General features: G+C 45.8%; 52 protein-coding genes (1 of these 52 running past the window's edge). 37 read left to right on the top strand and 15 right to left on the bottom strand.

Going from position 1 to position 57671, the window contains the following annotated elements; genetic code table 11:
• From rnfD to Q8J68_RS08715, 8 genes are all read left to right on the top strand, one after another.
• A protein-coding gene (gene rnfD / locus Q8J68_RS08750; RefSeq protein WP_305311134.1) for an Rnf electron transport complex subunit RnfD crosses the window boundary here: on the top strand, nt 1-18 show its 3' end. 999 nt of this gene lie to the left of the window's left edge; the window shows 18 of its 1017 coding nt (coding positions 1000-1017); its start codon lies beyond the left edge, outside the window; it ends in the stop codon at nt 16-18.
• Entirely contained in the window at nt 11-577 is a 567-nt protein-coding gene (rnfG, locus tag Q8J68_RS08745) for an Rnf electron transport complex subunit RnfG (RefSeq protein ID WP_305311133.1), read from the top strand. Before rnfD ends, rnfG begins: the two co-directional genes overlap by 8 nt.
• A 10-nt stretch (nt 578-587) precedes the next feature.
• Nucleotides 588-1202 (top strand): Rnf electron transport complex subunit RnfE, encoded by a 615-nt coding sequence (gene rnfE, locus Q8J68_RS08740; protein ID WP_305311132.1) that lies wholly within the window; start codon nt 588-590, stop codon nt 1200-1202.
• A 1-nt stretch (nt 1203) separates the two neighbouring features.
• Nucleotides 1204-1788: an Rnf electron transport complex subunit RnfA gene (rnfA, locus tag Q8J68_RS08735; protein WP_305311131.1), complete on the top strand. Its 585-nt coding sequence runs from the start codon at nt 1204-1206 to the stop codon at nt 1786-1788.
• Nucleotides 1785-2585 (top strand): Rnf electron transport complex subunit RnfB, encoded by an 801-nt coding sequence (gene rnfB, locus Q8J68_RS08730; protein WP_305311130.1) that lies wholly within the window; start codon nt 1785-1787, stop codon nt 2583-2585. Before rnfA ends, rnfB begins: the two co-directional genes overlap by 4 nt.
• Nucleotides 2586-2589: 4 nt before the next feature.
• Nucleotides 2590-2922, top strand: a complete 333-nt coding sequence (locus tag Q8J68_RS08725; RefSeq protein WP_305311129.1) for a DUF4870 domain-containing protein — start codon at nt 2590-2592, stop codon at nt 2920-2922.
• A 137-nt stretch (nt 2923-3059) separates the two neighbouring features.
• Nucleotides 3060-4016, top strand: a complete 957-nt coding sequence (locus Q8J68_RS08720) for a replication factor C small subunit (RefSeq protein ID WP_305311151.1) — start codon at nt 3060-3062, stop codon at nt 4014-4016.
• 2 nt (nt 4017-4018) lie between these two features.
• Nucleotides 4019-4531, top strand: coding sequence for a small multi-drug export protein (locus Q8J68_RS08715; protein WP_305311128.1), 513 nt, complete (start codon nt 4019-4021; stop codon nt 4529-4531).
• A 76-nt stretch (nt 4532-4607) separates the two neighbouring features.
• On the opposite strand, the gene Q8J68_RS08710 is transcribed toward Q8J68_RS08715, so the two are convergent.
• Both Q8J68_RS08710 and Q8J68_RS08705 read right to left on the bottom strand, forming a co-directional pair.
• Entirely contained in the window at nt 4608-4820 is a 213-nt protein-coding gene (locus tag Q8J68_RS08710; RefSeq protein WP_305311127.1) for a histone family protein, read from the bottom strand.
• Between the two features lie 222 nt (nt 4821-5042).
• The gene (locus Q8J68_RS08705) at nt 5043-5477 is read right to left on the bottom strand and encodes a flavodoxin domain-containing protein (protein WP_305311126.1); all 435 of its coding nucleotides are present in this window, start codon (nt 5475-5477) and stop codon (nt 5043-5045) included.
• Nucleotides 5478-5679: 202 nt separating this feature from the next.
• Between Q8J68_RS08705 and Q8J68_RS08700 the strand changes: the two genes are divergently transcribed.
• From Q8J68_RS08700 to Q8J68_RS08690, 3 genes are all read left to right on the top strand, one after another.
• Nucleotides 5680-6993, top strand: coding sequence for a Single-stranded DNA binding protein (locus Q8J68_RS08700; protein WP_305311125.1), 1314 nt, complete (start codon nt 5680-5682; stop codon nt 6991-6993).
• The gene (locus Q8J68_RS08695; RefSeq protein WP_305311124.1) at nt 6986-7867 is read left to right on the top strand and encodes an RPA family protein; all 882 of its coding nucleotides are present in this window, start codon (nt 6986-6988) and stop codon (nt 7865-7867) included. Before Q8J68_RS08700 ends, Q8J68_RS08695 begins: the two co-directional genes overlap by 8 nt.
• 149 nt (nt 7868-8016) lie before the next feature.
• Nucleotides 8017-8607, top strand: coding sequence for a hypothetical protein (locus Q8J68_RS08690; RefSeq protein WP_305311123.1), 591 nt, complete (start codon nt 8017-8019; stop codon nt 8605-8607).
• 239 nt (nt 8608-8846) lie between these two features.
• Here Q8J68_RS08690 and Q8J68_RS08685 read toward each other — a convergent pair whose 3' ends face one another.
• Nucleotides 8847-9770: an aldolase gene (locus Q8J68_RS08685; protein WP_305311122.1), complete on the bottom strand. Its 924-nt coding sequence runs from the start codon at nt 9768-9770 to the stop codon at nt 8847-8849.
• Between the two features lie 270 nt (nt 9771-10040).
• Between Q8J68_RS08685 and Q8J68_RS08680 the strand changes: the two genes are divergently transcribed.
• The 4 genes from Q8J68_RS08680 (at nt 10041) to Q8J68_RS08665 (ending at nt 14303) form a co-directional block, all read left to right on the top strand.
• Nucleotides 10041-12269: an amino acid permease gene (locus Q8J68_RS08680; protein WP_305311121.1), complete on the top strand. Its 2229-nt coding sequence runs from the start codon at nt 10041-10043 to the stop codon at nt 12267-12269.
• A gap of 144 nt (nt 12270-12413) precedes the next feature.
• Nucleotides 12414-13343 (top strand): replication factor A, encoded by a 930-nt coding sequence (locus Q8J68_RS08675; protein WP_305311120.1) that lies wholly within the window; start codon nt 12414-12416, stop codon nt 13341-13343.
• Nucleotides 13344-13916 carry an RPA family protein gene (locus tag Q8J68_RS08670; protein WP_305311119.1) on the top strand — a complete coding sequence of 191 codons (573 nt, stop codon included), beginning with the start codon at nt 13344-13346 and terminating at the stop codon, nt 13914-13916.
• A 150-nt stretch (nt 13917-14066) separates the two neighbouring features.
• A complete protein-coding gene (locus tag Q8J68_RS08665; protein ID WP_305311118.1) occupies nt 14067-14303 on the top strand; it encodes a hypothetical protein in 237 nt (78 codons plus the stop codon).
• Nucleotides 14304-14325: 22 nt separating this feature from the next.
• Here the strand turns inward: Q8J68_RS08665 and Q8J68_RS08660 are convergent, their stop codons facing one another.
• From Q8J68_RS08660 to Q8J68_RS08645, 4 genes are all read right to left on the bottom strand, one after another.
• Nucleotides 14326-14862, bottom strand: coding sequence for a metallophosphoesterase (locus Q8J68_RS08660; RefSeq protein ID WP_305311117.1), 537 nt, complete (start codon nt 14860-14862; stop codon nt 14326-14328).
• Complete coding sequence (locus Q8J68_RS08655; RefSeq protein WP_305311116.1) at nt 14859-15647, bottom strand: winged helix-turn-helix transcriptional regulator; 789 nt, start codon at nt 15645-15647, stop codon at nt 14859-14861. Before Q8J68_RS08655 ends, Q8J68_RS08660 begins: the two co-directional genes overlap by 4 nt.
• Nucleotides 15644-16156 (bottom strand): ArsR family transcriptional regulator, encoded by a 513-nt coding sequence (locus Q8J68_RS08650; RefSeq protein WP_015053121.1) that lies wholly within the window; start codon nt 16154-16156, stop codon nt 15644-15646. Before Q8J68_RS08650 ends, Q8J68_RS08655 begins: the two co-directional genes overlap by 4 nt.
• A 133-nt stretch (nt 16157-16289) precedes the next feature.
• On the bottom strand, nt 16290-17324 hold the full coding sequence (locus Q8J68_RS08645; RefSeq protein ID WP_305311115.1) for a deoxyhypusine synthase: 1035 nt from the start codon (nt 17322-17324) through the stop codon (nt 16290-16292).
• A 269-nt stretch (nt 17325-17593) separates the two neighbouring features.
• On the opposite strand from Q8J68_RS08645, the gene Q8J68_RS08640 reads away from it, so the two are divergent.
• Together Q8J68_RS08640 and Q8J68_RS08635 are read left to right on the top strand one after the other, a co-directional pair.
• Nucleotides 17594-18211: a hypothetical protein gene (locus Q8J68_RS08640; RefSeq protein ID WP_305311114.1), complete on the top strand. Its 618-nt coding sequence runs from the start codon at nt 17594-17596 to the stop codon at nt 18209-18211.
• 33 nt (nt 18212-18244) lie between these two features.
• Complete coding sequence (locus Q8J68_RS08635; RefSeq protein ID WP_305311113.1) at nt 18245-19051, top strand: nitrilase-related carbon-nitrogen hydrolase; 807 nt, start codon at nt 18245-18247, stop codon at nt 19049-19051.
• A 16-nt stretch (nt 19052-19067) separates the two neighbouring features.
• On the opposite strand, the gene Q8J68_RS08630 is transcribed toward Q8J68_RS08635, so the two are convergent.
• Together Q8J68_RS08630 and leuS are read right to left on the bottom strand one after the other, a co-directional pair.
• Nucleotides 19068-20174, bottom strand: a complete 1107-nt coding sequence (locus Q8J68_RS08630) for a sensor histidine kinase KdpD (protein ID WP_305311112.1) — start codon at nt 20172-20174, stop codon at nt 19068-19070.
• 112 nt (nt 20175-20286) lie between these two features.
• Entirely contained in the window at nt 20287-23178 is a 2892-nt protein-coding gene (gene leuS / locus Q8J68_RS08625; protein ID WP_305311111.1) for a leucine--tRNA ligase, read from the bottom strand.
• A 266-nt stretch (nt 23179-23444) separates the two neighbouring features.
• Here leuS and cgi121 point away from each other — a divergent pair, with 266 nt between their 5' ends.
• The 3 genes from cgi121 to Q8J68_RS08610 all read left to right on the top strand — a co-directional run bounded on the left by cgi121 (nt 23445) and on the right by Q8J68_RS08610 (nt 26503).
• Entirely contained in the window at nt 23445-23954 is a 510-nt protein-coding gene (gene cgi121, locus Q8J68_RS08620; protein ID WP_305311110.1) for a KEOPS complex subunit Cgi121, read from the top strand.
• Between the two features lie 126 nt (nt 23955-24080).
• Entirely contained in the window at nt 24081-25172 is a 1092-nt protein-coding gene (gene glpX, locus Q8J68_RS08615; protein ID WP_305311150.1) for a class II fructose-bisphosphatase, read from the top strand.
• 8 nt (nt 25173-25180) lie between these two features.
• Nucleotides 25181-26503 carry a tRNA (N(6)-L-threonylcarbamoyladenosine(37)-C(2))-methylthiotransferase gene (locus tag Q8J68_RS08610; RefSeq protein ID WP_305311109.1) on the top strand — a complete coding sequence of 441 codons (1323 nt, stop codon included), beginning with the start codon at nt 25181-25183 and terminating at the stop codon, nt 26501-26503.
• Nucleotides 26504-26509: 6 nt separating this feature from the next.
• Here the strand turns inward: Q8J68_RS08610 and Q8J68_RS08605 are convergent, their stop codons facing one another.
• Nucleotides 26510-26719: a CBS domain-containing protein gene (locus Q8J68_RS08605; protein ID WP_305311149.1), complete on the bottom strand. Its 210-nt coding sequence runs from the start codon at nt 26717-26719 to the stop codon at nt 26510-26512.
• Between the two features lie 447 nt (nt 26720-27166).
• Here Q8J68_RS08605 and Q8J68_RS08600 point away from each other — a divergent pair, with 447 nt between their 5' ends.
• From Q8J68_RS08600 to Q8J68_RS08575, 6 genes are all read left to right on the top strand, one after another.
• Entirely contained in the window at nt 27167-29959 is a 2793-nt protein-coding gene (locus Q8J68_RS08600; RefSeq protein WP_305311108.1) for a PGF-pre-PGF domain-containing protein, read from the top strand.
• A gap of 209 nt (nt 29960-30168) precedes the next feature.
• Nucleotides 30169-31947 carry a PGF-pre-PGF domain-containing protein gene (locus Q8J68_RS08595; RefSeq protein ID WP_305311107.1) on the top strand — a complete coding sequence of 593 codons (1779 nt, stop codon included), beginning with the start codon at nt 30169-30171 and terminating at the stop codon, nt 31945-31947.
• A 158-nt stretch (nt 31948-32105) separates the two neighbouring features.
• The gene (locus tag Q8J68_RS08590; protein ID WP_305311106.1) at nt 32106-34931 is read left to right on the top strand and encodes a putative Ig domain-containing protein; all 2826 of its coding nucleotides are present in this window, start codon (nt 32106-32108) and stop codon (nt 34929-34931) included.
• A gap of 256 nt (nt 34932-35187) precedes the next feature.
• Complete coding sequence (locus Q8J68_RS08585; protein ID WP_305311105.1) at nt 35188-36843, top strand: PGF-pre-PGF domain-containing protein; 1656 nt, start codon at nt 35188-35190, stop codon at nt 36841-36843.
• Nucleotides 36844-36956: 113 nt separating this feature from the next.
• Nucleotides 36957-39065 (top strand): acetate--CoA ligase alpha subunit, encoded by a 2109-nt coding sequence (gene acs, locus Q8J68_RS08580; RefSeq protein WP_305311104.1) that lies wholly within the window; start codon nt 36957-36959, stop codon nt 39063-39065.
• Between the two features lie 59 nt (nt 39066-39124).
• Entirely contained in the window at nt 39125-40198 is a 1074-nt protein-coding gene (locus Q8J68_RS08575; RefSeq protein ID WP_305311103.1) for a phosphotransacetylase family protein, read from the top strand.
• A gap of 50 nt (nt 40199-40248) precedes the next feature.
• Here the strand turns inward: Q8J68_RS08575 and Q8J68_RS08570 are convergent, their stop codons facing one another.
• Entirely contained in the window at nt 40249-40812 is a 564-nt protein-coding gene (locus tag Q8J68_RS08570; protein ID WP_305311102.1) for a flavodoxin family protein, read from the bottom strand.
• Between the two features lie 222 nt (nt 40813-41034).
• On the opposite strand from Q8J68_RS08570, the gene pgk reads away from it, so the two are divergent.
• Nucleotides 41035-42267, top strand: coding sequence for a phosphoglycerate kinase (gene pgk, locus Q8J68_RS08565; protein ID WP_305311101.1), 1233 nt, complete (start codon nt 41035-41037; stop codon nt 42265-42267).
• A 102-nt stretch (nt 42268-42369) separates the two neighbouring features.
• Complete coding sequence (locus tag Q8J68_RS08560) at nt 42370-42987, top strand: TIGR00296 family protein (protein ID WP_305311148.1); 618 nt, start codon at nt 42370-42372, stop codon at nt 42985-42987.
• A gap of 27 nt (nt 42988-43014) precedes the next feature.
• On the opposite strand, the gene Q8J68_RS08555 is transcribed toward Q8J68_RS08560, so the two are convergent.
• The gene (locus Q8J68_RS08555; RefSeq protein ID WP_305311100.1) at nt 43015-43923 is read right to left on the bottom strand and encodes a bile acid:sodium symporter family protein; all 909 of its coding nucleotides are present in this window, start codon (nt 43921-43923) and stop codon (nt 43015-43017) included.
• Nucleotides 43924-44072: 149 nt separating this feature from the next.
• Entirely contained in the window at nt 44073-44501 is a 429-nt protein-coding gene (locus tag Q8J68_RS08550; RefSeq protein ID WP_305311099.1) for a nucleoside 2-deoxyribosyltransferase, read from the bottom strand.
• 147 nt (nt 44502-44648) lie between these two features.
• On the opposite strand from Q8J68_RS08550, the gene Q8J68_RS08545 reads away from it, so the two are divergent.
• The 9 genes from Q8J68_RS08545 (at nt 44649) to argC (ending at nt 55507) form a co-directional block, all read left to right on the top strand.
• Nucleotides 44649-47717 carry a PAS domain S-box protein gene (locus Q8J68_RS08545; RefSeq protein ID WP_370867624.1) on the top strand — a complete coding sequence of 1023 codons (3069 nt, stop codon included), beginning with the start codon at nt 44649-44651 and terminating at the stop codon, nt 47715-47717.
• Nucleotides 47718-47793: 76 nt separating this feature from the next.
• Nucleotides 47794-48831: a GTP-binding protein gene (locus Q8J68_RS08540; RefSeq protein ID WP_305311098.1), complete on the top strand. Its 1038-nt coding sequence runs from the start codon at nt 47794-47796 to the stop codon at nt 48829-48831.
• Between the two features lie 77 nt (nt 48832-48908).
• Nucleotides 48909-49457, top strand: coding sequence for a ferredoxin domain-containing protein (locus Q8J68_RS08535; RefSeq protein ID WP_305311097.1), 549 nt, complete (start codon nt 48909-48911; stop codon nt 49455-49457).
• A 385-nt stretch (nt 49458-49842) separates the two neighbouring features.
• A complete protein-coding gene (locus Q8J68_RS08530; RefSeq protein ID WP_305311096.1) occupies nt 49843-50304 on the top strand; it encodes a hypothetical protein in 462 nt (153 codons plus the stop codon).
• Nucleotides 50305-50689: 385 nt separating this feature from the next.
• Complete coding sequence (locus tag Q8J68_RS08525; protein ID WP_305311095.1) at nt 50690-51355, top strand: hypothetical protein; 666 nt, start codon at nt 50690-50692, stop codon at nt 51353-51355.
• 305 nt (nt 51356-51660) lie between these two features.
• Nucleotides 51661-52395 carry an SIMPL domain-containing protein gene (locus Q8J68_RS08520; RefSeq protein WP_305311094.1) on the top strand — a complete coding sequence of 245 codons (735 nt, stop codon included), beginning with the start codon at nt 51661-51663 and terminating at the stop codon, nt 52393-52395.
• Between the two features lie 494 nt (nt 52396-52889).
• Complete coding sequence (locus Q8J68_RS08515) at nt 52890-53354, top strand: CBS domain-containing protein (protein ID WP_305311093.1); 465 nt, start codon at nt 52890-52892, stop codon at nt 53352-53354.
• Between the two features lie 10 nt (nt 53355-53364).
• On the top strand, nt 53365-54549 hold the full coding sequence (gene argJ / locus Q8J68_RS08510) for a bifunctional ornithine acetyltransferase/N-acetylglutamate synthase (RefSeq protein ID WP_305311092.1): 1185 nt from the start codon (nt 53365-53367) through the stop codon (nt 54547-54549).
• Nucleotides 54550-54565: 16 nt separating this feature from the next.
• Nucleotides 54566-55507: an N-acetyl-gamma-glutamyl-phosphate reductase gene (gene argC, locus Q8J68_RS08505; protein ID WP_305311091.1), complete on the top strand. Its 942-nt coding sequence runs from the start codon at nt 54566-54568 to the stop codon at nt 55505-55507.
• Nucleotides 55508-55891: 384 nt separating this feature from the next.
• On the opposite strand, the gene Q8J68_RS08500 is transcribed toward argC, so the two are convergent.
• Entirely contained in the window at nt 55892-56536 is a 645-nt protein-coding gene (locus Q8J68_RS08500) for a hypothetical protein (RefSeq protein WP_305311090.1), read from the bottom strand.
• A gap of 96 nt (nt 56537-56632) precedes the next feature.
• A partial coding sequence (locus tag Q8J68_RS08495; RefSeq protein ID WP_370867622.1) for a hypothetical protein occupies nt 56633-57671 on the bottom strand: 1039 nt, incomplete at its 5' end.

Below are 57671 nucleotides of genomic sequence, written 5' to 3'. Positions count from 1 at the left end.
GTGATATCAGATGAGTGAATCTAATAAGGACACTGTAGTTGTCATTGGGAAACTCGTCCTTATATCTGTGATTGCAGCTTTGTTGCTCGCAATTACCTATATACCTACACAGGCACAGTTAGAAAGGAATATAATGGCTGCTCAGGAAGCCATACTTGGAGAGCTTGTTCCCGGGGCAGAGAACTTCGATCCTGTCGAAGGGCCGGCAAATGTTGATGGAGAGAGAGAGATCCTTTATTACCGCGCTCTGGACGGGTCAGGCAACATTATAGGTTATGCTTTCTTCCAGCAGCAGACAGGTTACGGTGGGCCTATCATGGTAGCAGGGGCCGTTGATGCATCATTCTCCACTGTATTGGGAATGGATGTTCTAAGACACGAGGAAACCCCTGGTCTTGGTGCAAGGATAACAACACCTGCTTTCCAGAATCAGTTCGATGGTGCTCCTGTGCAACAACTTGCACTCAGGAGCGGCGGCGGCTCAATTGATTCTATTACCGGAGCTACCGTTTCTGCACAGGCCGTGGTGACTGCATTGAACACGAAGATCAACCAGATAAAGACTGCAGAGGCTTAGGTGATAAATAATGGACGCATTTAGTGAATTTATTAGAGGGATTACAAGGGACAACCCAATACTTGGACTTGTGCTGGGTCTCTGTCCTGCACTGGCAGTCACGACATCTGTGGAAAACGCAATAGGTATGTCGGTAGCCACGGCTTTTGTGCTGGTATGCTCCAACGTATTCATTTCAACGCTGAGAAAACAGATACCTTCAGCTGTCAGGCTTCCCATATTCATCATAATCATAGCAACTTTCGTGTCTATCATAAGGATGGTAATGGAAGCCTATGTGCCATCCATGCATGCAGCTCTTGGGATATTCATTCCCCTTATAGTAGTCAACTGCATTATAATCGGGCGTGCAGAGGCTTATGCAAGCAAGAATAATGTGTTCTTTTCCTTCGTGGATGCGTTGGGTATTGCTGCAGGTTTCCTTCTTGTGCTGGTGCTCATAGGCGGGATACGTGAGATTCTTGGAACCGGGCAGATAGTTGCATTTGGTTACACACTCTTGTCGCTTCCGATAAACCCTGCAGTGACCACTATGATAATGCCTCCGGGTGCATTCCTCACAATAGGGATTATCATGGCAGTCGTCAACTATCAGAGAGCTAAGAAGAGAGCAAAAGGTGGTTAAAATGGAAAAAGCTTTATTGGCGATATTTCTGGAAGGTGTGTTCATCAAGAACTTCCTTATCATACAGTTCCTTGGCCTGTGCTCCTTCGTGGGAGTTACCAAAGATGTAAAGAGTGCAGCAGGAATGGCAGGTGCTGTCGTCTTTGTCATGGCATTGGCAGCCACGGCATCATATATGATATATACTTACATTCTGGTACCTACAACAATGACATTCCTTGACCTGATAAGTTTCATCGTGGTCATTGCGGCACTTGTGCAGCTTGTGGAATTCGTGGTCAGGAAGAACATCCCTGCCCTGTATCGCTCACTGGGCATATACCTTCCCCTTATCACAACCAATTGTGCGGTGCTTGGTGTAGTGATGCTGAACGTCCAGTCAGAGTACAATTTCATACAGAGCGTTGTATTCGGTATTTCTGCAGGTATAGGATTTACAATAGTCATGCTGATGATGTCTGCAATAAGGGAACGTTCATCATTTGTGAGGACTCCTTCTTCCATCAAAGGGCTTCCTCTGGCCTTCCTGATAGCTACAATGCTATCGCTTGCATTTGTTAATTACTTCTGGGTGATACCAATATGAGTACTACCACCACCTTCCTCATCGAGTCGATGGCCATCCTTGGAGGCCTTGGTCTTGCAGTAGGCCTGATGCTGATCTTTGCATCAAAGAAGTTCAAGGTTGAAACCAATCCGCTGGTTGAGGAGATAATAAGTGTCCTTCCAGGTGTCAACTGTGGTGCATGCGGTTACGCAGGATGCAGCGACTTTGCTGAACGCGTGGTCAATGAGAATGCTCCTATCACCGGCTGTCCTGTAGGTGGCTTTGATGTTGCAAAAGAAATAGGCGGAATCATGGGACAGGAAGTCGCTGAAGGTGAGAAACAATATCCATTCATCAAGTGCCATGGAGGTCTCAACTGCGTTGACCGTTTTGAGTATGTAGGATTCGAGGACTGCAAAGCGGTCATGATGCTATCTGATGGCGAAAAAGGTTGCAGCTATGGATGCATGGGTCGCGGTACATGTGTGCGTGCGTGTCCTTTTGATGCACTTTACATCGGAGATGACAGGCTACCCCAGGTGAACAAGTACCTGTGTACAAGCTGCGGGCTTTGTATAACATCATGCCCCAACGATGTCCTGGCTTTTGCGAAGGAGTCTGAAAAGATCCACGTTCGCTGTGTGTCGCATGATAAGGGTAAGGCAGTGAAGGAAGTTTGCACTGTAGGCTGCATAGGCTGCAAGATATGCGAGAAGAACTGTCCCGAGCAGGCTATCACTGTAACTGATTTCCTTGCTGTGATAGATCAGGACAAGTGTACAGCTTGTGGAATATGTGTGGAGAAATGTCCGCAGAACACCATTGAGGCGAGGTGATATAGTGACATACGATACAAAACTGGGTATTGAAGAGAATAAGGTCGCAGCATTGAGCTATGTAGGGCTGTGGGTGTCAGGTATAATTCTCCTGCTCATCGAAAAGGAGAACAGGTTCGTCAGGTTCCATGCCATGCAGTCGGTCCTCGTGTTCCTGCCGCTTTCCCTGCTGGTATTCTTCATAGCATGGGTGCCATACGTAGGCTGGGTGCTGGCCGATTTCATAGGCTTCCCCGCGATGTTCCTTGTAGTCCTGTTCGCATTCATGGCTTACAGGGGAATGAAGTTCAAGATACCTTTCATTGGCAGGTACGCTTACAGGTTTATCTACGGTTAAGCCTATTTTAACGGGTAATGCTGGTTGCAGCATCACCCCTGCTCTATTTTTCAGATATTTAAGCGCTTACGAAAGGTTAAAAAACAACGTTCACCTATACATGTCAAACACTATCTTTTTCTGCCGGAGGGTTAGAAATCAAAGAAGAGATATGGATTGAGAAATACAGGCCCTTTAAGCTTGATGATGTGGTCGGCCAGACTGAAACGGTTGAAAGGTTAAAATCTTATATAAAGACCCGCAACCTGCCTCATCTACTGTTCTCCGGACCTCCTGGTGTTGGCAAGACCGCGACTTCAGTGTCCATAGCGCGTGAACTTTTTGGTGATTCATGGCGTGAGAACTTTACAGAACTGAATGCCTCTGATGAGCGCGGGATAGATGTCGTCAGGACAAAGATAAAGAACTTTGCAAAAACAACCCCTATCGGGGGCGCGGACTTTAAGATAATCTTCCTTGATGAAGCCGATGCATTGACATCCGATGCCCAGTCAGCTCTCAGGCGCACCATGGAGCGCTATACTAACAACTGCCGTTTTATCCTTTCATGCAATTACTCCTCTAAGATAATTGAGCCCATACAGTCAAGATGTGCCGTATACAGGTTCCGCCCTCTCTCCGGTGAGGCGGTTGCAGGACGCGTGCGTTTTGTAGCCCGGAACGAAGGACTCGATATAGCCGAGGACGGCGTGGATGCTATCAAGTATGTTGCCCAGGGTGATATGAGAAAAGCCATCAACTCACTTCAGGCGGCTGCGCTCATTGCTGATACCATCCATAGGGATGCAATTTACAAGATAACTGCCACTGCCCGGCCGGAGCAGGTCCGTGAGCTTATCGAAACGGCTCTCTCAGGTAACTTTACAGCGGCCAGAAAGCATCTGGATGTTTTCCTGCTTGAGCAGGGACTTTCAGGTGAGGATGTTATTGGTCAGGTATACCGGGCTATCTTTGAAATAAACATTCCTGAGAAAAAGATGGTCGAGCTCATAGATGTTATTGGAGAAATCGATTTCAGACTTACTGAAGGTGCAAACGAGCGCATCCAGCTGGAATCGCTGCTGGCTCATTTCGCACTATCCGGAAAGGAATGATCATGTCGCTGGAAGTGCAGTTACTTGAGCTGCTGAGCAGTGTGCCTCCATGGCTTTCCACCATCATAATAAGCTGCCTTCCAATATTCGAGCTTAGGGGCGCCATTCCTATAGCCTTGGGGGTCTATGGCCTGCCTCCATCCAGTGCTTATGTGCTGGCGGTCTTTGGGAACATGCTTCCGGTCATCCCTTTACTCTTATTCCTTGAACCCGTTTCCACTCAACTGCGTCGTTATTCTATATTTGACAGATTCTTCACATGGCTTTTTGGCCGGACCCATAAAAACCACTCCGAGAGGTTTGAGAAGTATGGCATTCTGGCACTCACCCTTTTTGTAGCTGTGCCCCTTCCGGTCACCGGTGCATGGACAGGGTGTGCTGCAGCATTTGTATTTGGGATACAATTCAGGCATGCTTTCCCTGCAATACTGGCAGGTGTCATGATAGCAGGTATAATTGTCAGCATAGTTACGCTGACAGGTATAAGCCTCTTTGATCTTTTCCTTATACGTTAGCCAAGTACGTGAAAAAGTCTGTAGTACGCATATAGGGCCTGAATCTCTAAAAAGTACTTAAAATCAAAAACAGGGATTATTTGCCCAGCATTTCCCGGGCCAGCTTTATATCTTCAGCCTTGACTGTCTTCCTTCCTGCGTGCTCTGCCAGTTTTATAGCTTCCCTGGCAACCTCTAACCCGTAAGACTCAAGCATTTCAGTAAGGGCCATTGCTGCTGATTCACTGACTCTCTGTGCGCCAGCGTTCCTTATTACTCTTTCAATGGGTGCAAATGGTATTATTGTCATAAATACGCCTCAATAAAACTTACATCTTCTAATAAAGCATTCTATATATGTTAATTGGTAAATAAGGTATATAAAGATGCTTAATCCTCAAATGAGCCCGGCAGCCGCATTATAGCTGTTTTTAGTACAGAGTAAACTCAATAGGGTGTCAGGCAGGTGTATTTTAACCGGGGAGAATGCACAATAAAAATTATCCGGAAATTCCGGAAGGAGAGCAAGATATTACCTGTTCTTCATTCTCTCTGCAAGGTCTTTCCCCAGGCGGTTGCATTCAAAAAGATCCTTTTCGGTGGGTGTGTACTGTATCCTGAGCACAGGGTCAATAACCTCTACTCCGGCATTGCGCAGTTTTTCTGCTATCTTTACCGGCGCCTCTCCACTCCAGCCGTAAGAGCCAAAAGCAGCCCCTATCTTCCCATCAACACCAACCTCGACTATCCGGTCAATGAACTTTGCTATAGGGTCAAGCATGGTATAATAAAATGTAGATGATCCGACAGCTATGGCATCATAATCTGCTATCTCGGCAGGGTCCCACTCATGGAAATTGTTGACCTTTACTTCAACATGGCGTTCCCTGGCTCCTTCTGCGATGGCTTCAGCCATCATCTGTGTATTTCCCTGGGTACTAAGGTATACGATTGCAAGTTTTGGCATGTAAGTTCCTCCTGCGTGGAGATATGTCGGGCCGACAAACAATGATTCACTCCACACGGAAAATGAGGTATGATAGTTGATATACCTTTCTTTTACCATTTTTAGAATTGAGAGTTTTGTCAGCGGGTTATATTTATTGCTGATGGCCCTATTTTGATAATGACTTTCTAATATGACCTTCACTTATATACGGAGGCTATCTATGGATGAGAGAATTGCGCCCCATGTAGAGGAAATAAGCAGGGCGCTTGGAAACAGATATGCAGAAGAAATAAGAATTGAACTGGAAAAGCTCTTGCAGTTCAAGGTTCCGCTCGACGAGGCAAAAAGAACCATCCTGAACAGGTTTATGTCAAGGTCCCCGACATCTGTCCAGGTAAAGGATTTAGTGAGCGGAATGAACAGTTTTGATATCACAGGCCGCATCATCAGCATTGAGAAAAGGACTGTCACTGTACAGGGAGAGCAGAGAAGTGTTTTTACCGGCTCTTTTGGGGATGGTACCGGTATCTGCTCTTTTACGTGCTGGGATGACATGTCGCTTAAGGCCGGAGATGCTGTCCGGATAAAGAATGCATACACAAGACTGTGGAATAACCGACCCGAGCTTTACTTTGGCAAGCGTTCGCAGATCGAGAAGCTCCCGGATGGCATGGTGCAGGGAATAGAAGAGATGTCCCACCAGAATCTTAAGAAGCTTCAGGATATAGCTCCTGCTGATGTGGTGGCAAATTCTATTGTGGTCATAGTTGAGATGTACCACCGGGATGTCCCGATGAAGGGCAAACTATTGACAATCACCGAGGGTGTCATTGCAGACGAGACTGCAAAGCTTCCCTTTACTTCGTGGACACCGCTCAAAGGTGCGGATATCGGGAGCTTTATTCGGTTTGAAGGTGCAACCGTCAGGATATTCAGGGGATTGCCTTCCATTAATTTCAGCGAGAGTACTGCTGTAAGCGTGATATCACAGCCTGAGGATCTGCCATTCACGCTGGAGTCTGTAAGCAAGGCATCAGATCCTGTTCCTATTGGCAAGGTACTTGAAAAGAGCGGTATATTCGATGTAACCGTAGCTGGGAATATTATTTCAGTCAGGCCTGGTTCCGGGATGATCGACCGGTGCCCTGTGTGTAACAGAGTGACCCAGAAAGCAAACTGCAGGGCTCACGGTTCAGTTGATTGTGTGTCTGACATGCGCATAAAGTTTATCCTTGATGATGGGACCGGCTCCCTACATGTGATGCTTAACTGCGAGTTGTCAGAGGTGGTTTACGGAAAGAGCATGTATGAAGCAGAAAAGATGGCCCTGGAATCCATTTCCAAAGAGGTTGTCTACGATGACATGAAACGCGTGCTTACAGGAAAGTATATTGTTATCAGGGGTAACTCCTCACGGAATGAGTTTGGTGTCACTCTGGTTGCAAAGTCTGCCTGGTACCCGAATACAGACCTTAAGGAACGCATAAGCTCTCTGCTTGAAAGAATTGAAGGAAAGGTGATTGACGATGGCTGAAAGAGAGATGGCCCACAGGGTATTTGCCAGGGAGTTCAATGACTCCAGATTCCAGATCAGCTCCAGCTCGGACGTTACCAGCCAGGCAGACCTGCATGCCCCGAATTTCCTTGTGACAACGGCAGGTGCAAAGGTGAATCGTCTTTTTATAGCCGGAGTCATAACGGAGGTAGAAGATATCGGGAGTCATAAAGGGGGAGAAAAGGAGCTGTGGAGAGCAAGAGTGTCGGACCCGACAGGTACATTTACCGTGTATTCGGGAAATTTCCAGCCGGAAACATCGGTGTTCCTTTCGACAGTTGAAGTCCCTTCTTTTGTGACCATTATCGGAAAGGTCCGTTCGTATGAACCGGGAGATGGCTCGGTTTTTGTCTCATTGCGTCCTGAGGAGATCAACCACGCTGATGAGAACACTCGTAATCGATGGATGGTTGATACCGCGGAACTGACACTTGATCGTCTGGATGTCTTTGAAGAGGCCCTATCATCAGGCATTAGCGGAATGGAGCTGTTCGACCACCTTTCACTGAAGAACGTACCGTCGCATATTGCAGAAGGGGTATGCATGGCTCTGGACTTTTATCGAACTGACAGGTCTTACATCCAGGGTATGAGGAAACATATCAGGGATGCCCTGTTCTCCATAGAGAGCAGTCTGTCTGCAGTTTCAGGCGACCTTTTCGATACTGAGGAATTTATCATGGATCTTCTGCAGGAGATGAACGGGGGAAAAGGTATGGAATACACTGAGCTTCTCCGGCAAGCAGGTTCAAAGAACATTCCGGCAGTATCAGTTGAAAAGACTGTACGTTCGCTCCTTTCAGAAGGGCACATATACGAGCCTAAAGTAGGTTTCTTCAGAGCAATTGTCTGAAAGGCCTATTTATTTTACCGGTTCGATGGTCGGTATTGATATAGTGCAAGGTGTTATAATATGCGTTATACTTAAATATAGATAAATATTAATTGTGACAGCACAAGACTACAATTTAACTATTTATATGTATAAATGTGAGGTAGATCATGCAGCGTGATGAGATTATAGAACAGGTCATCTGTTGTATTAAGAATATGAGCGGTGTGGGAGATATTCTTGTTCTCACCGATCAGGACCGTGAGATTATCAGGGAACTGGAAAAGAAGGCCGATCAGATGACCCTGATGGGTCTTGGGATAGGCGATAACAAAGGTGTCAAGCAGGTCCTTGAGAATGATGTAATATTTGCATTCACGACCGATATGAATTTCAAATGGCCCCCGGGACCAAATGTGATCCTTATGCATCATGGTTGTGTGGTGGGCGAGGATGTTGATGACGAGCAGAAACTGAAAGAACTTAAAAACTGCAAAACCAACCTTATTATTGGAAATATTGTACTCTTTGATACAGGTGTTCTTAAAAAGATGGATGGTAAAAAAGATCCGCTGATTATAGTGATGCCTCCGAAACCCTGCCCTGAAGTGGATGATGTCCCTGAAGTGTGCAATGCAACACTAGCTTCCCCATCTCCTCCGAGTGATGAATATATGAAAGAGAGAATGGGCCTTAAGAATATACACGGCACAGGCACTTTCATGCTGGGTTTTGATTTCGAGTGTGGATGCGATAAGTAATCTAAATATTTCCGGGATTTATTACTTCCGGAAGCTTTTTTTCTTTTGATGTGCTCGTTACCATACTGTAAGTATGGCATTCATTATGCTGGAGACACTTTTTCTATCCTGGGTATGCAGGGAAAACCTTAGCTCTTTCATAAGCACACAGCATTCGCTCAAGTTGCATGTGATACAGGAACCAAAAAATACATCAATAAAAATGATGAGATTAATAAAGAGGCTACAAGTAGCCTCTTTTACTTGCCTTTGTATATCTGCAGTGCCTCTTCCACCGACGCATCCTCTATCGTTATGGCGTAGACGGCATTGCACATCCTCACAGCTTCATCCAGCGGTCTCTGATGGATATTCCTGCCGGTTGCATTTCCCTGGGCGCCGCTTATGTGTATCTGTTTGTGCAGCTTTCTCAGGAATGGTTCACATTCATCACTGGAGCCACCTGCACAAACCACTTTTGTCCTTCCGGCAGCCAATACTGCCTCTTTGAATACTTCTTCGGACTTCTGTCCTTCCTTCTTGGGGTAGTTTACCTTCACAAAGTCAGCGTTAAGGGCTGCCCCGACTCCTGTAGCACCTGCTATAAGATGCGGGTCTTTCTCGTCCTCCACTGCTGCTCCCCGGGGGTATATCCAGAGGACTGTGATAAGGCCATACCTGTGTGATTCGTATATGAGCTGAGCTGCCTGGTTCAGCATATCGGCCTCAAACTCGCTTCCAAGGTAAATGGTGTACCCAACGCCAAGTATCCTGAGCCCGCTGTTGTCGCGGAACTCAGCTACCTGCCTGGCATCGTACCACTGGTTGCTGAAAGGGTCCATCTGCTCGGTTTCCACAAGGTTGGACTTGGAATTGACCTTCACCAGATAAGGTACGTCCGCATAGTCCATCCCATATCTCGCAATAAGGCCAAGCTGCGTAGCGAAAACACCAATCTTCCCTTTGGCTGCTATCCTGAAAAGGTGTTCAGGGTCGTTGTCATCCTCCGGGATGCCCTTGCCGAAGAAATCATCGTTCAGGTGCTCCACTTTCTGGTCGCCTGCAAAAAGCATCATCCTTCCTGTCCCTTTGGTTATTTCCATATAGTTCTTTAAGTAGGTTGCACGCGCAGCCAGCGGTACATCTAAAGGTATTTTTATATCTTCTTCCCTGATTGAGACCATTCTTATCACCCATACTCGATAATTCTGCTTATATACATTTTTTCTTGCGTAAGTAACCATTAATCATGTTTTTCTATTTTAAACATTGTGTGAGAACCTGAAGTCATTTATGTGGAAGGCAAATGAAAATAGTGACATTTTTATACTTATTTGACCACTTACTTGATTACTTAACTATCATTTGTTACTGGTCCTTTCGGCAGAAAAACCAAACCCACTCCTTTACTTTCTTAGTATTGGTGTAATAATTTGACCACATGAGGTATATCAATGGGTACGATCAGAACCACAGAAAGACTTGGACGCAGCCTGGGTTTTTTTCAGACCTTTGCCATCGGGACAGGTACAATGATAGGGGCGGGCATATTCATATTGCCCGGGATAGCAATATCCGCAGCAGGTCCGGCAGCTATACTCTCTTTCCTTTTTGGCGGCATCATATCAATGGCAACTGCCATAAGCATGGCTGAACTGGCTACCGGCATGCCCAAGGCAGGAGGCAGTTATTATTTCATCAGCAGGGCGATGGGTGCAGCCTTTGGCGCTGTCATCGGTTTGGGGGCATGGCTTGCACTGGTGTTCAAAGGTTCTTTTGCGCTGATCGGGCTGGCAGATTATCTTTTTGTATTAATTCCAATACCCATAATGGTCACAGCAGTATCAGCAGGTCTTGTATTTCTGGTCATTAACTACAGGGGAGCAAAAGGAAGCGCATCTTTCCAGAACCTTATTGTCATATTCTTGATTTTGATAATGGGTGCTTTCATATTAAGGGGATATTCCATAATAGATTCTTCTCGTTTCACTCCTTTTGTACCATTTGGATATTCTTCGATATTTGCTACCACTGGGCTCATATTCATTTCATATCTGGGAATAAGTGAGCTTGCGTCAGTATCTGAAGAGGTGAAAAACCCTTCAAGGAACCTTCCTTTGGCACTAATTTCTTCTGTCGCGGTAGTAACGCTCATCTATCTTGGTGTGATGATTGTGATAAGCGGAGCCCTTACCTTTGAGCAATCAATGAACACCTATACTCCTCTGGTAGATGTTGCTGAAATGATGGGTGGCAATCTTGGTAAAGTGATGATTGTCATCGCTGGTCTCCTTGCTACTATTTCTACTGCCAACGCTGCTATAATGTCATCCTCAAGGTTCCCTTTCGCCATGAGCAGGGATAATCTGATTCCGCGGTGGTTTATTTCGATACACGAAAAGTATGACACTCCTCACAATGCGATCCTGGCTACCGGAATCCTGATGATATTGCTTTTATTGCTGTTTAATGTGGAACAACTGGCAAGACTTGGAGGTACTTTTAATATCCTCATGTTCGTATTGATCAATTCCTCGGTAATAATCCTGAGGAACAGATCGCTCGAAGAGTATAAACCTGCCTTCAGCGACCCTTTTTATCCTTGCACTCAGATAATAGGCATTATTTTCAGTCTTGCATTGTTGCCTACTATGGGGTTATTGCCCCTGGTTTTCGCATTGTTTATCATCTTTGCAGGGCTAACGTGGTACAAGTACTATGGAAAAGGAAAAGCCTTTCCCAAATATGACATTTTTGATGTCCTGGAAAACAACATCCAGCCTGTACCACTGGAGGCCAGTTCTAAGATCAAGATACTTGTCCCAATAGCAAACCCAAAACATGAAATGGACCTGCTTTATCTTGCCGACAATCTTGGTGATCAGATAATAGGTCTTAGCGTTATCAAAGTCCCTCAGCAGACCAGTTTAACAGCAGCTCAGGAAGCATTTCATGAGAACAGGCTCATGATGGATGGCCTCCTGAGGGAAAGGTTTGAAAAATTTCCTATAATTGTAGGCCACGAAAGGGAATACATAATAGCTTTTGACCACAGCATCACGAATTCCATAATGGAGCAGGCTCAACTGGAGAAAGTCGATTTCATCATAATTGGATGGCATGAAGTGAACCGCTTCCATCCATCTCTTGGAACTGTTGCAAACCAGGTACTTTCTGTTGCAAACAACAATACAGTTGTATTGAAAGGTTATCTTCCTGCGAAGATAGGACGCATAGTCGTTGCCTATAACGGGAAGGAGAACTCTCGCTATGGGTTGCATCTTGCCAGGAGATTGTCAAAGAGCACTGGTGCTCCGCTGCATGTACTGAGAGTGGTAAAGCCCAATGTTGCAGAGGATGTGAAAGTTTCTGCTCACCGTGATCTTGAGGAGCTTGCCAGGGATACTTCTATGGCACCTATTGTTTATCATGTGAAGGAACACTTCTCGGCTGAGAATGCGGTACTTGAGTTCCTTATGGAAGACGATCTCCTGATAATAGGTGACTCAAGCAGCAGGTTCAAGTTCTCTTTAATAGGTAATCTGCCTTATGTGCTGGCCAAGGGATACAAGGGCCCCCTGCTGATCATCAAGAAGCATAAACCGCTCTCTTCAGAAGGCGTCAATAACATGCTGCTGAAGAAGCTGAACAAGCTTAAGTTTTACATACGAGGTCCTCAATGAACTACATTGATATCGTCCTGGCATAACGTTTATGGTGATTGCGAATACTTTCACCATGCTTGGTGCGAGATTATATACTACTAACACCTACACTACAATTGCCTCTCCAAAATGACGCACAAACAAGAGGCCTGAGGTTTGAAAATGAAAGAGATTTCGCAAGAGATTCACAGAAAGTTCCAGGAACTTGGAGTAGAGATTTCCCTTGAGGATATTGAAGACAGGCTTGACAAAATGGTCAGCAAGTTCAAGGTCCCCAAAGAGGAAGCAAGAAGAAGTGTTGTTAACTATTTCTTAAAAGAGCACAACATCCCCAAAAACCAGTTTTATGCCGGCCAGTCGGAATCGCCTCTTATGAAGATCTCCGAACTGAACGTTGACGGAAAGTGGGTGAATATAAAGGGCAAGGTTGTGCAGCTTTGGGAAAACACTCATGAGTCGATCTCCCAGGTTGGTCTCATTGGTGATGAAACCGGCACTATCAAATTCACAAAATGGGGAAGTGCTGAATTCCCGGAAGTCGTCGAAGGCCAGACTTACTATTTCAAGAACGTTGTTGTCAACGAGTGGAATGGAAAGTTCCAGCTCAACATGAACAAGAGCAGTTCGGTAGAGCAACTAGACGAGGACATCACGGTAGGCACATCAACAATCACATTCATCGGCGCTCTGGTAGATATCCAGTCCGGGTCCGGTCTGATAAAGCGTTGCCCTCAATGCAACAGAGCACTTACCAAGGGCGCATGCATGGAGCATGGGAAGGTGGACGGGGTCTACGATCTCAGGATCAAGGCTGTCCTGGATGATGGTGTCACTGCACAGGATGCGATCATAAAGAGGGATCTTGCAGAAGAGATGACGGGACTTACACTTGAGAGTGCAATATCCCTTGCAGCAGATGCCCTTGATCAGGGCGTAGTGCTTGAAGAGATGAAGAAGCTGCTTGTAGGCAAATATTATACAGCTACTGGCTCAAGGGTTGAGAGATACCTGCTGGTAGATTCCATGGCTCCCAGATCAACCATAGACACGCAGGAACTGGATGAGCTCATAGCTGCATCAGAGGTGGTATAAATGGCCGGCTATTCACGAGAAGTTGCAAGGAGGGTCTTTGCTCAGGAATTCAGGGAATCGACCCTGACATTCAAGGACGGGGATGATCAATATGCTCCGCAATACTTAATGACACCTACAGGTGCCAGGGTTAACAGGATATTCATTGTCGGTACTCTTGTAGAGAAGGAAGACATCGGGACAGATTCGGAATACTGGCGCGGCAGGGTTATAGACCCCACTGGCTCCTTCATGATATATGCAGGACAGTACCAGCCGGAAGCTGCCCAGGCCCTCGCAGAATGTGAAACCCCTGCTTTTGTCGCCATCGTCGGCAAGCCAAGCACCTATACGACAGGTGAAGGAGATGTACTGACCTCAGTGCGTCCGGAATCTATGCATATTGTGGATGGTCAGACAAGGGATATCTGGGTAATGGATACTGCCCGAAAGACCCTCACAAGGCTTAAAGAGCTTGAAGGAGGCTCTGAATCTCCGGATGTGGCACAAGCAAAAGAGTATTATGCCCCTGATGTAAGGCATTACTACTCAATGGTCTCACACGCTCTTCAGTCTTTGAAAGAGACCTATTAGGCTTGTATCGGGCATTGTCAGGAATCTTTACAGGTGCAGTTTTACCTGCACCATGCTTTTCTCTTTGTTATCTATTAATCAATGTGATTTGGAAATATGACCAAAAGGGTCATAAGCACATATCTCATTCATAATCTTGAAGGTAGTTTGATGAAAACATATCTTTTGCTCTGGTACAGTAGTGATGGTGGCATGCCCTCTGAAGTCAACAGGAGCCTGATGTCTCTTGGTTTCAAACCTGTCCAGGGTGCCTATGACTATGTGTATGAATGGAGCGATAATGTTGACCTGGATGATATCCTTCGCTTTGGGGATAAGATCCAGATGACTCTTAAAGGAACAGGGGTTATGTTCAAAACCGAAACGGTCAATGGGAAGAACCAGTAATTGACAATCTGTTTTAATGGAATCAGGAACTTTTTTCCCGTTCAAGTTTCCTCGAATAATCAACATAGCTGCATGATTGTCCATTTATCTCTATAATGTTCGCGTTCAACGAACCGTTATCTATTATAAGTTCAACTGCACAGGGATCTGACATCCTTGGTTTTGTGGGTGATCCCGGGCAGATCAAGAGCACATCCCTTTTTTCTATTATCGGCCTGTGCAGATGACCAAATATCAGCACATTTACACCCATTTCGAGTGCCAGGTACCTCATCGGGGTGGTATCTACTATGGACAGCGCTCCTTCGTGTACGACTCCTATCTTAACTCCCTCCACTTCAAAGATGAGCTTTTCAGGAAGAAGCTCCTGCAGCTCCTTCTCATCGGTATTCCCGTGGACTGCCCGGAGTTTACCTGTAGATTCAAGGGCCCTGTAAAAAGCCATGGAGCTGAAGTCCCCTGCATGCACAACGAGGTCATAGTCCCCGATAATGCCTGCGAGATACTGCGGAATAGTATCAGTTTCAAGATGTGTATCAGATATTACTAAAAGTTTCATTGGATACTCAGGTCCACAAGTTCATATTCCAGATTCTCTGTCTCAAGCCTGCTCAGGATAGCAGGCACTTCCTCGTCAATGGCAAGTACCAGCGATGAGAGGCCATGATATGCCGCCTCGACGACAGACTCCCTAGCACCAAACATCACGTCAGGCTTCAGGCCTATCCTCTTTAGCGCAACAAGGGACTCAACACCGACAGTTGCAATATAGGACTTGGACTTTGCCAGGGACCTGAGACGTTCAATATCAACATTCTTTGATCCTCCTCTTTCGACCCTAGGTATCCTGCAGACAGTGATGGCCGCATTTTCCAGGTCAATAAGCCCCAGCAGGTCAGTAACCCCCACATCTTCTCCTTCCTTTGCATCAGATATGGTTGTCCCGGAGGCATTTGTGACATCCTTTGTGCCAACATATAGAAGTCCCTTGCTCATCCTGAGGTAAACCTTTTCACCTTTGGTTAGTTCTTCCTCAGCTATGGCGGTCCAGGTGGACACATGGCTGATTATGTCGCTCATGACATAGCGTGCATAGCGCTTCATGTCGTTTGCGTTCTCAAGTACCCATTCAACACCCTGCTTGGTGATGCGGTAGCGTACTCTTCCTTCTGAGTATATCTGGCCCTCGGCAACCAGCTCTTTTATATACTCTGATACTGCCTGCGGTGTGACGCCTATCTTTTCAGCGATTTCCTTCTGCCTTACATTAGGCTGGTGAGCGGCTACTTCTATGAGAATCTGGAATTTGGTGATACCGCTCTTGCTATGAAGGAGTTCTATCATTCCTTTTCCTCATCTGTCATCTTCAGTCTTTGTCCCATGACAGTCAAATTATCGGAGCGTCTGGCTACTGCACGTATGTACAGCGGGCTCTTGTTCAGTGCTCGTGTAAGACTGCTCATTGAATTGTTCCCTTGCTCTACTAATTTTTCAAGTTCTTCTATTGAATCCTTCACTTCTTCATATGGCATAAAAGTCAGCATGATGATGTCGCTCATATCCTCAAAGGAACACTGGAAGTTTGTCTGGACCTTTGAATAAGATGTGCGATATTCTTTCTCGGGTGTTTTTCCCGGCTCCGGCATGTGCCATTGGCTTTCTATCAGTCCGCTTTTCTTGAGGACATTGATACTATGCGTGACATCGGTTCCCAGCATATCTTCCAGGCCATCCTTTGTCATCCATAGGTTAAGAAGTGCATCAAATACCTTTTTATGTCTCTTTGATCCAAAAACCTGAAGCAGAGGTACGAGTTCAGAAGGGTCGTTGATTATTCTTGTTCGTTTACTCATTTAGTTACCTCATATACAGACCTATTCTAGCCACTGAACCTCTCCATCGTTCATGTGGGATTATACCTTGCTCAATAATTGTTTGATTAAGTACCTGTTATATTGGCTTTTGAGGAATAAATGTGTTTTGTTTTCAATGAGTTTCAAAATGCAGTTCTGCACCATCGCCATTCCACTCAAAACAAGGGATTTTACGCTTGTAGCCCTTAGTTTTTTCGTTAAGTGCATGTGTCACGATAGGAAGTGCGATAGTTGCGTCAACGAATACCTGGACCTTTTTTGCTTCCTTGGAGATCTTTCCCCAGGATACGGCCTCATCGAAAGTACAACCCGATAGCCCGCCCCAGTGAGGTGCATCGGTCGTATACTGTATCGCGTACTCATGCCCGGCTACTTCATGCCCCATTATGGACGCAACTACCTCCGTCTGCTGGATGAAATTCTTGGGCACGCCGCCTCCGACGTATACGACACCTGTCTTTTCGGATGCCTCAACCATCTGCGTGATCTCGTCGACATCCTTGATCTGGTCGATATTGATATTATAGCCGTTCCTTCTTGCTATTGTAAGTCCGATACCGATCGAGCTGTCAGACAGCGCTGGAATGAAAATAGGGACGTTGTGCTTGTATGCGCTTACTATTATCGAGTTCTTGTTGCCCTTCTCGGATATCTCTTTACCCAGCAGATGTATGAACTCACGTGAGGAATATGTCTTACCAGCATGTTTTTTGGCAAAGTCAGCTACAAAGTGGTCGGTATTCCTGAACTCCTCCTCATAGGCGAACACATCATATATCCTGTCGATACCATGTCCCAGAAGTTCGCAGTCATCTGCTATATGTGAGCCCACATAATGTTTAAGCCCGAGGGCCTCGTGACAGTCATGAAAAATGTTAGCTCCCGTGCTTACGAGGCAGTCTATCAGCCGGTTCTCTATCAGGTAGGTAATGATGTTGCGCATTCCTGCAGGCACCATTGCCCCACTCAGCCCCATGAAGATAGTAACTCCGTCTTCCTTGAACATATTTTCCCAGGCTTTCACGGACTCTGCAAGCTTACGCCCCTGGAATCCTGTGTACTGCATAGCATCGGTAAGATCACTTAAAGATCGCTCAGTGACCTCAACAGGTATGGTTGGTGTTTTGGTAAAGGTGTGTAGATGCATTTGCCTCCTCCTAATAGATGATAAGTGCAGCGCCATCAGCTGCCGTAATAAATTCAAATGACTATTATTCTAAAATTAAGTGAACGCTTTATGTCAGGCTGCAATAATTTTATGGCTGAGTTTATCCTGTTAAAGCGTGTTTTTCCATATTACAATAAGGTTCACTTTTAATATAAGTAATTGTTTTTATAGCTGCCTCTTGCCAAAATCATTAAGAACTTAAAACGCTAAGTATATTCAGATTTGTTATCAATAATGGTGCGAAAAACATGCCCGAAAATCTCTACTCCCATCTAAATGAAATTCTGGAAGGTAAACAGCTTTCCATAAGTGCCATCACACGTGAGTTAAAGGAAATAGGGATCAATGAGCATCGGCTTGTGATGACCGGTTATCTGCGTGCTCTCCGCGACCTGAAGAAGTTGAACGAAGTGGATATTCCTCCTTCTAAAGTTTATATGAAAATAGAAACAAAAGGCGACAATGCGCTGCCCGATATCTATTCCCTTATTTCCAGAGAAATGAGGTCCTTTGAACCGGAATTCGCTTTACCGGTCGCAGTGTATGTTATTACGAACATACTTGACAGGCCTGTATTCAGGGAAGAACTTCAGAAGATTGGCTTTGGTTCCAAGAATATAAATGACTGTCTTTCCCGATCCGGCCGTGCTATAAAAGAGTCCCGGAACGAGAACCTGAAAGAATATGCTGCGAGCATAACAAAATTTACTATCCTGGGCTCAGACCCTGCCTATGAGTGTGACCAGTTGAGCAGTGAGCTTCTCAAACACTCCAATCATCTTCTTCTGAAGATGTTGAAATTATCTGTGGATATAAGCGGCCTGACTCCCCGTACAAAGAAAACGACTATCAATGATTTTGGCTAATACTATTTTACGAGCAATGCCCACGACTGCCAAATGACTCAAATAACTGTTGCCTGTATACAGATGGATGTAAGCCTTTGCAGTAAAGATGAAAACCTGCACAAGGCAATTTCGATGGCAGAGCAGGCTATATCAAAAGACGCCCAATTGCTGGTCCTGCCTGAATTATTCTCCACAGGCTTCTGCTATGATGATATGGAAGCCTCCGCTGAGGCAATCACCGGCCTGACAGTCAGTATGCTCCAGGATCTCTCCCGCAAGCATGATTGTGTGATAGTTACCTCCATTCTCGAAAAGGGGCTGCCCCAGGACAGGAGTGCACCTGCCGGAAGAAGTTATTACAATCTCGGTATTTGCATAGAATCCGGGGAAATTACGGGCACATATCGCAAAACCCATCCTTTCAAGAGAGAAAGGCAATATTTCCTGTCAGGTGATAACATATCCCCCTGCAGGCTCAGGAGCCATGACCTCATCATCGGGCTTGAGATATGTTATGAACTGAGATTCCCGGAAGTCGCAAGAAAGCTTTCCCTCTGCGGCTCAGATATCCTTATCACAGTCGCACAGTTCCCAAAGCCCCGACACCATGTATGGAGGACACTAGCAATGGCAAGGGCAATAGAGAATCAGATACCTCACATTGCCTGCAACCGCACAGGTGAAAGCGGGGATACTTCCTTCTTCGGAGGTTCTGTGATCGTGGATGCTTCAGGGCAGATCATGCATGAAGCAGGAGAGGATGAGTGCATACTGTTACATGTTATTGACACAGCTGAGACGTCAAAGATCAGAGAGGAGATAACTGTTTTCAAGGACCGCAGAGAGAATATCTACTGAATTCCTGTCAACATTTTTACCTGTGCAGGGTGACCCAGAAAACGGATCCTGTTCCGGAAGGATTGTCTTCCACTCCTATCTGTCCATCATGCAGTTCTATTATGCGCTTGGCAATTGCAAGTCCAAGTCCGGTCCCTTTTATGTTTGTTTTTTCCGCACGCTTGAAGCGGTCAAAAATATACTTTTTATCATCTTCCGAAATGCCGGAACCGTTATCTACGACTGATATCTTCCAGTACTTATCATTCAGGGCACACAAGTCTATCCCGATCATGCTTGCAGGAGGAGAGTACTTAATGCTGTTTGCTATCAGATTGGAAAAAACTTCCTCTACTATCCTGTTTACCTGTGCAGGATAATTTCCCTGAGGGTCGAACCTTATATGCATCTCCTTATCGTCCGCTTTTGGCTGAAGTCCCTGAACGACCTCTTCAAGGATCGCTCTGAGATCCATTTCCTCAAACTCCAGCTCTTCAACGTTCTCCAGTTTTGCAAGACTTGCAGCGTTCTCGATCATCTGGATGAGTTTTAGATTATTACGTTCTATGGCTTTTAGTGCAGTGATTTTTTTTGTATCATTCTCGTATTCGATCAGATATTCTACATAACCTTTGATCACAGTTGCAGGGTTGATAAGATCATGCCTGAGGATATCGGTAAACAGATCTTTCAGTTCATTGGAATTCTTGAGCTGCGCGGAATAGTTCTTCAGCTTATCTTCCGCAATCTTTCTCTCTCTTACCTCGATCTCAAGCTGCCTGTTCTTTGAATTGAGCTCCAGGGTCTTTTTCTCTATCTTATCTCTTAATACAAAGCTCAGTATTATCATTAACAGTAGAAGGCTTCCGCCTATTCCTACAGACAATTTAAGCCACATAGGGCTTTCCCATGTGTACAGTCCTGATGTAGAAGCATTTGTGGATATAGGTTGTCCTGATTCCTGATATGCCTCTTCAATTAGATTCGCCCAGCTGGAGCCTGTCGAAATTTGTGGCTCTGCAAAGACCGGCTCTGCTAGGAGTAAAAGGAGTGATATGATCAGGATAATATCAAAGGCGGTGCCTATTATCTGTTTCTTTTGAAATGCTGGCACTGCGTTTTTTCTTTCATAGATAATATGCATCAATTATTATAACTGCTTTTTAAATATATATCTATTTACCACCTGTTAGAGTGCCTTTTAACAGGCCTTTTAAAAAAGAAGAGGCACATAAGTCTCTAATGTGCCTTCGATGTTACTGCTCAAGGTATATTGCAGGCCTCAGAGGCGCTGCAAACTTTGACTTGTTCTCCGGATCAAACTCAGGTGAGTCCGCAGAATAAACCTCAATTGGACATCCCAGTTCATGGGCCAGACAATCGCAGTTTTCCTGTAGTATGTTTTTCTCGTCAAGGTTGAATTCATGCAGCATCTCAAACCTTTCAGTCTTCATACTGGTTATGTCAGGAACAAGTTTTTGCACGTACTTTGGTATCTCCTTCCCGTAGGCACGGTTCTCAGGTTCTGCCATAAGTGTCTTGATAAGCTTACCAGGGTTGAGTTCTTCTTCCCGGAGCATGTCGATAGCGAGCTTGAATGCTTTTGTCTTCCACTCAGGGGATGCATAGAGCACCACTTTCTTTGGAGTGATCTTAGTGACCTTAATGATCTCCTCTATATCCGACAGGGTGTTGCAGACCAGTTCCTCGGCAAGTTCAGCATCGTGATCGACGAATCTGGGACAGAATATCGGATATGGTGCAAGTGATATGAAATCCCCTTCCTGATGTCCCATTGCAGACCAGACCTCTTCGCAAATGTGGGGTGTGAAAGGTGCCATCAGCCGGACCCATGTATCAAGCACATCGTATAGCACCGCACTTCCGCCGCGCCTCTGGTACCACTTGACATCGTTGTACAGCAGGAAGAATGCGCTCTGAAGTGCGCCTCTTGTTCTGATCGATGTCATGTTGTTGTTGGTTTCCCTGACGAACTGCTGCAGTCTGCTGAGCATCCAGCGATCTATGAGCTTAAGTTCTCCTTCAGACCCTGATCTTGCACCGGATACGATAATCTCCGTCGCAAGTTTATAGAATCTCTCAACTTGTTTCTTGGCGCTCTCTACTCCTGCGTTCCTCCAGTCAGCATCCTGTGTCTGTTCCGCGCTGGAAAGGATATACATGCGTGTGATATCGGCACCATAGGTGGTGACAGCTTCCGTCATGGTAAGGATAGGGCCCTTGGACTTGCTCATCTTCTGCCCTTCAAGGGACACAAAACCGTTCACAGCAAGTGCTCGTGGCCATTTGTCCTCTTCAAAGATGGCTACATGGTGGAAGAGGAAGAAAAGCAGGTGATTTGGCACTAGGTCCTTTCCGGATGAGCGCAGGTCCACAGGGTACCAGTAATCCAGGTCTGATTTCATGCGGGCGATAAGTTGCTCATTAAGTCCGGTATCGATGGCTGTCTCCTGAAGAGTGCCTTTGCCAAGGAGTACGTAATCAAAAAGCTTTGGTGTGAGCTGCTTGGGGCTGATTCCCTGGGAAAAGAACTTGTTTGTGATATAGTAAGACATATAGATGGTCGAATCACCCAGTGACTCTATGAGCCATTCCTTGTCAAAAGGCAGTTTTGTTCCAAGCCCTTTCTTCCTGGCACATGCCTTATCCTTGAGCCAATCTACTTTATTATTGAATTCGACCCTGATCTCTTCAGGGATTATCTCCATCTTCTCAAGGCATCTGTATACCTTGTCCTTCCATTGGGGACTTGAATAGTTGAGGAACCACTGTCCCTTTACCATGTTGACAACACAGGGAGTGCCGCACCGGCAGACCACAGGCTCACTGAACTCATAAAAGACTTCGCCTATACCCTGTTCAAGAAGGTCCCTGGTGAGCACATCCTTGATCTTGGAGACCGCAATACCTGCATACCTGCCTGTATTTTCCTTCAGTACGCCTCCGTGGAACTCCCTGCGGTACACCAGCTTGGTCGCCTCTTCGGCTTTTGGGTCCTTCTGATCCGTGACTCCCAGCTGTGTGACTGCGTCAACTGCAGGATATTCTCCGAAATCCTTTACCTCGATGAGCGATATGAGTCCGATATCCCTTAGATTTTCTTTGATACCATATACTGTCAGGTCTTTGTCGTAGAGGTCCCTGAGAGCCAGGTAGTCATAAGGTGCATGGGCGGGCACACTCATTACGATACCGCTTCCATTGCCGCCCTTCACGAAGGATGCCGGCAGCGTGATGACATCTTTCCCTGTAAGGGGATTCCTCGCCTTGATACCTATAAGTGATTCAGAGGGCACATTGCCTATAAGTTCGACATCCCTGTCTGTGTAAGTAAGTTTGTTGTAAGCTTCCTTACTAACGACCCATAACTCTTCTTTCCCATCCTTACTTACCCTGAGCTTGACATGCTCTATATCCGGGTTGACCCAGAGGTTAGTGACACCGAATATTGTTTCAGGCCGCAGCGTCGCACATGGCAGTATCATTCCGTCGTGCTCGAACTTGACCAGGGTGAAATCCACAATGGTGGCTTCCTCGCCGTGAAGGATGTCGTGGTCTTCAACAGGGTTCTTGTCATGGGGGCACCATTTCACCGGATGCGCACCCTTGACGATAAGCCCTTTTTCATGGAGCAGGTTGAACTGCCATTCAATGAATTTCTTGTATGTAGGGTCAGTGGTTGTGAACTTCCTGCGCCAGTCGATGGAATACCCGATGGACCGCATCGCTATCTCGGCTTCTACCTTGAAGTAGTCCACGATCTTCTCGGGAGTGTCAAGTGTATGCAGGATATCTTCCGGGATTCCATGAAGTCTTGAATACACATCCATGGTCTGAGGGTCCCGGTTTGCGATAAGCTCCGCAAGGCCCACAATGGGAGTTCCCGTAACGTGGAAACCCATGGGGTATAGCACATTGTATCCCAGCATCCTTCTGTGCCTTGCAAGCACATCCCCTATTGTGAATGTCCTTGTGTGTCCAGCGTGTAAGTTGCCATTCAGGTAAGGGTAGGGGATTGTTATGAAGTACTTCTCCCTCTCATCCGGCTCCGGTTCGAAAATCCGGCTCTCATTCCAACGGCTCTGCCATTTTACTTCTATTCCCTGCGGATCATAATCCTGTTCCATTGTTCGCACCTTCTCACGCCGGACATAAATCCTTAATGAATCTTCCTTCCTAGTTATCAACTGCAGATATTAACCTTATGTATTTGATTTTGAAAGGACAACCTTTCTCTTATCTTTTTTGTCTATACATGCAGGTTTATATTTGTAATAAGTACCAACCTAAATAAAATACACGCAAATATTTATCGAGCAGGGTTTTGAAGGTTTCCTGTCCTTTCTTCAAATTCCACCGATACACTTATTCAAAAGGAATCCAATTTCAGCCTATGTCGTTCCAGATACTCGGAGGCAGCACTCATATCAGGAAAGTGCCTGAATTCTTAGGCCAGATATCTTCTATCGCATCAGCGAACAGCACGGTAATACAGGCAATGGATGCTGGAAAAATAGCAGGGGAAAAGCATGTCCGTTTTGCTGTGCGAAAGGCCTTGCGAGCAATTGAGGAGAACTACAACGCAGCTAAGGATCCCGGTATCGAGATAATGAGATATGCATCAGGGAAGAGACAGATAGAGGAGGCATTCTCAATGGGAGTGCATGAAGGGGACATGGATCTTGTTTTTGTGATAGTGGGTGATGCCGGAGGAGTGAACAGGTCAATGGAGTCTCTGAGGAGTGTGATTAGCGAAAAGGATATCATAGGCTATTCCTCCCGAAAGCGGGACAACATAATCTCACAGTTCGATATAACCGAAAAGGAGATAGAAGCAACTGGAGAGGAAATGATACCGGATCTGGTAATAGAGAGGGTTGCTCTTGTTGATGTACTAAAGTAGTTTAACTTTTAAACCGGGAACACTAATATAGTTATCAAGAACACTGTTGCTCAAATCACTTGTTAATCATAACAATTACCAAACAATGAAGATGATCCTATGAAAGACGATTGTATAGAAAATATTATAACTCATCCGAAAACCGCTGAAGAAATGATCAATGGCGCCGGTCCTATTGAAAGCAACCTGCTGCCCAGATTACTTCATGTGACAGAGGCCGCAGCGATTGCAGCTTCTTACCAGATAGGCCGCGGGGAGAAGGACTTCTGCGACCAGGTGTCAGTAGAAGCCATGAGAAGAATGCTGAACTGTCTTGACATGAAAGGTATCATCAAGATCGGTGAGGGAGAACGGGATGAGGCTCCCATGCTATTCATCGGAGAAAAGGTGGGTACATGGAAAGAAGGTGTTGAGGTTGACATCGCTGTGGACCCTCTTGAAGGTACCAACCTTGCAGCCAACGGTATCCCCGGCGCCATAGCTGTCATGGCTATGGCAGAAAGAGACGGACTTTTCCACGGTCCGGACATCTACATGGATAAAATAGTCGTGGGGCCGCAGGTTGTGAAATATGAGAAAGAGCACCCTGATGAACGGATCGATCTTGACGCACCTGTGCTGCATAACCTTCGTATTGTTGCTAAGGCGCTTGACAGGAGCATTGATGAACTGGTTGTTGTCATCCTTGAGAGGACAAGGCATGAGCAGAAGATAAAAGAGATACGTGAAGCCGGAGCTCGTGTGAATCTTGTAAGTGACGGCGACCTGATGCCCGGAGTGGCAACCGCGATACGAGGCTCCGGTGTGCATATGGTACTCGGGTCCGGTGGTTCCGGGGAAGCGGTCCTGACAGCAGCAGCATTAAAGTGCCTGGGTGGTAAGATACTGGCTCGCCTGGTGCTTCCATCCGTAGCTAACGGCAAATCCGATGAGGCAATAGCAAAGGAGAAAGCCGAGAAAATGCCACGGCTGGAGAAGATGGGCATCACTGAAAAGAACATCAATGATGTACTGGATACCGAGCGGCTTGTGCCTGGAAAAGATGTCATTTTTGCAGCAACAGGAGTGACCTCCGGCTCTGTCCTGAATGGAGTGAGCCTCTTTGGAGAAGGTGATTCCAGGGCTCACAGTCTGACAATGGGAAGTTCCGGTGTGGTCAAGTTCACAGACACGATATACATACACGATAAAGAAGCCAACGTGCTGCGTTTCCGGTAATAGTCTGAATGAAGGTCCACGTCGCTACATTCGGTTGCTCCGCCAGCCAGGCATCCGCAGAGATCATGAGGGCAATTGTCAGGGACAAAGGTCATGCTCTTGTACCTCTGAGCGATGCAGATGTGCTTGTTATCAATACCTGCACTGTAAAGTATGCTACCGAGCAGAAGATCCTTCATATTATCAGGGAAGCAGCTGACTCAGGTAAAGAGGTGATAGTGACCGGGTGTATGCCCGAGGTCCAGCTTGAAGATATACTGGAGCAAAATCCGCAAGCTCATATCCTCGGAATTAATTCGGTTTCAAGGGTAGGTGAGTTGCTTGACTCTCTCGGTAAGACCGGGAAAGGAAGCGCAAAAGGGCGGATGCAGATTTTCTTGCATCAACCTGAAGGCTTCCAGAGTGTACCAAGAATCCGATATAATCCTAACATCCACATCTGCCAGCTCTCCCTGGGCTGCAACTACTCCTGCTCTTACTGTATCGTTAGTGTGGCGCGGGGAAAGCTCAGGTCTTTTGGACCGGAGGAAATAATTGCAGACATAAGGCGAGCAGTTTCTGAAGGCTGCCGTGAGATATGGCTCACTTCCCAGGACAACGGTCAGTACGGTACTGACAGGTGTGACACTGGCAAGGATGTCCTTCTCCCGGAGTTGCTGCGCATGATATGCGCCATACCCGGACAGTTCAGGGTCAGGGTCGGGATGATGAACCCATTCTCAGTACTCCCCATACTCTATGATCTGCTTGATGCCTTTGATAATGAGAAAGTCTATAAGCTGCTGCATCTGCCCGTGCAATCCGCTTCTGACGGTGTGCTGCGGAACATGAATCGTTATCATAGTATCGAGGAGGCGAACCATGTCATCAGGCAGTTCAGGAGCAGGTTTGATGACCTGACGCTTTTCACTGATATAATAGTAGGTTTCCCAGGCGAGACAGAAGAGGATTTCAAGAAAAGTGTGAAGTGGGTGGAGGAATTCAGGCCTGATAAGGTAAACATATCCAGGTACACTCCACGCCCCCGTACAAAAGCCTGGGATTTCCACAATACTGACTCACGTATACTTACAAGGAGATCCAATGAACTTCACAGGATATGCAGGAGCACCAAGTTTGCCACAAAGAATAAGCTGATAGGTTGGGAAGGTAATGTCTTCCTGTCCAAGGAAGCAAAAAAACAGGGTACTATGGCACGTACAGACTCATACTTGCCTGTAGTGATCCCGCAGTGCAACCTTGAACCAGGGGTTACCTGCAGGGTACTTATCTATGACACCACTCCCGGATACTTTTTGGGCAGGCTCCTTGGCTATCCGGGAGAGGCCTGAGATCAACTACTCTTCTTCCGTTTTCTGGTGCATCTTATAAAGAACTTTTTTGTCATAGAGCTTGACTATATCGCTTCGGGTAATTATGCCAAGGAGCTTTCTCTTATCTTTCCTCGATACCACTGGAAGCCGGCCGATATCCTTTGCTGCCAGCCGCTTGAGCACTGCGTTGAGTGTTTCATCAGGATATGCAACCTCCAGTTCCTTTGTTGATATCTCACAGATGCTCCTGTCCAGATCATCCTGTTTGACCTTGTCCCTGAGGTCCTTGAGGGTTACTATGCCGGGAATTGGATATCACCGATTCATTTTGCAACCATTGGTGGATATTTCGTTTTGTTTCCTTTATTATTCTATCCAATAATGTTCATCTCTGCCCGGATTTTAATGACGAGTTATTCCTCATAGAATGCATAGTTTTGATATAGTTTTTGCAAGGCAACTTACTATATTTATTATACGTTATTAATTAATATTGATTTATAAATAGTTGTATATTGAATAATTTTATAATATAGAACTGTATATTGGTAGTTAGTGGAGAAATGCGGGGTCATCAGTGAGTTCACTGGATGTCCGCACGTAATGTTTAACAAAATAAGTGGAGTTTACTTCAGATGTTGTCAATCTGAAGTGCAAAAATTGTCATAAAGGGTGGTATGAATGCATCCCTTCGCAAAAAACGTTAGAATGAGTAGTATACAGGGTATTGTCAAAATTAGCTTCTGCATTGCACTTTTGGTGCTTGCGGTTACTTTGAGCGCTGCGGGAGGCTCTTCAAGTGGGAACTCAACAGAATCTACTAGTTATAATATAACAATAGCTGATGCTATAGATGGTACAGCAAATGTCACTGTTGATAAGTCAAATGCGGCGGTAAATGAAACAGTGATTGTAACGATCACTGATATTGAAGTTGGTAAGCAATTTTCATCTATCAATGTAGCCGGTGACGTTGTTTCAGTACTCTCAACAGAAGTGATTGCTGGGGCCAATTATACCTTCCAAATGCCTGCTGAGAATGTGACAGTGACTGTAACGCTTGAAGATATTCCAGTTCCTGTGTATAATGTTATAGTAGAGCCTGTTGTAGGCGGCACAGCAAGTGTAACTGTTGATAAGCCAAGTGCAGAGGAATATGAAATAGTTACAGTAACTATTGATAACATTGAAACTGGCAAACAGTTTGCTTTTGTTAACGTCACAGGCAACAGTGGTCCAGTAGCCACAATGGAAGAAGCTCCCGGAGTCAGCTACACTTTCACCATGCCAGCAGAAAATGTAACTGTAAATGTAACTCTTTTGGACATTCCCGTGAAATATGGTATACAAACAGAAGTTACAGGAGGCAATGCAATTGTAACGACTGATCCTGCACCTGAAGCAGAAAAAGGGACCAACGTAACAATAACTATCAGTGAAATTGGATCCGGCAAGCAGTTCAACTCAATTAAAGTTAAAGATGCAACTAATAATGTAATTGATACCAAAGTTCTGTATGAAGGACTATCCTATACATTCACAATGCCAGCACAGGAAGTTACAGTGATTGTTGATTTGAAGGACCCCACAATACATGTAGCTTCAATAGTTGTCACAGGAGAAGGATCTGCTAATACAGTAAAGAATGGTAAGAATCTTCAGATGAGTGCAGCAATATCCCCGGTTGATGCGACTGATGCAAGTGTGACCTGGTCGGTAGAAGCTGTAACCGGAAATGCAACCATCACCCAAAGTGGACTATTGACAGGTACAGAAGTAGGTACAGTGATTGTTAAAGCTAAGGCTAACGATGGTTTTGGTGCAGAAGGAGTCTTAGAAGTTACAGTAACTGTGAAACCAGTAATAGTAAATGGTATCGAAGTCTATACCGCTCCAAACAAAACAAGCTATAACGAAGGTGAAACCCTTGACCTAACAGGCTTGGTAGTAGAATTGACCAAGTCTGATTCAAGCATAGAGCATGTAGAGTTTGCGTATTTTGAAGTAAAAGGAATCAAAGTCAGCCCGGTACAGGGAAGTGAGCTGGGAACAGAAGTTACGCAAGTACTGATCACTCATAATGCAAGTGCAGAAACTGCAACCCAGGCAATCAATGTGAATGCCGTACCTGTAACAATAACCAATGTTTCTATCAAGACCGCGCCTTCAAAAGTGACATATACTGAAGGCGATGCTCTTGACCTGAACGGTTTGGTAATAACACTGACAAGATCAAATTCAAGTACCGAGGATGTTGCTTTTGCGAACTTCAATTCGAAAGGAATTGTTGTGGCTCCAGCAAATGGTATAATTCTTACAACAACTAACACTTCCGTTACTATCACTCACACTGAAAGCGGAGAAACTGCAACCCAGACAATTACTGTTAATGCCGTACCTGTAACAGTATCTTCAATAAACGTGACAGCAGCAGGTTATGTGACTACTGTAGAGAATGGCAAAACATTGCAAATGACTGCAGCAGTACTTCCAACAAATGCAATCGACAAAACTGTAACATGGTCAATTATAAATGGGACTGGAACCGCTACAATTACTCAAACAGGATTGCTGACAGGAACCGCTGTAGGAACAGTAACTGTTAAGGCTACATCCAACGACGGTTCAAATATAGCAGATATTTACAACATTACAGTCTCTGAAGCGCAGTCCGCAACAACTCCAACAACTGGAGGCGGTGGCGGGGGCGGTGGAGGACAATCTACCGGTGAGAAGTATGAGAACATCGAGCTTAAGGACTACTCTATTAAGTATGTTCTAAGGGATACTGAGACGATGTTTGAGTTCACTAAGGAAGGTAACAGCATTGTTGGAATTGGTTTTACGGCCCGCCTGAACGGGGGGCAGACCAAGACTGTGATAGAGATGCTTAAGAGCACTTCCACTATGGTCAATAAGGCAGCTCCAGGGACAGTTTACAAGAATGTCAACATCTGGGTTGGGGATGGGAAGACAACACCTGACCTTTTGTCTGATGCGAGAATCATGTTCAAGGTCGAAAAAGCCTGGATAGCAGGGAATGGTATAGATCCGGCATCCATCCGTATGCTCAGGTATAATAGCGGTTCCTGGGCTCAATTGCCAACCAGCAGGGTTAGCGAGGATGAAACCTATGTCTACTATATTACCCAGACGCCGGGCTTCTCGGCCTTTGCTATCTCAAGCATAGGCAAGGAGGAGCAACAAGTAATTTCAGGCAGTAATCAACAGGGATCACCATCCCCGAGTGGGGAAAGCGCACAGATGTCAACAGAAGACAGCCAGACTCCGCAAGCAGGCAATGCCGTTTCCCCTGAAGCGAAGTCTTCCGGTTCATTTACCTTCCTACTGATCCTTGCAGGCATCTCGGCCCTTGGAGTACTTGGCTACAGATATAAGGACCAGCTATCACAGGTCCGCACACAATTGGGTAATCCCGATGGGAAACGCTACAGACGCTTCAAAAGAAGCTAAAGTTTTACAGAACATATATACGAACCAGGCAGGGCTTTTTAAGCCTTGCTTGTTTTCAATTTCCTTCATTTTCTTCTCTTGATTCGTTTAATGTAATTCCCTTTTCAGCAATATGATATTTATCCTTCTGATTTTATTTTCTTAAGAAAATTAATACTAATCTTTATTACTCTGCAGCTCGAGATAGAGCGTCTATGGTGGGTTATTCCATGGATTTCACTATCCCAGGTCATCAAAAATCATTACTCCCCTGTTATCACAGGCTCAGAAAAAATGCTCCATGGCTACTTGCATTCTGCTTGCTCTTCCTTGGCTCAGCAGTTGCAGGTGCCAGCTCCCTAGAAATAAACACAGTCCCCGATCAGACGGTCCAGGCAGGCAGTCCTGTAGCGTTCACAGTTTCTGCTACAGGACCCGAACCCTCTCTTATAGAGTACGGTGTCATCAATTCTCCATCTGATGCCTCTTTTAATTCGGAAACCGGTGATTTTAGCTGGGTTCCGGAGGACAGTGGTGACTATGAATTGCAATTCTATGCCACAGATGGAAATTCAACAGCTACTGAGGATGTCACTATTATTGTTACTGCCTTGCCCAACAATGCACCCACAATACAGGCTCAGGCTCCCCATACCGTCGAGGTTGGTAAGTATTTAAGTTTCACATTAGCTGCATATGATCCGGATGGAGATACTCTCTCATATATTAATGGGGGCGAACTGCCTCAGGGAGCGAGCCTTGATCCAAATTCAGGCACCTTTGAGTGGACTCCGGCTGCTGGTCAGGAAGGCACCTATGAAATAGAGTTCACAGTTTCAGACGGCTCCCTGAGTGCAGCAGGAAGTGTGGCTATCACGGTCATTAATGAAAATTCAGGGGCCAATGCCACACTTGAGATGTTATCGATCAGTCCTAAAACGGTTGTAGTAAACAACACACTGCAGTTCACCGTGAGTGCTTCGGGAGGAAATGGTACCCTTATATTCTCAGCAACGCAACTGCCTTCAGGAGCAACATTTGACAATTCGACCCAGCTTTTCAAGTGGATTCCTTCAGCATCCAATTTAGGGACACATTCGGCTGTATTCACAGTGACAGATGGTATGAGCAGTGATGCTAAGACAGCTTCAATTACGGTTACGGCAGCCAGCAACTCTTCAACCAACACTACAGGTGGCTCTGGTAGCTCAGGTGGTAGTTCATCAGGAAGCGGCAGTAGTAGCAGTGGAGGTGGTGGTGGTGGCTTCCAGGCTAGCACTGAGAAGTATGAAAACATAGAGTTCAAGGACTTTTCTATCAAATATGTACTCCGAGATGTAGATAATGTATTCAATTTCAGCATGGAGAACAACAGCATCAGTTCCGTCATCGTGGTGACCCGCCGGAATGAGGGGGAGACCAAAACTATAATAGAGATGCTTAAGGGCACTTCCACAATGGTTAATAAGGCAGCTCATGGGGTTGTTTATAGGAACGTGAATATCTGGGTAGGTGACGATAAGTTTTCAAATAGTAACCTACAGGGAGCAAAGGTTAAGTTCACGGTTGAAAAGACCTGGCTTGCAGAAAATTCCATAGATCCTGCTTCCATAAAACTTCTCAGGTACTCGGACACATGGAGTTATCTGCCAACAAGTATAGCAGGAGAGGACGAAACTTTTGTTCATTACACCGCTTTCACTCCCGGATTTTCAGTATTTGCGATATCGGGTGTGGATGAAAGTGCCTTTGCTCCGGCAGGTGGAGAGCAGAATGTGTCACAGTCAAATGAGGATGAAAACACATCTCTTTCAGTTGATGATGAGCAAGGTGCCACCGGAACAGTCCCAGTGAGTCAGGAACGAAAATCTTCCAGTTTCATCCTGTTTGTTCTGGTGGGTATGGGAGGGATTGGTGTTGCAGGTTACAGATACAAGGAACAAGTAAACGAGATGCTCTTCAGGATAGGCAACTCAGACGGTAAACGTTACAGGCGCATCAAACGGTAGATATACTTTTGGCTTTAAATCGAATCAGTTAGGTGAAAATCTGGCAGAATACAACGGTTCTGCCAGGATATTTTCTAATGAATTATCTCCATTATTTTTATAATTAAAAGAATATCTGTAATAATATTTATCTTGCTGTAGTGTGAGATACAGCATACATGGTGGGTTATCCGGCTCTTGGCTCTCTACAAAATGTCTTGCTTGATGATAAAAAAAGATTGAAGAATCACATTCTTTTTTACCTGATCATTTCATTATTGTTATTATCTGCTAATATAGCAGGAGCAAGTCCTCCTGCATTCCAGCTTCAGGATAAAAGTATCTATGAAGGCCAGCTTCTCACATTTACGGTATCTGCTACCGACCCTGACGGTGACAGTATTGTTTACGGGATCATAGGACTGCCTGATGGAGCTTCTTTTACCGATGGGAGCGAGCAGAACGCCGGCAAAAAGATATTTTCGTGGATTCCCGGTTATGATGATGCAGGCACTTACCCTGTAAGTTTTTCAGCAACTGACGGAACTTCTGTTGTCTACTCAAACATTACAATTACTGTGATCAACGTTAACAGGGAACCCATCCTTGCAGTCATTGGTCCCAGATCTGTAAATGAGAACAGTTTACTCACCTTCACTCTCTCCGCATCTGATAAAGATAATAATACTCTTGCCTTCTCCTCACCAAATCTTCCAGGCAGCGCAACCATTAACGCCACATCCGGTGTTTTCCAGTGGATACCAGGCTACGACCAGGCGGGTATTTATCAGGTTGAATTCGTTGTTTCTGACGGGGCAAGCCAGGATTCTGAGTATGTCACTATCACAGTAAACAATGTGAATCGCCCACCCGAATTCACATCAATTGAAGACTTTAATGTGAGTGAGAATACCCTTCTTGAAATAACCCTTACGGCATCTGACCCGGATAATGATGTGCTGGTGTTTACTAAGAGCGTGCCATTCGGTACGATATCAGGCAACAAGTTCTCATGGAAACCTACCTATGATGATGCAGGTGAATACAACATCCAGTTCACTGTGAGCGATGGAGACAAAAAAGTAACTCAAAACGCAAAAGTGACCGTCACTAACACTAACAGGGCACCAATACTCTATTCTATCCCTGATGTATCTGTTAAGGTACATGAGGAGATTACCATACAACTCGCAGCTTATGACCCGGATGGTGATGCTCTTACTTATCATAACGTAAGCGCATTGCCTGCAGGGTCTGAATTCAATACTGCAACAGGGCTGTTCAGGTGGACTCCTACGGCGACTTATTACAATGCAAATTTTATATTCAATCTTTATGATGGGTCACTATATTCTGAATCCAAAGGACTCATAATTGCGGTAGGCGATTCATCCTCCACCCCGGCATCCCCTCCAGAAATGTTATCAATACCAGATCTAAAAGTAAATGAAGGCGAAACTCTATCTTTCACGATTATTGCCAGTAATAGTGGTAATAGTCCATTGATTTACTCTGGTGATTATCTATCTGGTGCAACACTTGACAGTGCAACAGGCCGATTTACGTGGACTCCTTCCTACGAGGATGCAGGTAGATATACATTCGAATTTGGAGTTTCTGATAGTAGTTCCCGTCTCAGAGACTATAAAACTACAATGATCGAAGTTGCTAATGTCAACAGACCTCCTAGTATACAACCGCCTCCTGTGAAATTTGCCAACGAGACACAGACCTTAAAAATCCCTCTCACTGCAACAGACCCCGATGGCGACTTCCTCACATTCAAGACGAACAAGTCATTTGGCACCATCAGGGGAAATACCTTTATCTGGACTCCTGGTTATTTCGATGCGGGTGACCATTACGTGGAATTCACTGCTTCAGACGGCTCACTCAGTTCAAGCACAACTGCCACAATTGTTGTATATGATACCAATATGCCACCTAAATTTGACACTATAGGCCCCAAGGATGTCAATGTTGGCAGCACGCTGGAGTTCACGGTTAGTGCTTCTGATGGGGATGGTGACCCGCTGATATTCTCTGCATCAGGGCTGCCACCAGGAGCAACTTTTAACACTTCTTCCAGGATATTCAAGTGGAAGCCCTCTGCTTCACAGACAGGCACTTATTCTGTCAGCTTCAAGGTGAGTGATGGAGAGCTCAACGATTACCAGACGATTGCTGTGACTGTCAGTGAGCCATCCATCCCAGGCCCCACTGGGGGTAGTAGTGGTGGCGGTGGTGGCAGTTCCATGAGCAGTGGTGAGAAGTACGAAAACGTAGAGTTCAAGGATTATTCCATAAAGTATGTCATGAAGGATACGGAGACTGTGTACAATTTCACCAAGGATAATAGTATCATCACAAAGGTCATTCTCACTACACGCCTGAACGGAGGACAGACCAAGACTGTAGTAGAGACACTTAAGGGCACCTCTACTCTGGTCAACAAGGCTGCTCCGGGAATAGTTTACAGGAATGTGAACATATGGGTGGGGGATGAGAAATTCTCGCCAGCCAGCATATCTGATGCAAGTATCACTTTCCAGGTGAAAAAGGACTGGATAGCAGGCAATAGTGTAGACCCGGCTTCGATAAAATTACTCCGATACGCCGGTGGGGCATGGAGCCAGTTGCCTACCACAAAAATCGGTGAAGACGGGACCTATATATATTATCTCGCCAAAACCCCGGCTTTTTCCATTTTTTCCGTCTCAAGTATGGATGAAAAAGCACTGCAGGAACTTTCTACTAATAGCGGACAGGGTGCTTTGCAATCAGAAGATGATGAAAATGGTACAATGTCTCCAGATGATGTTACTGACTCGACAGATCTCAATTCTGCCACACAGGATAGAAAGTCTTCCGGTATTGCATATTTTGCCATCATAGGGCTTACGGCTATGGGGGTCTTGAGCTACAAGTACAGGGATCCCCTCGGCAAAACTATCGCGCAACTTGGCAACCCAGATGGAAAGCGATACAGGCGCTTTAAACGGTAGACATATGTCAGTTCGGAAGATGGTGCTTTAAAACCGAGAGATATGTACAACCTCTTGGAGCACCATCTTTTTTATAACAAGTAGTTTCTTTCCTGAAGAAAGTTTCTCTTCTTTTTATTGCTGCAGAGGGGAACTAAGTTTGTATTGATGGTGGTGGGATTTATCTATGGTTTTAAGTGAACCGAATACTGGACGGTCTGGTTACTGGAAGTCAGGGAGAGTTCTTTTGTTTATTCTATGCATTTTAATCATTTTGATGTCTGCAGGATCAACGAATGCGGATTCTGACAATAACGACGATACTGATTTCTCAGACGATTACGATGATTCTGATAACGACCGGGATGATGATTCCTCAGCTGATGACGATGATTCTGATAACGACCAGGATGACGATTCCTCAGCTGATGATAGTTATGAAATGGAAACGTCTGAAAGTCCAGATTATATCTCTTATTCTGACCAAGAAGAGGAAACCGAAGACAAATCTAATACGAATGATAATACAGCTGAGGATCAGCGTGGGAATCAGGATGAAGACGAGATAATTCCTGATGTTCCTCCCGATAAAGAAGATGCTTACGATGCCAGCGAATCCTCATCTGAAGATGAGGATGCAGTATCTACTTACTCTTCTGATAAGAACAATAATGAGAAAGAGATTGAACAGAGTGTCAGGGATAATGACAAGAAAGATGATACTAATTCCGATGACACAAAAGGCACATCTTCTGTTTCAACTGATCAGAATGAAAACAAAGATACTCAAACTGGGGGTGATGACGAAAACCCTATGGACAACGTAAAAAACGACAAAGATAGTGAGGTTGACAGCGACGATAGGAAGGATTCCAGAGATAATATCAATACTGACAGTGATGACAGTGTTGAGGATAATCCTGCCAACACCGCCTCCAGTTCAACCAATAGTCCGACAAGGGATTCCAGTACTCAAACTACTACTAGTATCCCTGATACCATTACTACTATTACTACTGGGAATAGTGACAACACTGACACTGGCAGCATCAGCAACAGCGCTAATAAGGATGACAGCAGCAGCGGTTCCAGTTCAGTCAACAGTTCAACGGATAGTTCAAACACTAGCCAGACAATCAATCCAGCCATCACTCAAGATAATGAAGCAAATGTCTCTGTAAATGTTTCATCCGCAGTGACTGAAGATGCAAATTTCCTTAAGGATTTCCGTGATTCAACGGAAGCACACGATAACATAGAACTCAAGGATTACTCTTTTGCCTCTCTTGTTAAGGGACAGGAGGCGATTTTTGAATTTGGGATTGAGGGTAACAATATCGTATCCATAAGCTTCATACCGGAAGTAAGTGGGGGACAGGTCAAGACTGTGGTAGAGATCTTAAAGAACACATCGACACTCATCAGCGAGGCACCTCCAGGAGTTGTATATAAGAACTTTAACGTGTGGGTAGGGGATGCGCAGTTCTCACCGTATATGACAAATGATGCAAAGGTGAATTTCAAGGTTGAAAAGGATTGGCTCCTCTCAAATAACATCGATCATGAGTCTATTGTTCTGTACGGCCATGTAAACGGCTGGAATCCCCTGGTGACCGAAAAGACAGGGGAGGATGATACTTATGTGTATTACACAGCATATACCCCTGTTTTCTCAGTGTTTGCCATTGTAAGCGTGGACTATGAGCCGTATAAGCTTGATAAAGACCAGGCTGTAAGCACTATAGGGGACACTGCAGCTGCTTCAGGAGGCATGGATGCGATCCCGTACTACAATACTTACAGGAGTGTAGCGCTTTTATTGGTCAGCTTGCTCGTTGCCGGGATAGTAGGTCTGACTGGTCTTAAGTACATGGCCCGCCCCGGGAATGAAGGCAAGCAGGGAGAAAATGGTGGCACACATATTAAAAAGTGAGCACATCATGTATCTAAGTCGCAAGTGTTGATTTTGAGGTTTCTATCATCTCTTCCCATATTTTTATGTATCATTGAGGCTTAGTAGTGAGAAGGGAAAGTCCAGGGAACAATATGCTTGACAGAATGTTTAATCCGAATGCTGTAGCCGTTATAGGGGCTTCGAGGAATGAAGGTAAAGTGGGAAGGGCAGTTCTTGAGAACCTGATAGCTGCCAGTGATAATATCGATATCATACCTATTAACCCCAAGGATACGGAAATACTGGGGCTTCGCGCATATCCTTCCATTCTGGATGTCCCCAAAGAGAAAAATGTAGACCTTGCGGTCATAGTGATACCGGCTAAGCTAGTTCCTGAAGCCATCGAGCAATGTGCTCTTGCAGGTGTGAAGAATGTTGTCGTGATATCTGCAGGCTTCAAGGAAGCAGGTATAGAGGGTGCGCATCTGGAGCGTGAATGCGTTGCATTATGCGAGAAGTACGGGATAGACATGGTGGGGCCTAACTGCCTGGGTATAATTGATACCGCCTCAGGTCTTAATGCCTCCTTTGCTGCGAACATGGCCCTCAGAGGCAACATCGCAATGATGTCGCAATCCGGAGCTATATGCACCGTGACCCTTGACTGGGCTGAGAAGAACAGTGTCGGCTTTTCCAAATTCGTGAGTCTGGGAAACAAGGCTGATCTTGATGAGAACGATTTTCTTGATTTTTTCTATAAGGATGATGACACGGCTGTAATAGCCGCATATCTGGAAGGTGTGAAGGAAGGACCTGAGTTCATCAGGGTGGCAAGACAGGTGACCCGGGTCAAACCAGTGATAGTTGTCAAGTCAGGCAGGACCTCGGTAGGTTCAAGGGCGGTTTCATCCCATACAGGTACCCTTGCAGGCGCTGACGCCGCCTATGATGCAGCTTTCAGGCAGAGCGGGGTGCTGCGTGCCGACTCCCTGACCGAGATGCTTGATAAATCCCGGGCCTTTTCAGCTTATCCCCTGCCATCCGGCAGGAACATTGCTATCGTTACCAATGCAGGAGGTCTTGGCATATTGACAGCAGATGCATGCGCCAACGCAGGGCTGACAATCACTTCCTTTGAAGAAGCCACAATAGCAGAACTCCGGGAGATCCTGCCACCGGCTGCAGGCCTGTACGACCCTGTGGACGTACTCGGCGATGCCAGCGCCGATGTTTATGCGCATGCGCTTAAGATCGTGCTTGCAGACAAGAATGTCAATGGGGTGATCGTCCTTGTGTCTCCGCAGGCAATGACTGCTGTGGGAGAGATTGCGGAAAAGATAGTCGGCATCGTAAGAAACTCTGAAAAACCCGTGCTGTGTAATCTTGCGGGTGGAACCCGTGTTCAGGAAGGCGAGGACGTGTTGCACAAGAACGGCATCCCCAACTATCCTTCCTCGGAAAGAGCGGTTGCCAGTATGTATGCATTATGCGAATATCATTCCATAAGGAACAGGAAGTACTCTTCCCCCGGCGTGGTCAATGTGGATAAAAGCATCGCAAGTGCCGTAATAAAGGAAGCCTGTGTAACAAAAACAAGGACTCTTGGCCTTGAGTCCATGAATATACTTTCTGCCTACGGCATTCCGGTGGTTGATTCCAGGATCGCGAAAAACCTTCCGGAAGCCGTGAGGATATCTGAAGAGATAGGTTACCCTGTGGTTATGAAGATCGTATCTCCTGATATCTCTCACAAGACTGATGTGGGAGGTATCCGACTCAACCTGAAACATGCGGATGATGTGGAGCGCGCTTATAATACCATGATGTCGGATGTGCGCCACTATATGCATAATGCGCAGATATCGGGTGTCCAGATACAGAAGATGCTCAGCGGGGGAAAGGAAGTAATAATCGGAATGAACCGGGACCCGCAATTCGGACCTCTTCTCATGTTCGGGCTTGGGGGTACGTATGTGGAATTCCTCAGGGATGTCTCGTTCGCTGTAGCACCTATAAGCATCGATGATGCAAAGCATATGGTAACCTCCATCAAGACATATCCGCTTATAGCAGGCGTCAGGGGCGAACAACCTTCAGATATCGATTCGATAATAGACGCGCTCATCAAAGTATCACAGCTTAGCATGGATTTCCCTGAGATAATGGAGTTTGAGATCAATCCGCTGATGGTGATGCAGGAAGGGAAAGGCTGTGTTGCAATGGATGTACGGTTTACCATCGACACAAGTGAGAATAAGTGAGAATATTAGTAACTAGTAGCAAGATATAGCATTAACAAGGACAGGTCGGGAGCAAAATAATGGCATCGATATTGATAAGTTCTTCAGAGGAATATTCGGGCAAAAGTTCCATATGCATGGGACTGGGTAAGATCTTCCAGAACAAAGGCTATGTTATCGGATACATGAAACCGGTCGGGAATCTGCTGATAAATGTGCATGGGTCTCTTGCAGATGAGGATTCGGAGAGTATAAAGCAACTGCTTGGGCTGCAGGACCCGAGTGAGTTCATTACACCAATATATCTAACTGACAGCCTGACCAATGACGCACTCACCGGGATAAAGAAAGACCTGGACAGCAAGCTGCTGGAGGCTTATGAAAAGATCTCAAAAGGAAAGGACATTGTAATTATCGAAGGCACCGGAGGCATCGGCGGGGGTGCGATGTATAATCTCTCCGACCCGGAGGTTGCTTCCAAACTTGGAACAAAGATGCTTCTTGTAACCCGTTTCGATTCCATCTTTGCGGTTGACCGCATACTGTGTGACCTGCGGATAATTCAGGACCCAGGGATGCTTGCAGGTGTCATCCTTAACGAAGTACCCCAAGGTATGCTTGAAAGAGTAAAAGAGCTTGTTGTGCCATTCCTGGAAAAGAAAGGCGTCCGTGTTTTTGGCGTTATCCCGCAGGATGAGATCCTTCGTTCTATCCCCATCTCCGATATCGTTGAGGGACTCCACGCAGAGATCCTTATAGGCTCTGACAAGCTTGCAGAACTTGTGGACAGTTATCTTGTAGGAGCCATGGAAGCCGGTTCTGCTATCAAGTATTTCCGCAGGACACCTGACAGCGCTGTGATTACCGGAGGAGACAGGGCAGATATACAGATGGCTGCCATTGAAGCAAGGGTCAAATGCCTGATACTTACAGGAAACATGCAGCCAAGCGGTGCTGTGCTTGCAAGCGCCGAAGGTGTGGGCATCCCAGTCATCCTGGTCAGGGGTGATACCATGGGTACAATTGAAAGAATGGAACACCTGATCGGCCATGCTCATGTCAAGCAGCAGGTCAAGCTTGACAGGATACTGGCCCTGCTGGAAAAGAACGTCAATGTAGAAGCTATAGCTGAGATCGTAGGCATTAAAATGTGAGTTGGAAAGGGGGTCTTTTTCTCCTTCCCGTTATTCACTATTTTCAAGGGCTATTTCATCATTCCAAGGACATCACACAACTTGTTGACAGTATCAACAGCTGTCTTCATTCCTTCTTCATCGTCCTGAGCAGGCTTTTGCAGTATCCCGCCAAAATGCCCTCCATCTCCGATAACTATCATGCCATGGATGTGCATCCACTCGTGGATGGATTGAATGGTCTTTTCCTGCCCCCCATTCCTTGAGCCGCCGACAGCCATGGCAGCTCCGACCTTATTGCTGAGCTGGAAACCCTGCCTCCTGAGCAGAACGCTCCTGTCACAAAGTGCTTTCAACTGGGCTGTCATTGTCCCAAAGTAAACCGGCGATGACACAATTATCCCGTCTGCTGAGACAAGCTTGTCGTAAACTATTTGCATACTGTCATCGATTGGGCATTTTCCACCTTCTTTTGCACATGCGCCACAGGCCGTGCAAGGAGCTATCAAGGATGAGGAGATGAACACAGTCTCAGTATCAAACCCTCTCTTTAAGGCAATATCTAATACTTTTTCGATGAGTTTGTCGTTATTTCCGCCCGCTTTAGGGCTTCCTGAAATTCCCAGAATCCTCATATGATCACCATGCTGGATTTGTAGGTCAATGGATATTAGTTTTTGGATTTGTCGTATTTACCTGCTGCATATACGAAAAAGATATAACCGGATTGGTTCATTTACAGCAAAATGTGATAGTTAACTAATTTATATCACATAAAGGTATAATGTATATAGACTCTGTATATTGACTTATATTGCCTGAAAAGATAGAGGCGACTAAATTGTGGTGATGGAAGTTTGACTGCTAGAGATTATCTTACTATCGATGATTTTGACGTGGAAGGGAAAACAGTCCTTGTGAGGGTGGACCTCAATGTGCCCATGGACCCTGAGGATAATATCCTTGATGACATGAGGATCAAGAGCCATATACCTACTCTGAAAGACCTGGAGAATGCCAGGGTTGTGTTGCTTGCACACCAGAGCAGGGCCGGGAAAAGTGATTTTACCACGATGAAACCACATGCTGAACGCCTGTCACGTTACCTTGGAAAAGAAGTGGAATACGTAGAAGACATCTTTGGCACACATGCCCGGTCACGCATATCTTCCATGAAGAAAGGGGATGTGATACTGCTTGAGAACGTCAGGTTCTATTCCGAGGAAAGCCTGGACCGCTCTGCAAAGGCGCACTCTCAGACGCATATGATAAGGAAGCTCGCACCATTGTTTGACCTGTTCCTTAATGATGCTTTTGCCGTATCACACCGATCACAGTTATCTATTACAGGCTTCACGGAGGTCCTTCCCAGCGGGGCCGGCAGGCTAATGGAAAAAGAGATAAGTTCACTTGACAGGGGCATCAAGGGAGGGGAATGTCCATGCATTTTCGTGCTCGGAGGGGCGAAGGTCGATGATTCCCTCAATGTAACCGATAATGTCCTGAGCAACGGCAGTGTTGACAGGGTGCTGCTTACAGGCGTGGTTGCCAATGTCATGCTGGCAGCATCAGGGGTCGATATCGGTCCGGCAAATATGGATTTCATAGAATCCCAGGGCTATCTTGAACAGATCGAGCGTGGAAAAGAGCTTCTTGAAAAGTTCGACGGTAAGATCGGGCTCCCGATAGACGTTGCACTGAACGATAACGGAAAGAGGATAGAGGTTCAGGTGGATGAGCTCCCATCGGACAACTTCCCGATCAATGATATCGGATTGGAGACCATAGTGTCATACTCCAAGGAAATAAGGAGCGCAAAGACCGTTGTTCTCAATGGCCCTGCCGGTCTTTCGGAGATCGATCCGTTTGCACTGGGCACTCATGAAATCATCAAAGCAGCAGTCCACTCTGAATATTCAATTGCAGGCGGAGGACATATTTCAGCCGAGATAAGGAATCTGGGGTATGAGGACCGATTCTCTCACCTGAGTACGGGTGGCGGCGCATGTATAGATTATCTTGCAGGCACTGTCCTGCCGGGCATCGATGCATTAAGAAAAGCCGCTACACGTTACAGACATAACCCATGAGTCACTAATTCTAAATGTATAGATGAATACGATAATTTTCATCGTGGATGAGAATGCTCAAAGAGTTATATGGGAGTGGTTGTAATGGAAGAGAAGGTAATATTGCTTACGGAAGAAGAAGGTAAGAAGGCTGTAGGGCTGGCGAGGGACACCATAGAGACTTATTTGCGGACCGGCGAGATGATCGACGGATCGGAGATACAGCTTCCCGCTATATTTGATGAGCCCAGAGGGGTATTCGTGACCCTGACTAAAAAAGGTGAACTGAGGGGGTGTATCGGTCATCCTTATGCGGATTCGGCCCTGAAGTATGCAATAACGGATTCTGCCATTTCAGCCGGATTCAGGGATCCCAGGTTCCCGCCGGTGCGCATAGATGAGATGACAAACATCACTGTGGAGGTTACGGTTCTCACTCAGCCTGAGCGTATGGATGTCCCCCCCAAAGACCTTCCGTCCTCAATAAAGATAGGCAGGCACGGTCTGATCATCAAGAGCGGGTACAGGCAGGGCCTGCTTCTTCCTCAGGTAGCACCGGAGAATGAGATGGATGAGGTGGAGTTCCTGAGTCACACCTGTCTCAAGGCGGGTCTGTCTCCCGATGCCTGGGTCACAGGTGCCGAAGTTTACTGTTTCGAAGGCCAGATATTCACGGAAAAAGAGCCTAATGGGGAAGTAGTGGAAAAAGACATTCTGGAGAAGGCCTGCTTAAAGGAATAATATCCCTTCAATTCTTTTCTAATTCTGTCATATCTTCTTTCCGTTCCAATATGATGCAAGGAAAGAGCCGGAGATGTTATGCCATATACTGAAAAGCGCCCCCGGAAGGGCAGCTACAGCTGAGAAATGCTTGATCGCAAGGGCAACGCTCAGGCCCGAGTTCTGCATCCCGACCTCAAAGGCAATTGTCCTTGATTCTATTTCACTCAGCCCTAGCATCCGGGAGAATCCATAGCCGCTTGCAAGTCCGATGAGGTTATGCATCGCTACCACACTCATCACTAATATTCCTGCAGACATGACTGTATCCTTGTTCAATGCCATTATGATAGCTATTATGACTACTATCGTAATCACAGAAAGTGCAGGTAAAGCAGGCCGGATGCGTTCTGTGCGGGATCCCAGCATAGCATTAAGCCCGATTCCCAGGGCAACCGGTACTACCACTATCTGCAGGATGCTGACGACCATGCCATACATATCGACAGTTATCGTCTGGCCGATGTACAGCCATGTGAGCAGGGGGGTCATTACAAAGGCTATCAGTGTCGATACGGATGTCAGCATAATGGAAAGCGCGACATCTCCCTTGGCAAGGTAGCAGATCACATTGGAGGCTGTGCCGCCGGGGCAGCATCCAAGTAATACAAAGCCTGCCGTAAGTTCCGGAGAAAGACCAAAGAGTCCGGAAAGAGCAAAACCTGCCAGGGGCATAAATGTATACTGCATTGCCGTTCCGATGAGGATCACCTTCGGCCTCTTTAGAACCAGCATGAAATCTTTTACTGAAAGGGTCATACCCATCGCAAACATCACAACACCCAGAAGCATGGGGATGGTATTCCGGTAGGGAAGGAATAACTCCGGATAGAAGAGTGCAACAGCTGAGAGCATTATGGCCCATAACGGAAACAGGGTGGTGAACCTTTTCAGCATGCTACCTTTATTTTATTATTTCAAAAGTATAATGCTGACAACTATTAAGAATGTATCCTGCCGGCAGGAGCGAACATCATTTGCAGTCCGTCACTAACAATAGAGAGCCGGAAGCAGTGCATTTAAAAGGAAAGGTATTGCAAAAAATGTTATCTGTAATCCTCAAGCACTTTCAGGATCTCTTCTACATCCCTTGCAAGCACTTCCACTGACATTTCCATCATAAGGTTGACGATGCCCTCCTCTCCGAATGTCCTGAAATCAGTCTTTAGTCCCAGGACCTTCTTACCTCTGGCATAAGCGTATCCCATCTCCCATGCTGTCCCTGAATCCACATCGCTGCCGCCATCAAGTACAGCAAGGATAATGTCTGATTCATTTATTCCTTTGATATCGTTCTCAAAGATGCACATCTGTCTCTCATGCATTCTGGATGAAAGGTTATCCTCTCCGTCTACCTGAGGCAGGAATACCTTGAATCCCTTCTCCACCAGCCTGTCCTTTAAGTATATATTAAAATCTCTCTCGGCCTTTGAAAACAGAGGGCCTGCAAGGTAAATTTGTTTTTTTGATCCCATCATCTCATCCGTCCGTTTTTGAGAGAATCTACATTGTTGGGATGGTTAATAATATTGATGCAAGCTGGGTGAAAGTGTGCCTCATTCTAATATTTAAAATGCTTAAATACATATAAGAGACAAATAATGTTAATATAGTACCATAATCTGCGGGGTAATAGCATCGGTGTTGCTGCAATAAGTTCAGATATTGATTTTGTACTCGATCTGCCTCAGGGGAGTTCCTTCTCTTTTCTGTATGATACTACGGAGGAGTTCATGAGCGTAATGGCATTGTTCCTTGAAGCTGGTCTGCAGAACAATGAACTTTGTGTTTGGGCTGTTTCCGGTCAGATATCTATGGAAGAAGGACAGAAGTTTCTCAAGCAAAGGGGTATTGATGTTGAGAAATATCTTGAAAGCGGCCAGTTGATGATCACGCCTTGCAATGAATGTTATTTTGCTGGAAAGGAGTCTGCTTCACCGAGCGTTCCCGCTTCCTGGGAATCGATGTACAATGCGGCACTATTTGAAGGTTATGACGGGCTTAGGATTGGTGATAAGTTCACAATAGCCGGTGACGAAGCATGGAAGAACTTTGTGGAATTTGAGAACAAAGGCATGGAGATAATGCGTGGGAAACGTATTGTTGGCCTCTTTGCCTTTCTTAAGGAAGCAAGGACCGGTCAGGAGCTGCTCGACATAATAGGAATGCATGATGGCACTGTAATCCTGCGTAAAGACAGGTGGACCCTGCTGCAGAGCTCGTCATACTGCAAGCCATTCCTGAAGGAAAAAAGTTTTCAGGATGGCATGCTTGAAAATATCTGGACTGGTGTATGGGCTGTTGACAGGAAAGACAATATCGTGTATTTCAACAAAGGCATGGAATCGATATCCGGTCTTCCAAAAAATGAAGTGCTGGGGAAGAAGCTGGTCAAGTTCATACCGCGACAGGTGAATGGAGAAGAACTGAGTTTTGCCGAACTTTTTGAGATTGCAAAAGAAAGCCTGCAATCTAAAAGCTATGATGTGTTCCCTTTCATCAAACCGGACGGGCAATTCATTTATCACAGTGGGGTCCTGCTTCCCCTGATAGATGAGGATGGCATCTATGGCGGAATGATGGGTACGATCGGTAAGGTCTATGAGCAGAACATCAGTCATAAGTTGCTCAGGGATAAGGTCCGGTCTATCGAGAAATTGGGAGACATCTATAAAAAAAGTCCTGTAGTCGCAGTTCTCTGGAGTGCGGAAAGTAGCTGGCCGGTAGAGTTTATCTCAGAGAACATCACACAATTTGGCTACATGCCTGAAGATTTCACCTCCGGACGTCTTGTTTTTGAGGACATTATTCACCCTGATGATCGTGATATGGTCAGAAAGGATGTTTCACAGCTTGAGATTGAAGGAAGGGTATATTTTGCAAAAGAATACAGGCTGCTGACCAGATCAGGAGAGGCCAGATGGGTGACTGAGAGATCATATCTGCTAAGGGATGAAAAAGGTGGACCTGCTTATTACCAGGGCATACTAATAGATGTCAGTGACCGAAAAAAAGCAGAAGATGCTGCCCTTGAGGCCGAAAAGAAGTACCATCTGATATTTAAGAACTCGCCTCTTGGGATATTCCATTTCGATGAGAACGGTATCATCACTCACTGCAATGAAAAGTACCTTGAGATCATCGGGCTTGAGAAAAAGGAGGACATAATCGGCTTTAACATGGTCACGACAGTAAGAGATGAGAACATGAGAAAAGCCGTCGATGCTGTGCTCTCAAGAAAGACAGGCCATTTTGAAGGGGAATATCATACGGCAGTAAGTGGCATAACAGTATCTATCAAAGGTCATTTCAGTCCCAATATCTCCGAGGCTGGCAAATTTCTGGGAGGTATCGGCATCTTTGAGGATATTTCCGGACGTAAGAAGGCCGAAGAAGCATTGCGGTTGGATGAATCGAGACTTGAGACACTTCTTCAGCTAAGCAGGATAACGAACAAAACTCTCAAGGAAATAGCTAATTTTGTCCAGGAAGAGGCTGTAAGACTCACCCAGAGCAAGATGGGGTATCTGGCGTTCCTCAATGAGGAAGGAAATGTCCTTACTATTTATTCATGGTCAAGGAACGTGATGATAGATTGCGATGTTGAGGAAAAGAAGTTTGATTACCTGCTCGAGTCCACAGGGCTCTGGGGAGATGCTGTCCGACAGAAGCGTCCTATCATAATAAATGATTACCTGGCACCTGACCCACATAAAAAGGGCTATCCTTCGGGCCACATTAAGATGAAGCGGTATATGAGCGTTCCCATACTTGACGGCGAAAGAGTGGTCGGAGTCGCGGGTGTAGGCAACAAGATGGGTCCTTACGACCAGGCTGATGTCAGGCAACTGACCCTGCTCATGGAGGGCATGTGGCAGATCATCGAGCAGAAGAAGATTGATGAGACCCTGCGCAAATATGCAGGAGAGCTGGCCCAGGTCAACAGTGAACTATACAAGGCCAATGTTGAGCTCTCAGCTGCCAACGAAGAACTGAAGTCCCTCGACAGGATGAAAGATGAATTCCTGTCAAATGTGAGCCACGAGTTCAAGACCCCTCTAACTTCTATCCAGGGATACAGCCAGTTGATATCTGACGGAACCCTGGGCTCTGTAAACGACCAGCAGAAAAAAGCAGTGGATACGGTTATGCGCAATTCTGAAAGGCTCCGTAAGCTGGTGGATTCTCTTCTCTACATCAGCAGGGCGCAGGCAGGCAAGCTCACATATTCTTTCTCCATGGTGCCAATAACTTCCATTATCGATAATTCCATACAGGATCTTGCACTGCAGGCTGAAAAGAAGGACATCACTTTTGAAAAGAATCTGAGGGAAGACCTGCCTCTTATCAGGGGAGACCGGGATAAGCTTGTCGATGTAATAGTAAACCTGCTTGACAATGCCATCAAGTTCACTCCCACGGGAGGAAAGGTAGAGGTGGGTGCCTTTGTAGATAATGATAAGATTCATGTATATGTCCGTGATTCGGGTATTGGCATCCCCGCAGATAAGATTCCCAATCTCTTCGGGCGGTTCTATCAGGTTGATTCTTCCATCAAAAGAAGATACGGCGGGACAGGGCTTGGCCTGTATATCTGCAAGATGATAGTAGAGGATCATAAGGGGAAGATATGGGTTGAGAGCGAGGAAGGGAAAGGAAGCACTTTTCATGTGCTGCTGCCTCTGGAGTGAAACCGCAAGGCAGATGTAACCACAATCCATATACATGTTCCCGCAATTCTCTTTTTGTACTGGACAGGTGACATAGATGAAAGTGATGATCATAGGTGGCTTCCTTGGAAGCGGGAAAACGACAACTTTGCGAAGTCTTGGCAGGCACCTTGTGGAGAAAGGCCACAAGATAGCTATAATTGTCAATGAGATCGGTGAGGTTGGTGTGGACGGTGAGACCATATCAGGCAGCGGCCTGGTCACAAAAGAGCTTACCAGTGGCTGCATTTGCTGTACCCTGCGTATCAGTATGGAATATACCCTGCAGACACTTGTAGAGGAGTATAATCCCGATATTGTCATAATAGAGCCTACTGGCATAGCTTTCCCCATGCAGATAAAGGAGCACATCGAGCTTATGGATGTTGAGGATCTTTCCTTCTCTCCAGTAGTTTCCCTGGTGGATGCCAGCAGGATAAACATGGAGATCAGCCAGGTGCCGGTATTCATAGCCAACCAGATAAAGGAATCAGAAATCGTATGTATTAACAAGATCGACCTTGTGGATGCGCAAACCGTGGCTTCGGTAATCAGGACCGTCATGCAGCTTAATCCCGATGCACTGGTGATCGAGTTTTCTGCAAAGAAAATGGATGACAAGTTCCGCATGTTCATAGATCTGCTTGCAGGGGAGAGCGAGGCGGAACATACAGGGGCCGACCTGAACTCCATTGAAATGTCAGGGGTTGGCAGCTATTCAGGAGAGTACTCCCTGCAAGCTGACAACCTGCATTCAGACAGGATCACTTCCATGCTGGTGCATCTTCTGGAGGAAATCAAATCACGGCTGAAGGAGATCAACCCCGAGTTCATTGGCCATGTGAAGATGACCCTTAAGTTCAGGGAAGGACTCATCAAGGCAAATCTTACATCGGTGCATGGAGAACCATTTGTGGAAATACTGGATGAGACCGGGAATGACGAACAGCACCTGAAGCTACTTTCTGCTGTGACTCTTGTGCCCCGGGACAAGCTTGCAGAGATAATTGAAAGCTCTATCAGCAAAGTCCTGGGGAATGAAGGCATCAACTTCGAGAAGAAAGCACAGCAGGGGCAAAAGCCCATAAACCTGTGAAGGAAAATGCATAGGGAAAGCTGCAAGGAAAATCCTGGGAACTATTAAATAAATAGGATTGTCGCCTTCCTTTTCCCATGAAACTCAATCCCGAAATCGAAATCATTGAGTCGCTTGCAAAGACCATCCTTGTAGCTGCAAGGACAGCACCAAAAGGAAAAGGTATCGATGACATTGTAACCTGTCTTCTGGATGGCAAGGAACGTGAAGAGCTTGCAAATAAGATGGAAGAGCTGAGCGCTATCAAGGGAATGAAGTTCCTGCTGCGTGATGCTAAGAACGTCAGGGATTCTGACGCTGTTGTCCTCATCGGCCTCAAATCCTCCGATGCATCAGGTCTTGATTGTGGAGCATGCGGCTTTGAGACATGCAAGGGCATGCTTGAAACCAAAAAAGTGAAGAAGGAGTTCTCCGGTCCACATTGCATGATCAAGTACCTCGACCTGGGAATCGCAGTCGGCTGTGCAGCATCAAAGGCAAAGGACCTGTGCATCGATAACAGGATAATGTACAGTGCAGGAGCTGCCGCGTGTTATTTTGAGATGATGGATGCAGATGTGGCTATGGCACTGCCGCTGAGCGTCAGGGGGAAGAACATTTTCTTTGACAGACCATCTACAAGGTAGATGGTTGGTTGATTATTTTCTTCATTTTTTACATTTGTTTAGAGTGTTTGAAGTTGTCGACTAAAACACTTATTTATGCCTGCTTTCATAATCAATCATGTCGTTCAAGATATAATTATACTATTTTATCTGAATATGTATATATTTAGAAATTATTCAAAAAACTATAACTATAAGGGTAACATATCTACGATGCGAAGTATCCTGAGGGATACATATCTGCCTGTAAAAACGTCTGTACTTGCATCAGGATAAAAGAAGACAGTTATTGAAATGCCATTGAAAGGCATTGAAATACTCTTTTGTCCTGTTCAGTTGGTATTGCTTCTGATAATTTTCACAGAGCCGTGGAGTTAGAAATAAGAAATTCAAACGGAGGAAGTGGATGAAAAAGATATTAGTTACATTAATGTTGCTGCTAACGGTCTTTATTCCGGTGGCAAGCGCTGATATTGTCAATGATCTCGAAAATAAGGTTAACGAGTATAACCAGAACGCCGAATATGTACCTTCTTACCTGAAATCCCTCCTGGGGAACGAGGTCATCCAGCTGGTAATTGTTACTGATGACGGAGAAGAGAGATACATTAAAGCAATCACTGAAGACGCGTATATCACTACATTTGAAGAAGTTGATGAAAATACCGAATTCGATGCAACGATGGTTGTAGGAGCAAATGAAGCTACAGTAAGAACCATCATTAATTCGCAGAACCCACTGCAGGAGTTCATTGCTGCAAAGGACAACGGAGAGATTGTGATCGAACCTGTAGGTTTTGTCAATACTGTCAAATACACAGTTGCAAATGTGGTAATGAAAGTATCGCAGTTTTTCGGTTTTATGTAATCTAAGTCAAATGACAATTAAAGGATGGTTCAGCCGACCATCGGATCCTATTTTTGCAATTGCTGACAGAATGTCTGCAAGATTGATGACTGTTTGTTTTTGATAGACAGATTATGCTGCATAAGAGGAAGAAAACTTCCTTCACTGTTGCAGTGCAATCAAAAAGCAGAGTTTGCATATAAGTAAAATGATATTTTTAATCTACTGTTGGAAGTCTTTCCTTTACTTGTGAGTTTCGGATTTTTTCCTAGTCTAATAATATTATCCGTTGAGATTCGAGTGCTCTGACACAAACATACTAACTCAAAAACATCGACTTATTTTAAAAAAGGTCTGTTGAAAGAACACCACCTTACTTATATACATATGAAATAACATCCATCACATGGAAATAAATCAAGTAGTAATATTGATTATATTGTCAAGCCTTATAGCAATACTTGGAAACGTTGCTGGGCTTATTAAACCCGATTATCACAAAAAAATCTCTTTAATAAGCATTCTGCTTATAATTGTATTTACATCGCTGAGCATCCACAGTTATTATCAAGAGATTGAGCGTTTAAAATATGAAAAAGACTCTGGGTTCTTGCAGGTTGAAAAGTTAGTATACCCTAATATTTATCTAGGTAGTAATGCAGCGGTCAATACGCCGGATGGTGTTGATTTTAGTTCAGCTTACGACTTTGCTATTCCTTTAAATGTGAGAATCGACAATGGATATCTCAAGGTTTCAACAATTATACGAGATGCTGAGGGGGATATCATTGCAGTTATCAACGATAATAACTGGCAGGTTACATCGAGATCTTTGGATAAGAATTTTGATCAAGCAGCCTTTGAAGTAATTGACAGTAAAAATAACGTTGTATTTCAGGTTTACACAGTAAACAATGAAGCTTACGTTAATGGAGTATTTCCTAGAGAAGATGGATATTTTGTTGTAGCGAATGAAACTGGATGTAGGCTAGGAACTGCCAATCCAAATGAAATATACATTCAAAAAATATTTAAATACCCCAGTTTTGCTTACCCTGGTATTAGAATTTAAATATCTAAAAGCATGGCTCTGTAGAAAACCTATCGGAAACACTAGCTGTAAGTCAAAATTGCCAATTATATTCATTATCTGACAGTACTTTTTGAATTACTGTTAATTTTGATTATCGCCTGAATATCGAGGATTTCTACAAAGTCTTAATTTGTGCATTATTTACCTTCAGTATCTTGTTACTTTCATAACTGCAAACGTAGTTGAAGTTTAGACAATTCTTTAATATGTGCAGGTCCTTCTATGATTTGCCATAATTGGCTATATTTGTCAATTAACAAAGCATTGACAAGGAGAATGTGAAAATGTCACAAGAAAGTAAATCTTATTATGTTATCATTGCACTTTCAATTGTTCTGGTGCTGATGTCAGCAGCGATGTACGCTGTTTCACAGAACGCATCTGAAAAAGATATAGCAAATACTATTTCCATGAACGGGTACGCTGAACAAAAAGTTGTGCCTGATACCGCAACATTGAGCATTGGCGTCCTGGTCCAGAATTCAACTGCAAAGGGAGCTGCTGATGAGAATGCGGCCCTGATGAGTGCCGTGGTCGCAGAGCTCAAGGCCCTCGGGTTGCCGGAAAAGGAGATCCAGACTTCCTATGTTTCCGTGTATCCCGTGTACAACTATGATGGTAGGCCGACAATTGTAGCTTATTCAGCTTCCAATAACGTGCAGGTCACAACCACAATGCTCGATAAGCTGAGCGACATCATTGACAGATCCACAGCAGCCGGAGCTAACCAGATTGGAGGTATTTCCTTCTCAGTTTCAAATGATATGCAAAAAGAGCTTCGTGAAGAGCTTGTCAATGCAGCAGTTGCTGATGCAGCATCAAAGGCTAACATGCTTGCAGGAAGCCTTGGTGTTGAGATAACTGGTGTGCAGACATCATCTATAAGTGAGAATGGCGTCCCCAGAATGTACTACGCAATGCCGGAAGAAGCAAAGGACTCTGCAGCAGGTTCTACTCCAATTCAGCCTGGCGAGTCTACCGTTTCAATGTCAGTACAGGTTACATACTACATTGGATAAGAAATTCAGACATAAGTGGTTTGAACACTGAAATCTACAAAAGATCAGGAGTTGCAGAAAGACGAATGCGTTGTTTGCAACTTCTCTGATCAATGTATCAGCTATTCAGAATCCACCAGTTGACACAGGTGGTCTTCAGCAATCTCCAATCTTTGATCAATCAAAATACTACTTTTCCCTTATTATGGGTAGTCGAAACATGATTTCCTCAACAGCTCATAATAAACTTGCAGTGACATCCTCATAAATGCAGGAATCATCGGCTCTTCGGGATACTTGCGCGGGAGCTGAAGTTTATCGAACCTCCATGCAGATTGCAGGTTGAAACCTGATTCATTCAAAAAGGCATGCATTGTGGAACTTAGGAATAAAGTTCCAGAAAGGAAGATAAAGGTTATTGTGAGTCGGGATGTTATCCCACGAGAGTCTTATGACAGCAGTTCTTTAAGCACAGGCTGGCAATGCTGAAATAGAATTAAGCAATAGGTATATCCATGAAAGTTAAAGATGTGATGAATCCGGATGTCGTTGTATGCAGCCCTGAGGATACTATCGGGGATGTTGCACGGCTGCTCAAGCAGAACAACATAAGCGGGCTTCCTGTTGTGGAGGAAGGCAAGGTCGTTGGCATTGTGTCCGAAGGTGACCTTCTCAAGTTGCTTGAGATCCCGGATCGTGGTGGACTCTGGCTCCCCAGCCCGTTCGAGGTATTCGAGGTGCCTATCAGGGAACTGATCAACTGGGAAGAAACAAAACGTATGCTCGACGACGTGGGCTCAAAGCCAGTGGAAGAGATCATGAACAAGAAAGTACACACGGTCTCTCCGGAAGATTCCATAGAGAAGGCTTCCGCGCTCATCACAAAACATAAGATAAACAGGCTTCCGGTCATGGAAGGCAGCCTGATGGTCGGTATCGTTACCCGCGGTGATATTATCCGCGGACTTGGCAAATTATAAGAGGGATCATATGAACTTCATTGAAGGCGGTATATGTGCGGTAAAGGGCGTACGTGCCGGCGGCATCAAACCCGGAAAGATGGGAATTGCGGTCATAAAGGCAGAAGGAAACGCTGCCGGAGCATTTACAAGGAACAAGGTCATTGCAGCTCCTTTAATGCTTACACGGGAGCGCCTGGCAAAGACCGGCAGGCTCTCAGGTGTAATCGTGAACAGCGGCAACGCCAATGCTTTCACAGGCGAGCAGGGCATGGCTGATGCAAGGACCATGGCTTCCCTGCTGGCACACCGGCTGGGAGTTGACGAGGAGCTTATAGGCGTGTCCTCAACTGGTGTCGTGGGACGCAAACTCGATACCGACTGGATCAGTGCCCATCTCCAGGAAGCGCTGGACTCCATGGGCGAGGATGCAGCAGCCAGCATGAGGGCAGCACGTGCGATCATGACCACTGACACTGTTCCCAAGGAGATAGCCATTGAGATGGAATCCGGTATCCGTATCGCAGGTATTGCCAAGGGCTCAGGGATGATCGAGCCCAACATGGGCACCATGCTTGCCTTTATCTACACCGATGCACAGATCCCGTCAAAGGAACTGCAGTCAGCTCTCACAACAGCCGTGGACAAGAGCTTCAACATGGTGGTTGTGGATGGTGACACCAGTTGTAATGACATGGCGCTGCTCACAGCTACGGGAAGCTCAGGTATCAGTCCCGAGGTCGCAGATTTCCAGTCCGGCCTTAACCTTGTGCTTACCGAACTTGCCAAGATGATCGCCGTCGATGGAGAAGGCGCTACCAAGCTTATCGAATCAAAAGTAACCGGTGCAGCCACAGTGGAGGATGCCCGCCTGGTTGCAAAATCAATAGTTCGCTCCCCGCTGGTGAAATCCGCAATCTTCGGAAAGGATCCCAACTGGGGTCGTATCGTGGTTGCAGCCGGCTATTCCGGTGCCAATATGGACCAGACGAAGATCTCCCTGTCATTCTCAGCCGGCACCGAGGTCGTGGAACTTGTGAAGAGCGGTAAGGTTGTACGCAACGACGAGGCCACGCTGGCCCAGCTGAAATCCATCATGTCCCAGGACGAGGTTTTCATCATAACCGACCTTGGCATGGGACACGAGAGCGCAACCGCCTGGGGCTGTGACCTGACCTACGATTATGTCAGGATCAACGCCGATTATACGACCTGATCTGTTGAGGAAGACAATGTACAAGATATATGTGGACGGCCAGCACGGGACTACAGGCCTGCTGGTGAACGAGCGTCTGGCGGATCATCCGGAAGTTGAGATCATGGAGATCCCCTATGAGAAGCGCCACGACAAAGAACTAAGGAAAAAGTTGCTCAATGAGGCAGACCTGGTGTTCCTGTGCCTGCCGGACGAAGCGGTCTCAGAGGCAGTGGGTCTGATCACAAACCCGGACACAAAGATCATTGACGCATCCACCGCTAACCGTGTGAACGATGCATGGGCTTATGGATTACCCGAGCTCTCTGCGGCGCACAGGGATAAGGTGGCTGGAGCGAGCAGGGTTTCCAACCCCGGCTGCCATGCAACGGCGTCTATCGTTGCCCTGTATCCACTTCTGGAGGAAGGTATCATTTCCCGGGAAACAGCTGTCCCGCTGTTCTCCATCACCGGATATACCGGTGGCGGGAAAAAGATGATCGAAACCTATGAGACCACGAAAGAGCGAGCCTACAAAGCACCAAGGCAGTATGCGTTGGGATTGAACCACAAGCATGTGCCTGAGATCATGGTCCACTCCGGCCTGAACGTCAAACCCATCTTCATGCCTGTGGTTTCCAATTACCCAAGGGGACTGGCGGTCACATTGCCCCTGTCCATGAAGGATCTGGAAAAACCCCAGACGAAGCAGGGCCTGCATGAGCTCTATCAGAAGTATTATGGCAACTCTATCTTCATCCGCATTCATGCGGTTGATGAGACAAAGGACCTGGTGGATAATGCCTTTGATGTGCAGGGAAGCAACGATACCAACTATCTGGACCTTTACATTTACGGTAACGAGGAGCAGATACAGGTGCTCTCCCGCCTGGACAATCTCTGGAAAGGCGCCTCGGGTGCAGCTATACAGAACATGAACATAATGCTTGGCATGGATGAAACGACCGGTCTTCTGTGAGGCCGGTTCTGTAGCTGCCATGGCTGCAAAAAACATATTTTCAAGATCACCTGACTGCACTTGGCCGTATGGGTAATGCTCAGTGCTTTCGACTTCAAGCCCGCTTTCATTAACAAGCAAAGTAGTGCTGCTCAGGTGATCCGAGAGATACCATTCCATGCCTTCGGCTGTCTGCCTGGCTATGCGTCCGTCGTCGCGGAAGAAGTAGCTGGTTGCTGTGCCGTTCTCCATCTCGTAGAACTGGTTGACGTAGTAGGTGAATTCCCCGGCAGAGTTCTGCTTTTTGACTCGCCTGTCGTTTCCGTCGTACCAGTACTTTTCCACAAGGGAACTGTTACCGGAGTAGCGAACCTCGCTCAACTGGCACTCTGTAATTTCACGATTTCATTGAACCAAAGACAATAGTTGCTTTATTGTAGCTTCGGCAGTATTTTGCGAAAATCTGCCATATTTTTCGAGTCCTTCATTTGTTTCATATGCGGTGCGCAAGGATCGTTCAAGGAAAGGATACTTTTTTAGCAGCTCACCAAACACATATATATCCAGTTCTCTGCCACCGTGACCGGGATCGAGTAGTGCAAGGACATCCGCCCTGTCCTTTACAAGTTTTCCACTTTCCCACAGAGGGTCATCGCTTAGTTCATTCTCGATCCTGTACTGCCGGTCCCATATAGCTTTCAGTTTCAGGATGATCAATGTTTCCCGGTTTGGAACGGCTATCTCAATACCGCCACGGATTGTTCTCATTTCAGTCTTTCCTTCAATGATGCGAAAATCCAGAGAGATGTCATCAATTCCTTCAAAGGGAAAGGGTTTCTGCCAGGTAGCAAAGTCGATGATCACCGGTCCAGCGTCGGTCATTTTCTGGACACTTGTGGATATGCCGGGAAGTCTGTAGGGCTTAAAGTCCCTATTTTCTCTCAGATAGTACATTATGCTCTTGCGTATCCTGCTGCTTGTGATAAGGTCGATATCGATAGACCCAAACCACGGGTTATAGGAATCGACTGCCCAGCCACCGATGAGCACGGTATTTGGGTTTTTGATATCATCATTTTTTTCATGGAGATGCCGGATAATCTCATTTAATTCTTCCAGAGAAGAGCAATTATCCTTTGTGTGGGTTCATATTGTGGCATAGACCGACACCAACTGCTTTGTCATATCCATTGCAGAGTAGCCCATTCCTGCCAGGTCGAGCAGTGTCTGGGAAGGAGATACTATCCTGATACCTTCCTTTTCACGGACATCCCGGAAAACGTCCCTGTCAATACGGTATATGCATGCCAGGACTCCCTTATCAGAATCGGACGCGAACAGTTCCCTGAAGTAACCGAGGTGTTCTTCCTGCATGTAGAGATATACGGCATCATGACGCACCCCATAACCTGTGTATAGTGATGCGGCATTATAGGATGTGAAGCCGAAGGGTATGTCGTTCTGGTTTTCAAAGGCTGATGTTACCTCTTTTGCGGCTGTTGTGGATTCTTTAAAATAGACTCGTATCTTATCGATCATGAGATTGGAGAACGGACGTTCCCAGGCAATGCCATTCAGGAGCTTGTTGACATCGGAGATGCTGACATGACTATTATCCGAACTGATGATGTTCTGCTGCATGAGTGCCCGGACGGTCTTGTGCGCCCAGCCGTAGGATACGTTTTCCATTAGAGAGAGTTGCCTTATTGATGTCTTTTTCTCCTTCAGCAGACGGGATACTACTTTCCAGGATTTCTCGGATGTTATCCTGTGTCCGGCAGATGTGTACTGTTCCCTGCTTTCAGAGATAAATGACCGGGGAAGCTTTATTGTGGTTATGCCCAGTTTTTCCATTAGCTCTTCTTCCATCTTCGGGATGTATTTCGCAGCAACTACAAGTGCAACTTGTTTTCCACCCCCTTTCTCCCGTTGCCATAGCTCACGGAAGAGATTCAGCCGCGATATCACGTCAAACGTTACTCTGGACTTTATTTCGATGACATAGAGCATGTCTCCTTCTTCCAGTATCATATCGGGACTGAAAGGCAAATCGTTCAGGTAAGTTCCTGATCCAATGAATCCTGCACCCCCAGGAATACCCAGATGGTCCATGATGTACGCACGGGTATCGTCCTGTTCTTCTCCACCTTGTTGTGTCATTCTTGTTATCACTATATAGTGATAA

The organism is Methanolobus sp. (assembly GCF_030682845.1).
Lineage (GTDB): Archaea > Halobacteriota > Methanosarcinia > Methanosarcinales > Methanosarcinaceae > Methanolobus.
Note: the sequence above shows the minus strand (reverse complement) of the source record. Positions and strands in the feature narration are given on the sequence as shown.

Coding starts and splice junctions, on each gene's coding strand:
- rnfG (WP_305311133.1), top strand. CDS start 11: ATGAGTGAATCTAATAAGGACACTGTAGTTGTCATTGGGAAACTCGTC.
- rnfE (WP_305311132.1), top strand. CDS start 588: ATGGACGCATTTAGTGAATTTATTAGAGGGATTACAAGGGACAACCCA.
- rnfA (WP_305311131.1), top strand. CDS start 1,204: ATGGAAAAAGCTTTATTGGCGATATTTCTGGAAGGTGTGTTCATCAAG.
- rnfB (WP_305311130.1), top strand. CDS start 1,785: ATGAGTACTACCACCACCTTCCTCATCGAGTCGATGGCCATCCTTGGA.
- Q8J68_RS08715 (WP_305311128.1), top strand. CDS start 4,019: ATGTCGCTGGAAGTGCAGTTACTTGAGCTGCTGAGCAGTGTGCCTCCA.
- Q8J68_RS08710 (WP_305311127.1), bottom strand. CDS start 4,820: ATGACAATAATACCATTTGCACCCATTGAAAGAGTAATAAGGAACGCT.
- Q8J68_RS08705 (WP_305311126.1), bottom strand. CDS start 5,477: ATGCCAAAACTTGCAATCGTATACCTTAGTACCCAGGGAAATACACAG.
- Q8J68_RS08700 (WP_305311125.1), top strand. CDS start 5,680: ATGGATGAGAGAATTGCGCCCCATGTAGAGGAAATAAGCAGGGCGCTT.
- Q8J68_RS08695 (WP_305311124.1), top strand. CDS start 6,986: ATGGCTGAAAGAGAGATGGCCCACAGGGTATTTGCCAGGGAGTTCAAT.
- Q8J68_RS08690 (WP_305311123.1), top strand. CDS start 8,017: ATGCAGCGTGATGAGATTATAGAACAGGTCATCTGTTGTATTAAGAAT.
- Q8J68_RS08685 (WP_305311122.1), bottom strand. CDS start 9,770: ATGGTCTCAATCAGGGAAGAAGATATAAAAATACCTTTAGATGTACCG.
- Q8J68_RS08680 (WP_305311121.1), top strand. CDS start 10,041: ATGGGTACGATCAGAACCACAGAAAGACTTGGACGCAGCCTGGGTTTT.
- Q8J68_RS08675 (WP_305311120.1), top strand. CDS start 12,414: ATGAAAGAGATTTCGCAAGAGATTCACAGAAAGTTCCAGGAACTTGGA.
- Q8J68_RS08670 (WP_305311119.1), top strand. CDS start 13,344: ATGGCCGGCTATTCACGAGAAGTTGCAAGGAGGGTCTTTGCTCAGGAA.
- Q8J68_RS08665 (WP_305311118.1), top strand. CDS start 14,067: ATGAAAACATATCTTTTGCTCTGGTACAGTAGTGATGGTGGCATGCCC.
- Q8J68_RS08660 (WP_305311117.1), bottom strand. CDS start 14,862: ATGAAACTTTTAGTAATATCTGATACACATCTTGAAACTGATACTATT.
- Q8J68_RS08655 (WP_305311116.1), bottom strand. CDS start 15,647: ATGATAGAACTCCTTCATAGCAAGAGCGGTATCACCAAATTCCAGATT.
- Q8J68_RS08650 (WP_015053121.1), bottom strand. CDS start 16,156: ATGAGTAAACGAACAAGAATAATCAACGACCCTTCTGAACTCGTACCT.
- Q8J68_RS08645 (WP_305311115.1), bottom strand. CDS start 17,324: ATGCATCTACACACCTTTACCAAAACACCAACCATACCTGTTGAGGTC.
- Q8J68_RS08640 (WP_305311114.1), top strand. CDS start 17,594: ATGCCCGAAAATCTCTACTCCCATCTAAATGAAATTCTGGAAGGTAAA.
- Q8J68_RS08635 (WP_305311113.1), top strand. CDS start 18,245: ATGACTCAAATAACTGTTGCCTGTATACAGATGGATGTAAGCCTTTGC.
- Q8J68_RS08630 (WP_305311112.1), bottom strand. CDS start 20,174: ATGCATATTATCTATGAAAGAAAAAACGCAGTGCCAGCATTTCAAAAG.
- leuS (WP_305311111.1), bottom strand. CDS start 23,178: ATGGAACAGGATTATGATCCGCAGGGAATAGAAGTAAAATGGCAGAGC.
- cgi121 (WP_305311110.1), top strand. CDS start 23,445: ATGTCGTTCCAGATACTCGGAGGCAGCACTCATATCAGGAAAGTGCCT.
- Q8J68_RS08610 (WP_305311109.1), top strand. CDS start 25,181: ATGAAGGTCCACGTCGCTACATTCGGTTGCTCCGCCAGCCAGGCATCC.
- Q8J68_RS08600 (WP_305311108.1), top strand. CDS start 27,167: ATGCATCCCTTCGCAAAAAACGTTAGAATGAGTAGTATACAGGGTATT.
- Q8J68_RS08595 (WP_305311107.1), top strand. CDS start 30,169: ATGGATTTCACTATCCCAGGTCATCAAAAATCATTACTCCCCTGTTAT.
- Q8J68_RS08590 (WP_305311106.1), top strand. CDS start 32,106: ATGGTGGGTTATCCGGCTCTTGGCTCTCTACAAAATGTCTTGCTTGAT.
- Q8J68_RS08585 (WP_305311105.1), top strand. CDS start 35,188: ATGTCTGCAGGATCAACGAATGCGGATTCTGACAATAACGACGATACT.
- acs (WP_305311104.1), top strand. CDS start 36,957: ATGCTTGACAGAATGTTTAATCCGAATGCTGTAGCCGTTATAGGGGCT.
- Q8J68_RS08575 (WP_305311103.1), top strand. CDS start 39,125: ATGGCATCGATATTGATAAGTTCTTCAGAGGAATATTCGGGCAAAAGT.
- Q8J68_RS08570 (WP_305311102.1), bottom strand. CDS start 40,812: ATGAGGATTCTGGGAATTTCAGGAAGCCCTAAAGCGGGCGGAAATAAC.
- Q8J68_RS08555 (WP_305311100.1), bottom strand. CDS start 43,923: ATGCTGAAAAGGTTCACCACCCTGTTTCCGTTATGGGCCATAATGCTC.
- Q8J68_RS08550 (WP_305311099.1), bottom strand. CDS start 44,501: ATGGGATCAAAAAAACAAATTTACCTTGCAGGCCCTCTGTTTTCAAAG.
- Q8J68_RS08540 (WP_305311098.1), top strand. CDS start 47,794: ATGAAAGTGATGATCATAGGTGGCTTCCTTGGAAGCGGGAAAACGACA.
- Q8J68_RS08535 (WP_305311097.1), top strand. CDS start 48,909: ATGAAACTCAATCCCGAAATCGAAATCATTGAGTCGCTTGCAAAGACC.
- Q8J68_RS08530 (WP_305311096.1), top strand. CDS start 49,843: ATGAAAAAGATATTAGTTACATTAATGTTGCTGCTAACGGTCTTTATT.
- Q8J68_RS08525 (WP_305311095.1), top strand. CDS start 50,690: ATGGAAATAAATCAAGTAGTAATATTGATTATATTGTCAAGCCTTATA.
- Q8J68_RS08520 (WP_305311094.1), top strand. CDS start 51,661: ATGTCACAAGAAAGTAAATCTTATTATGTTATCATTGCACTTTCAATT.
- Q8J68_RS08515 (WP_305311093.1), top strand. CDS start 52,890: ATGAAAGTTAAAGATGTGATGAATCCGGATGTCGTTGTATGCAGCCCT.
- argJ (WP_305311092.1), top strand. CDS start 53,365: ATGAACTTCATTGAAGGCGGTATATGTGCGGTAAAGGGCGTACGTGCC.
- argC (WP_305311091.1), top strand. CDS start 54,566: ATGTACAAGATATATGTGGACGGCCAGCACGGGACTACAGGCCTGCTG.